Origin of the sequence: Streptomyces sp. NPDC001406 (genome assembly GCF_042895285.1) — a bacterium.
Lineage (GTDB): Bacteria > Actinomycetota > Actinomycetes > Streptomycetales > Streptomycetaceae > Streptomyces.
The window spans coordinates 283,859-338,478 of the sequence record NZ_JBIAWG010000009.1; the positions used below are offsets into that span (position 1 = coordinate 283,859).

The window sequence follows — 54,620 nt, forward strand, 5'->3', positions numbered from 1 at the left end:
TCGGCCTGCTGGTCACCGCCGTCGCGGGACACACTCTGCTGCGCGAGCAGGCCCCGGTTCCGCCGGACCGGCCCCAGCCCCGGCTTTCGAGCAGCAACCCGCCCCCGTCCCCGTCCCAGGGCGACTTCCCGCGCCGCGCGGATCGCCGTACGCGCGGGCTCGTCGCCGTCTTCGGCCTGATCGCGCTGTGCACGGCGTACGGCGAAGGCGCCATGGCCGACTGGGGCGCGCTCCACCTCGAACAGGACCTCGACGCCTCACCGGGCCTCGCGGCCATCGGGTACTCGTGCTTCGCACTGGCCATGACCGTGGGGCGGCTGACCGGCACCACGCTGCTCGAACGTCTGGGCCGCACCCGGACCGTCGTCGCCGGAGGCGGCACCGCCGCGGCCGGCATGCTGCTCGGCTCGCTCGTCCCGTCCGTGTGGGCGGCGCTGATCGGGTTCGCCGTCACCGGACTCGGCCTCGCCAATCTCTTCCCCGTCGCCGTGGAACGGGCCGGTGCCCTGGCCGGCCCCTCCGGCGTCGCGGTCGCCTCCACCCTGGGCTACGGCGGCATGCTCCTCGGGCCGCCCGCGATCGGCTTCATGGCCGACTGGTTCTCCCTGCCGACCGCGCTCACCAGCGTCGCGGCACTGGCGGCGGTGGCGGCCCTGATCGGCGTCATCACTCGCCGCGCGGCATCGGGCTGACCCCACGTCAGACCGGCGGACACATCTCGCCCAGCAAAAGGTGCGGAGCCTCGGTGCATGCCCCAGCATGATCATCATGGCTCAGGCTCAGACCCAGTCGACCGAGAGTCCCGGCTCCGCACCGCCTACGGCCCAGCCGACGCCTACGGCCCAGCCGACGCCCACGGCCAAGCCGACGCCCGCGGCCATGCCGACGCCTGCGGCCAAGCTGACGCGGCCCACGCTGACCGCGATCGTCGTCGGTTCCATGGTGGGCGCCGGTGTCTTCTCGCTGCCCCGGCGCTTCGCCGAACAGACCGGTGTCGCCGGTGCCCTGATCGCCTGGGGGGTCGCGGGTACCGGCATGCTGATGCTCGCGCTCGTCCTCCGGACCCTCGCGCTGCGGCGGCCGGACCTCGACGCGGGCGTGTACGCCTATGCCAAGGCGGGGTTCGGCGAGTACCTGGGCTTCTTCTCGGCGTTCGGGTACTGGGCGAGCGTCTGCGTCGGCAATGTGGCGTACTGGGTGCTGATCATGTCGACGGTGGGCGCGGTGTGGCCCGCGCTGGGCGAGGGCGACACGGTCGTGGCCGCCGCCCTGTCCACGGTCGGCCTGTGGGGGTTCTTCCTGCTGATCCGGCGAGGCGTCAGGGAGGCCGCGTCGATCAACAGGATCGTCACGGTGGCGAAGGTCGTCCCCGTCCTGGTCTTCGTCGTCCTGGCCCTGTGCTACCTCGACACGGATGTCTTCGCCGCCAACTTCCACGGCACCGCCCATACCGGTTCGCTGTTCGACCAGGTCCGCGGCACCCTGCCCGCGACGGTGTTCGTGTTCCTCGGGGTGGAGGGCGCCAGTGCCTACTCCCGGCACGCGAAGCGGCGCGAGGACGTCGGCCGCGCGACCCTGCTCGGGTTCCTGAGCGTCCTGTGCGTCTTCGCCTCGGTGACGATCGTGTCGTACGGAATCATGCCCATGAGCGAGATCGCCCAGCTGCGCCGGCCCTCCATGGCGGGCGTCCTGGAGCACGCGGTCGGCACCTGGGGCGGGGTCTTCGTCGGCGTCGGGCTGATCGTCTCGGTCCTCGGGGCGTACCTCGCCTGGACGCTGATGGCCGCCGAGGTGCTGTTCGTCGCCGCCCAGGACGACGACATGCCGCGCTTTCTGCGCCGGGCGACCGCGGACGACGTGCCCGTACGCGCGCTGCTGATGACGACCCTGCTGTCCCAGGCCGTGCTGGTCATCACGCTGTTCTCGAAGGACGCCCTCACCTTCACGCTCCGTCTGACGAGCGCGCTGTCCCTGATCCCGTACCTGCTGGCGGCGGCCTTCGCGGCGAAGCTCGCGGGGCAGCGCAGGACCCGGCGGCGCGGCACCGGGGAACTGGTGGTCGCCTCCCTCGCCACGGTCTACACGGCCTTCCTCCTCTTCGCGGCGGGCCCGAAGTTCCTGCTGGTGTCCTTCATCGTCTACGCCCCCGCGACCGTCCTGTTCGTGATGGCCCGCCGGGAACAGGGCCGCCGGCTCTTCTCGGAGCGCGAACGCGTCGTCCTCGCCGTCTCGGTCGCCGGAGCGGGCCTCGGGATCCTCGCCCTGACGCTCGGCTGGATCAGCCTCTGACCTCCCGGGCACAGGCTGCGTATCACCGACGCCCCTGGATCCGGTCGTTCCATACGGCAGACTCACCTGCATGGAGACTGCCGACTTCCTTCAGACCCTGGACCGGGAGGGCCGGTTGCTGGCCGCGGCCGCCGAGGTGGCGGGGACCGATGCCAAGGTGCCGACCTGCCCGGAGTGGCAGGTGCGCGACCTGTTGCGGCACACCGGCGCGGTGCATCGCTGGGCCGCCGGGATCGTCGCCGACGGGCACACCGCGCCGCGCCCCTTCGGTGACCTCCCGGACCTCGACGGCGCCGAGTTGGTGGCCTGGTACCGGGACAGCCATGCCCGCCTGGTCGACACCCTGACCGCGGCGCCGTCCGACCTGGAGTGCTGGACCTTCCACCCCGCGCCCTCCCCCTCGCCGCTGGCGTTCTGGACCAGGCGGCAGGCCCACGAGACGACCGTGCACCGCTATGACGCCGAGTCCGCGCGGGCCGGGGTTCCGTCCCCGGTCGCGCGGGACTTCGCGGTGGACGGCATCGACGAGTTGCTGCGCGGCTTCCACGCCCGCACGAGGAGCCGGGTGCGCACGGACGAGCCGCGTGTGCTGCGGGTGCGCGCCTCGGACTCCGGGGACGTGTGGACCGTACGGCTGTCCGCAAAGCCGCCCATGACCACGCGGGACGAGTCCGGGGTGGCGGAGGCCGAACTGTCCGGCCCGGCCGACCAGTTGTACCTCGCCCTGTGGAACCGGGTGCCGATGCCCGAGGTGACCGGTGACGCCGCGCTCGCCGCGCTGTGGCGGGAGCGGTCCGGCATCTGACGGCGGCCGGTCAGCCCGCCAGCATCCGGGTCAGTACCGCGCGCTGCACCGGCAGCACCTCGCCGTGCAGCGCGCGCCCCTTCGGTGTGAGCGCCACCCGCACACCCCGCCGGTCCTCCGCGCACATGGCCCGGTCGACCAGGCCGTCCTTCTCCAGACGGGCGATCAGCCGGGACAGGGCGCTCTGGCTGAGATGCACCCGCTCCGAGATCTCCTGGACGCGATAGGCGCAGCCGCCGTCCGCCGCGCGGCCCTCGGCGAGCAGGTCGAGGACCTCGAAGTCGCTGGCGCACAGGCCGTGTCCGTGCAGGGCGCGGTCGAGCTCGCACTGGGTGCGGGCGTGCAGCGCCAGGATGTCCCGCCACTGGTCCACGAGCGCCTGCTCGGCATTCTTCGCCGCCATGGCCGCACCGTAGCAGAGAAAAGAATTCCTTGCATCGGAATTAAATGCGCTTGCATTCGATGCATATGCATGTAGTGTCGTCGCCATGACCTCTCCGCTCACCACCCCCGCGGCCCCCTCGTCGGCGGTTCGCTGGACTCCCCGGCTGTGGGGCACCCTGCTGGTGCTCTGCGCCGCGATGTTCCTCGACGCGCTCGATGTGTCGATGGTCGGCGTCGCCCTGCCGTCCATCGGGTCCGACCTCCAACTCTCCACGTCGACGCTGCAATGGATCGTCAGCGGCTACATCCTGGGATACGGCGGGCTGCTCCTCCTCGGCGGCCGCACCGCCGACCTGCTCGGCCGGCGTCAGGTGTTCCTGGTGGCCCTCGGCGTCTTCGCGCTCGCCTCACTGCTCGGCGGCCTCGTCGACTCGGGTCCGCTGCTGATCGCCAGCCGTTTCATCAAAGGCCTGAGCGCGGCGTTCACGGCTCCCGCGGGCCTCTCGATCATCACCACGACCTTCCCCGAGGGTCCGCTGCGCAACCGCGCCCTGTCCATCTACACCACCTGCGCGGCCACCGGCTTCTCCATGGGTCTGGTGCTCTCCGGCCTGCTGACCGAGGCCAGTTGGCGGCTCACCATGCTGCTGCCGGCGCCCATCGCGCTGCTCGCCCTGCTCGCCGGGCTCAGGCTGCTGCCGCGCACGACGCGCGAGCGCGACCACGACGGCTACGACATCCCGGGCGCCGTCATCGGCACCGCGTCGATGCTGCTGCTCGTGTTCACCGTCGTCCAGGCGCCCGAGGCAGGCTGGGCATCCGCCCGCACCCTGCTGTCGTTCCTCGCGGTGGCCGCCTCGCTGACCGTCTTCGTCCTGGTCGAGCGGCGCGCGGTGAGCCCGCTGATCCGGCTCGGTGTGCTGCGCTCCGGCAGCCAAGTACGGGCCCAGCTCGGCGCGGTGGCCTTCTTCGGGTCGTACGTCGGATTCCAGTTCCTGACCACGCTGTACATGCAGTCGCTGCTCGGCTGGTCGGCGCTGCACACCGCGCTGGCCTTCCTGCCCGCGGGCGCGCTGGTGGCGGTGTCCTCGACGAAGGTCGGTTCGGTCGTCGACCGGTTCGGCACACCGCGGCTGATCGCGGTGGGCTTCGCGCTGATGGTCGTCGGGTACGCGCTGTTCCTGCGCATCGACCTCGACCCGGTGTACGCGGCCGTCGTGCTGCCGTCGATGCTGCTGATCGGCGCGGCCTGCGCGCTGGTCTTCCCGTCGCTCAACATCCAGGCCACCAACGGCGTCGAGGACCACGAGCAGGGCATGGTCTCCGGTCTGCTCAACACCTCGGTCCAGGTCGGCGGCGCGATCTTCCTGGCGGTGGTCACGGCCGTGGTCACCGCGGGCGCCCCCGACCGCGCGACCCCGCAGGCCGTGCTCGACAGCTACCGGCCCGGGTTCATCGTGGTCACCGGCATCGCCGTGGCCGGGCTGCTCATCACGCTCACCGGTCTGCGCGGCCGCCGCACGCGGCCGTCGATCGTGGTCGCGAGGTCCACCGTGGAGGAGGCGCAGGCGGAACCGGTACCGGTACCGGTCCGCGACTAGGGGGACGCCTCCGTGAGTGCGCCCGGCGGGGTTTCGCTTGCCCCGCCGGGCGCACCACTGTGAGACTCTCCCGTATGGACGGGTACGGGGGACGGCGCACCAAGGCCGAGCAGGACGCGGCGACGGTCGAGGCCGGATACGCGCTGCTCAGCGCGGGGTTCGCGGCGGCGGTGGTCTTCGGGGCCGTCGCCGGACCGGCGTTCCTCTTCGAACTGCCGGACCTGCTGTCCGCGTTGCTGCTGCGCTCGGGTCTGGCGCTGGGGGCGGTCGTCGGCGTCGCGCGGGTCGTGTCCGTGCTGGTCCGCTTCCGCCGCGGGCCTCAGCCCAGCCAGCCGGGCCGCACCAGACCCGACTCGTAGGCCAGCACCACGAGTTGGGCCCGGTCGCGCGCCCCCAGCTTCACCATCGTGCGGCTCACATGGGTCTTCGCGGTGAGGGGGCTGACGACCAGGCGGCGGGCGATCTCCTCGTTGGACAGTCCGATGCCGACCAGGGCCATCACCTCCCTTTCCCGCTCGGTGAGTTGGGCCAGTGCGTCGGCGGCCGCCGGCTCCTTGGAACGGGCCGCGAACTCGGCGATCAGCCGGCGGGTCACCCCCGGCGAGAGCAGTGCGTCGCCCTCGACCACCGCCCTTACGGCGCGCACGAGTTCCTCGGGCTCGGTGTCCTTCACCAGGAAGCCCGAGGCGCCCGAGCGGAGCGCCTCGAAGACGTACTCGTCGAGTTCGAAGGTGGTGAGCATGACCACCTTCACGTCCTTCAGCTCCGGCGCTCCGGTGATACGGCGGGTGGCGGCCAGGCCGTCCAGGAGCGGCATGCGGATGTCCATCAGGACGACGTCGGGGCGCAGTTCGCGCACCTCGCGCAGGGCCTCCTCGCCGTCGGCCGCCTCACCGGCCACCTCGATGTCCGGCTGCGCGTCCAGCAGCGCTTTGAAGCCGGCCCGCACCAATGACTGGTCGTCGGCGAGCAGTACACGGATCACCGGCCGTCCTCCTTGACCTTCACCTTCAACGGCAGTACGGCGAGCACCCGGAAGCCCCCGTCGGGACGCCGGCCCGCCTCGATCGTGCCACCCAGCGCGGCGGCCCGTTCCCTCATCCCCGCCAGCCCGTTCCCGCTGCCGCCCGCGTCCTCGCCGGTCGCGGGCCCGTCGTCGTCGATCCGCAGCCGCAGCACGCCGTCGTCGTCCTCGAAGCACACGCGCGCGTGCCGCGAGCCGGAATGCCGTACGACATTGGTCAGCGCCTCCTGGACGATCCGGAACGCCGCGAGGTCGGCGCCCGGCGCCAGGCGCGGCGGCTCGCCCTCGACGTCGACCGTGAGGCCCGCGCCCGCCGCCTGTTCCACCAGCTCCGGCAGCCGGTTGAGGCCGGGCGCGGGGGCGCGCGGCGCGGCGCCGGGGGCACGCAGGGTGTCCAGGACCTGGCGCACCTCCCCGAGCGCCTCCTTGCTGGCGGCCTTGATGGTGGTGAGCGCCTCGCGTGCCTGCTCCGGGTCGGTGTCGAGGAGGGCGAGGCCGACACCCGCCTGCACATTGATGACGGAGATGCTGTGGGCCAGGACGTCGTGCAGCTCGCGGGCGATCCGCAGCCGCTCCTCGTCCGCGCGCCGGCGTGCAGCCTGGGCGCGGTCGGCGCGCTCCCGGGCCCACTGCTCCCGCCGTACCCGGGCCAGTTCGGAGACCGCTACGACGGCCACGACCCAGGTCGCGATGACGATCTCCTGGTTGAGGCTCGCGGCCTCGTCGCCCGGCGGCGGAAGCCAGCGGTAGAGCCAGAGCGTGATCAGGGCGTGTCCGGCCCAGAGCATCCCGACCGACGCCCAGGCCGCGAGTCGGTGGCCCGTGACGACGGCACTGAAGCAGCTGACGGCGACGGTCAGGAAGATCGGTCCGTACGGATAGCCGGCGCCCAGGTAGACCAGGGCGGTCGTGGCCGTGCCGAACGCCACGAACGCGGGGTACCGCTGGCGCCAGAGCAGCAGCCCCGAGGCAACGAGCAGCAGCACGCGCGCGTAGCCGTCGAGCTGCACGCGATGGAGCTGTTCGTGCGCGGCGAAGTTCGAGCCGAACACCACGAAAACCATGAGCGGCAGGGTGGAGCGCCACGGCAGGCGCGCGCGGCCCGGCTCGGCGTCGCCGTCCGGGTGGTGCCACCACGGGGGCCCGTACCGCCACCACTGCGGCGGGCCGTGCCCGCGCACGCGCTGCTCTCCCATGTCCGCCACGCTAGACGCCCGCGGTCCGCAAGGACGTCAGCCGGGCGAGGTGATCACACGTACTCCCCGGGGAGTACGCCCGCCGGCGTGATCAGTGACCGCCCACCAGCTCGTCCACCTCGGCGGCGAACAGCAGCTCGGGGTCGAATCCCATGCCGGTGAAATGACCCGCGAGCTCCAGTGAGAGGTGCCCGTGCAGACGGGTCCAGCACAGCAGCGCCCGGTGCAGGGCCGCGGGCGGGGCGGGGTGGCCGGCCGCCCACTGCCGGTGGTCGGCGAGGTGGGCGTCGAAGGCGTCGGGGCCGGGAGTGTCGGCGGCGCCGTGGGTGTCGGCGCCCGCGGCCACGCACACGTCGAGCAGTGCGGCCATGATCTCCTGGGCGATCGCCGTGATGTCGTCCGGGGCGTGATAGCCGGGGACCGGCGTGCCGTAGACCAGGAAATACCGCTGGGGGTCCGCGAGCGCCCAGCGGCGCAGGGCGTGTGCGAGAGCGGGCAGTCCGCCGCCCGAGTCGGCGGCGGCGCGGAAGGTGTCCGCCAGGCTGCGGTAGGCGTCGCGGATCAGCTCGGTGATCAGTTCGTCCCGGCCGCCGAAGTACCGGTAGAGAGCCGGGCCGCTCATGCCCAGCTCCTTGGCGATGGCGTTGAGGGAGAGCCCCGTCGCTCCCGCCGAGGCGATCTGTTCCCAGGCCCGCGCCTTGATCTCCGAACGCACCTGGCTGCGGTACCGCTCGCGAGGGCTCGCCGGGCCTGCCGTCATCGCCTCCACGCTCCTCTCCGTCCGGTTCGTTCCAACCTATCACCGCAGCGATAGCCAATAACAGACATTCTCGCGAGAGCTTGACACTCACGCTATTTGCCATCATGTTAGTTATAGCTTCTAACGCAAACGAATAGCTCTACACGGAGGTCGTCATGGAAAGCACGGAACTCGTCGAGGTCGTCCTGCCGGGAACGGTCGAACCGGAGGGGCTCCAGTTCCGGCGCCGGGACATACCGGCCGCGGGTGCCGGGCAGATCGTGGTCCGGGTGGAGGCCACCGGGGTCTCCTTCGCGGAGCAGCAGATGCGCCGCGGCCGGTACTACGACCAGCCGCCCTTCCCGTTCGTGCCCGGCTACGACCTGGTCGGCACGGTGCTGACGGCCGGCCCCGGCGTCGCCCCCGGCCTCGTCGGCAAGCGGGTGGCGGCGCTGGTGAAGGTCGGCGGCTGGGCCAGCCATGTGGTGCTCGACGCCGCCGACACGGTGGAGGTGCCGGCCGGCATCGGCGCGGCGGAGGCGGAGACCCTGGTGGTCAACGGCATCACCGCCTGGCAGATGCTCCATCGCAAGGCCCGCGTGCGCAGCGGCGGCACGATCCTCGTCCACGGGGCCAACGGCGGCGTCGGCACGGTCCTCGTCCAGCTGGCGCTGGCGGCCGGCCTGAAGGTGATCGGCACGGCGTCGGCCCGCCATCACGACGCGCTGCGCGAACTGGGCGTGACTCCCGTCGACTACCGCACCGAGGACATCCCGGCCCGGGTCCGCGCACTCGCCCCCGGTGGAGTCGACGCCGTCTTCGACCACGTCGGCGGCCGGAGCGTGATCGACTCCTGGCGGCTGCTCGCGCCCGGCGGCACGCTCGTCTCCTACGGCAGCGCCGCCACCCGGGACGACACGGGCTCCAAGCAGTGGCCCGTCCTGAAGATCCTCGGCCGGGTGTGGCTGTGGAACGCGCTGCCCAACGGCCGCCACGCGTACTTCTTCAACGTCTGGGCCGGCCGCTCCCTGAGCAAGGACCGCTTCCGGGCCCGCCTGGGCGCCGACCTCACCGAGGTGTTCCACGCCCTCCAGCGCGGCGAGGTCACCGCCCGGATCGCCGCCCGGCTGCCGCTCACGGAGGTCGCCGAGGCCATGCGGCTGGCCGAGTCCGGCACGGTGGCCGGCAAGGTCGTCCTGATCCCGCAGGAGCAGGACTAGTCGTGCGGAGCATGAGGGAGGACCAGACCCACGTCGTGGGCGAGCCGGGCCGCCGCGTGCCGGAAGAACGGCTCACGGTCCTCCACCACCCTGGTGAACTGCCCGAACAGCTCGAACCCGACCAGGCCGTACAGCTGCGCCCAGGCCGCGACCAGGGCCACGACCACCTCCGGTGGCAGGTCTGGGGCCAGGTCGGCGGCCATGCGCCGGGCCTCGGGCGCCAGTTCGGCGGGCAGCGGCGTGCGGGCCACACCGCGCCGCTCGTAGGCCTCGCGGACGATGCCGATGAGCAGGACCCCCACCCGGGACGCGGGCGGGACGGTCGCCTCGGGTGCCGAATAGCCGGGCACCGGCGAGCCGTAGATGAGCGCGTACTCGTGCGGATGCGTGAGCGCCCAGCGACGTACCGCCTCGCACACGGCGACCCAGCGCTCGGCGGGGGCGGCGTCCCGGACCTCGGCCGCGGCGGCTTCGGCGGCCTCGCCGAGGGAGTCGTACGCGTCGATGATGAGCGCGGTCAGCAGGTCGTCACGGCTGGGGAAGTAGCGGTACAGCGCGGAGGAGACCATGCCGAGTTCGCGCGCCACGGCCCGCAGCGACAGCTTGGCCGCCCCCTGAGCCGCCAGCTGTCTGCGTGCCTCGTCCTTGATGGCCGCGGTCACTTCGATCCTGGCTCGCGCGCGGGCGCCCCCTGCTTTGGTCATGAGAAGCAGTCTGCCACGAAGCGAGAGCACTGCACACAAAAGAGAGCACCGCTCTTGCACTGGAGTGCCGAGCGGGTGCACACTCATCTTGAGCGAGAGCACTGCTCTCCCAAACAGTGAGAGCACTGCTCTCCCATACACAGGGGGTCGTCATGTCCGCGCACGTCAAGAAGCCCGGCTGGTTCACCGTCAACGTCTTCAACCGCTTCGTCGCCTGGCTGACCCGTCGCGGTGTCAGTGTCTGGGGCTCCCGGGTCCTGGCGGTGCGCGGCCGCAAGAGCGGCGAGTGGCGGACCACTCCCGTGAACCTGCTGACCGTGGACGGACAGCAGTACCTGCTAGCCCCGCGCGGTCACGTCCAGTGGACGCACAACATGCGGGCGGCCGGCGGCGGCGAACTGCGGCTGGGCAAGCAGGTGGACGTGTTCACCGCGACCGAGATCGCCGACGAGGACAAGGTCCCGCTCCTGCGCGCCTATCTGAAGCGCTGGAAGGCCGAGGTCGGCATCTTCTTCGACGGGGTCGGCCCCGACTCCCCCGACGACGAGATGCGCCGTATCGCCCCCGACCACCCGGTCTTCCGGGTCACGGTCACGAGCTGACCGCGTCCCCCGAGGCCGGGGGCGAGGCGGGGGCCGGGGCCACGGCCTGGCGCCGGTCCAGCGCGGTCAGGGCGCGCTGGGCCATGGGGTGGGTGCGGACGAGCTCGCCCAGGGACGTCGAGCCCCGGGTGATGTCCTTGAAGGCCCTCCATGCGGGGCGGAAGCTCGTCAGCGCCGCGTGGAACAGGCCGGGACGGCGCTCGAACACCGTCAGCAGCCGCTTGCCGACGCTCATCTCGACGCCGAGCCCCGCCTTGATCGCGAACGCGTAGTTCAGGGCCTGGCGGCGGGTGTCCACGGCGTCGTGCGCCTCGGTGATGCGGACCGCCCACTCCCCCGCGAGCCGACCCGACCGCAGCGCGAAGGAGATGCCCTCGCGGGTCCACGGCTCCAGCAGCCCCGCCGCGTCACCGCAGACGAGCACCCGGCCGCGCGACAGCGGCGAGTCGTCGGCCCGGCAGCGGGTCAAGTGGCCCGAGGAGATGCTCGGTTCGAAGCCGGCGAGGCCCAGCCGGGCCACGAAGTCCTCCAAGTACCGCTTGGTGGCGGCGCCTTCGCCGCGCGCCGAGATCACACCGACCGTGAGGGTGTCCCCCTTGGGGAAGACCCAGCCGTAACTCCCGGGCATCGGGCCCCAGTCGATGAGGACCCGTCCCTTCCAGTCCTCCGCGACCGTCTCGGGCACCGGGATCTCCGACTCCAGGCCGAGGTCGACCTGCTCCAGCTTCACCCCGACGTGCGCTCCTATGCGGCTGGCGCTGCCGTCGGCGCCCACCACCGCCCGGGCCAGCAGCGTCTCACCGCCCTGCAGCACGACGGCGACCGTGCGCCGGTCCGGCACCGCCGAGCCGTGCTGCTCGACACGCGACACCGTGACGCCCGTACGCAGCTCGGCGCCCGCCTTCTGCGCGTGCTCGACCAGCTGCTGGTCGAACTCGGGCCGGTTGATCAGCCCGAACAGCATCTGCTTGGAGCGGCGGGTACGGGTGAAGCGCCCATTGTTCGAGAAGGTGACCGCGTGCACCCGGTCCCGGAGGGGCAGCTCGAAGCCGGGCGGCAGCGCGTCGCGCGAGGGGCCGATGATGCCGCCGCCACAGGTCTTGTAGCGGGGCAGCTCCGCCTTCTCCAGCAACAGCACGCGCCGTCCCGTGACCGCGGCCGCGTAGGCCGCCGAGGCCCCCGCGGGGCCCGCGCCCACCACGACGACGTCCCACACCCGCTGCACGCCGTCCGCCGAAGAGTTCTCGCTGCTCACGATGGTCTGCTGCTCCGATCAAGCCGTCTGCCGCTCCTGTCCCCCGCATCCTACGGCGGAGGTCGTCGCAGGCCGCTGTGGGAGGATCGGGTCTATCCAGAGGTACAACGTCGCACCTACAAGGAGCGTGCCCATGTCGTCGAATCCGGTCGCCGAGACCGTCGCCTCGCTGCTGCCGAGGGCGAGGGCGGAGCTCACCGAGCTGGTGGCCTTCAAGTCGGTGGCGGACTTCGACCAGTTCCCGAGGAGCGAGAGCGAGGGCGCCGCGAACTGGGTCGCCGACGCGCTGCGCGCCGAGGGCTTCGAGGACGTGGCCCTGCTCGACACCCCGGACGGCACGCAGTCGGTGTACGGCTACCTCCCTGGCCCGGAAGGTGCCGAAACGGTCCTGCTCTACGCCCACTACGACGTGCAGCCGCCGCTGGACGAGTCCGCCTGGACCACCCCGCCCTTCGAGCTGACCGAGCGTGACGGCCGCTGGTACGGCCGTGGAGCCGCCGACTGCAAGGGCGGTGTGATCATGCATCTCCTCGCGCTGCGCGCCCTCAAGGCCAGCGGCGGCGTCCCGGTGCACATCAAGGTGATCGTCGAGGGCTCGGAGGAGATGGGCACGGGCGGCCTGGAGCAGTACGCCGAGCAGCACCCCGAGCTGCTGCGGGCCGACGCGATCGTGATCGGCGACGCGGGCAACTTCCGCGTCGGCCTGCCGACCGTCACCACCACGCTGCGCGGCATGACCCTGGTCCGCGTGCAGATCGACACCCTTGAGGGCAATCTGCACTCCGGCCAGTTCGGCGGTGCCGCCCCGGACGCGCTGGCCGCGCTGATCCGCGTCCTGGACTCGCTGCGCGCCGAGGACGGCTCGACGACGGTCGACGGGCTCGCCCCCGAGACCCGGTGGGAGGGCCTGGAGTACACCGAGGAGCAGTTCCGCACCGACGCCAAGGTGCTGGACGGCGTGGGGCTGATCGGCGCCGGCTCGGTCGCCGACCGCATCTGGGCCGAACCGGCCGTCACGGTCATCGGCATCGACTGCCCGCCGGTCGTCGGCGCCACCCCGTCCGTCCAGTCGAGTGCCCGCGCCCTGGTCAGCCTGCGGGTGCCGCCGGGCGTCGACGCGGCCGAGGCCACCAAGCTGCTCCAGGCGCATGTGGAGGCGCACACGCCGTGGGGCGCCCGGGTGCGCACCGAGCAGGTCGGTCAGGGCCAGGCCTTCCGCGCCGACACCGGCAGCCCGGCGTACCAGGCGATGGCGGACGCGATGGGTGTCGCCTATCCCGGCGAGACGATGCAGTACGCCGGTCAGGGCGGCTCCATCCCGCTGTGCAACACCCTCGCGGGCCTCTACCCGGAGGCGGAGATCCTGCTCATCGGCCTGAGCGAGCCCGAGGCGCAGATCCACGCGGTCAACGAGAGCGTCTCCCCCGAGGAGCTGGAGCGGCTGTCGGTGGCCGAGGCCCTGTTCCTGCGGAACTACGCGGCCAGCTGAACCTCTCTGCCCACAGCAGAGGGCCCTCGCCGAGGGGCGGGGGCCCTCCCTACGGTCGGCGCATGGACGTCATCGAGCTCCTTCCCCGGCTCCATCTCCTGCGCTTCCCGGTCGGCCAGGCCTATCTCTGGCGCGACGGCAACGAGTTGACGCTGATCGACGCCGGCACGATCGGCTCCGGCCGGGTGATCGCCGACGCGGTCCGGGCCCTCGGGCGGGCCCCTTCGCACGTACGCCGTATCGTGCTCACCCACTTCCACGAGGACCACGCGGGCGGGGCGGGCGAGTTGGCCGCCCTGACCGGCGCCGAGGTGCTGGCGCACGGCCGGGACGCTCCGGTCGTCAGGGGTGAGATGCCCGGCCCGCCGCCGGTCTTCGAGGACTGGGAGCTGCCGATCCACGCCGAGGCCGCGAGGCAGCTGCCCCAGGGCGACCCGCTGCGCCCGGAGCGGGTCACCGAACTGTCCGACGGCGATGTCCTCGACTTCGGCGGCGGAGCCCGTGTCGTCCACGTCCCGGGGCACACCGAGGGCAGCATCGCCCTCCAGCTCCCCGAGCACGGCGTGCTGTTCACGGGGGACACGCTGGCCGCGGCACCGGTCACCGGATCGGTGATGCCTGGTGTGTTCAACCTCGACCGGGCCCGGACCGTCGCGTCCTTCCACCGGCTGGCGGACCTGGACGCGGACCTGGCCTGTTTCGGCCACGGCGATCCCGTCACCAGTGGGGCCTCGGCGGTCCTACGGAAAGCCGCGGACACCTACACACGTCCGCGCTGACCATGGACTCTGCCACTACGACATCGAAGCCATCCGGTCTCAGCCGACCGGAACGCCCGCCTCCAGGTACAGCGCGGCGCCGCGCTCACGTGCCCGAAGCGCCCAGCACAGCCGCTGGTAGCGGACGGGCGGCAGCAGGTCGGCGGCCTCCTGCTCGGTGACGAAGCGCCAGTCGCGCAGTTCCGGACCCGGCAGCAGCAGCCGGCCGGTCTCGGCCGAGTCGAGCCGGCCGCCGTCGAAGAGCAGCCGCAGTCCGCCGAAGCCCGGGGGCACCGGCTGCTCCCAGTCCACGACGAGCAGCCGCGGCACGTCCGCCAGCCGTATCCCGGTCTCCTCGGCGACCTCGCGCATACCGGCACGGGCCGGGGCCTCGCCGCGCTCGACCACGCCGCCGGGGAACTCCCAGCCGGGCTTGTAGGTGGGGTCGACGAGCAGCACACGGTCCTGTTCGTCGAAGAGGAGCACGCCCGCGGCGAGGGTCTCGGCGGTGGGCTCCGGGGTCTGCACGATGTCGCAGGGGGCGACGGCACCGCTGCTGACGGCCTCGGCGATGCGGACGGCCGTCTCGTACGGGGTGAGGGCACCGGTGTCGACGGGGTGGGCGTCGGCGGTGAGCCAGGAGGCGAGCGCGGCCCGGTACGGCTCGATGTGGTCGTACGCCCACTGCCGTTGCCGCAACTCGCCGTCGGGGAGGTCCGGCGGGACCTCCCGCCCGGCTATTCGCTCCCGCAGGATCGTTTCCGCCGGGGCGAGCAGGACGTGCCGGACGGTGATGCGGCGCGCGGCGAGGCCGCCGAAGATCTCGTCGCGGTACTCTTGGCGCAGCAGGGTCATGGGGACCACGAGGGTTCCGCCGAGCTCGGCGAGCATCGCTGCCGCGGTGTCGATCACGAGTCGCCGCCAGATCGGCAGGTCCTGGAAGTCACCGACCTCGGCGAGGCGTTTGGGCGGGAGCAGGTGCGTGAGCGCTCCGCCGATGACCTCCGGGTCGAAGAGCGTGCTGTTCGGGATCAGTTCGATCAGTTCCCGTGCGGTGGTGGTCTTCCCCGCACCGAACGCGCCGTTGATCCAGACGACGGTCACGGACTCCCCCTCTTCTGTTGGCCCCCTGTGGCTTGCCCGCTCCACACTGCCATGGAAACCAGCCCCAGCTGAGGGCGTGCGAACGGGGCGCCGGCGCCCCGCGACGGGGCCCCGGCGCCGCACAGTGCCTGAGTGCGGTTCTACTCCTGTCCCGGGGCGTTGTCGTCGACGGCGAGGCTTTCCTGGCTGACGAGGTTGCCCACCGTGTCGACCGTGTCCGACACGTTCAGGTCACTGACGGCGTGGGTGTCCTCACCGTGCGACGGGCTGATCGCGGCCACGACGAACCCGGTGGCGAGGGAGGCGATGGCGAGCATGCTGCGCTTCTTCATGCCCCGTTCAACTACGCAGGTCGCCGGGAGTCACGCGGATCACCGCGGTTCCGCTCTCCAGGTCGATCGTCGTCCTGTGCGGGGGTGCGCCGTCCTCGTCGTCGTCCCGGAGCAGCAGTGCCGACTGCCGCTCCTTGAGCTCGTGCTGCTTGCCCGGGGACAGGGCGCCGTGCAGTTGCTCGAACCCCGTGGCCGACACCTGGCCGAGCCTTGCCCCGTTGCGCCACGGCAGGATGCCCGCGCGTCCGGCACGCATCAGGACCTGGTCGACGAGAGCCACGGCGGTGAGCACGATGACCAGCCCAGGCAAGGTCATGAAGACGGCGAACCCCATGCCCCCAGTATCCACGGCCGCCGAGCGGCACCGAAACCCCGTGGAACCGAAAATCGCGTTCCCAGTATCGTGCCGATTCCCGAACCGCGGCCACCGCGTGGCCCTCGACCAGGAAAGCGACTGCGATGACCGGCTTCCGGCCCACGACCACCCTCTGGCGCCCCACCGGCCCCAAGGAACTGGACCTTGTCCGCGAGCTGGACTGGCGCGCCTGGCCGCCCCGCCTCCCCGAGCAGCCGATCTTCTACCCCGTGCTCAACGAGGACTACGCGATCAAAATCGCCCGCGACTGGAACGTCAAGCACGACGGCGCGGGCTTCGTGACCCGCTTCGAGGTCGACACGGAGTTCCTGACCCGCTATCCCGTCCAGCGCGCGGGCGGCGAGACGATCCTGGAACTGTGGGTACCCGCGGAGGAACTCGACGAGTTCAACACCCACATCGTCGGCACGATCCAGGTGGTCCACGAGTTCCGGTGACGGGTCGGCCGCCTGGCCGTACGGCCGGGCGGCCACGACCAGTTGATTGCTCTTCAGACCGGGGCCGATCGACCGCTGCGCCCATGCCCCTCCCCGGAGCGCTACCCAACACAACCGAACGCGCGCCGACCATCACTCACAACTGGTCGACGAATCAAGGCCCGTGACGGGATATCGAACGAACGTTACCGCACCCCTTCCATCACAGTCCAACAAGTCCTACCGTAAACGCGCACCGATGACACGTACATGAAAGGCATACGGCACTCACAGTCATCCCACCTTTCGCGAGTCGGAGGAACGTATCGATGCGTCACCCTCACACCCGCACAACCCGCCGAAGAGTGGTCGGAGCGCTCACCGCAGGACTCCTCTGCACAGGACTCCTCGGCGCGACAGGACACGCCGCACCCGCCGTGGCCACACCCGTCACGGCCCCCGTCACGGACCCCGTCACCCCCGCCCCGGCCGACGGCCTCGCCCTCACTCCGCCCATGGGCTTCAACAACTGGAACTCCACGCACTGCCGGGCCGACTTCAACGAGGCCATGGTCGAGGGGATGGCGGACCTGTTCGTCGAGAAGGGCCTCAAGGACGCCGGGTACCAGTACGTCAACCTCGACGACTGCTGGGCCCTGCCGTCCCGGGACGCGAACGGCAAGCTGGTGCCCGACCCCGTCCGCTTCCCCCATGGGGTCAAGGCCGTCGCGGACTACATACACACCAAGGGACTCAAGCTCGGCATCTACACCAGCGCGGGCACGAAGACCTGCAACAGCGCCGGCTTCCCCGGCGCGCTGGGCCACGAGTACAGCGACGCGCAGCAGTTCGCCGACTGGGGCGTGGACTACCTCAAGTACGACAACTGCAACAACCAGGGCGTGGACGCCAAGCAGCGCTACACCACCATGCGTGACGCGCTGAAGGCCACCGGCCGGCCCATCGTCTACAGCATCTGCGAGTGGGGCGAGAACAAGCCCTGGCAGTGGGCGGCGGACGTCGGTCAGCTCTGGCGTACCACCGGGGACATCAGCGACAGCTGGGGCTCGATGCTGTCGATCCTGAAGCAGAACCTGCCGCTCGCGCAGTACGCCGGCCCCGGCCACTGGAACGACCCCGACATGCTGGAGGTCGGCAACGGCGGCATGACCGACACCGAGTACCGCTCGCACTTCTCGATGTGGTCGGTCATGGCGGCCCCGCTGCTCATCGGCACCGACCTGCGCAAGGCCTCCCCGGCGACCTTCGACCTCCTGGACAACAAGGAGGTCATCGCGGTCGATCAGGACCCGCTGGGCAAGCAGGGCACCGTCGTCTCCTCCGAGGGCGGGCGCTGGGTCGTGGCCAAGGAGATGCGGGACGGCAGCCGTGCCGTGGCCCTGTTCAACGAGTCCGGCACCGCCCAGCGCATCACGACGACCGCCGAGGCCGTCGGGCTGCCGGACGCCCCGGCCTACACGCTGCGCGATCTCTGGCAGCACCGGACCCACAACACCGCCGGCACCGTCTCCGCGACCGTCCCGGCCCACGGCACGGTCCTCGTCAGGGTCACCGCCGACCGCCGCTGGGCCGCGTACCCGCCCGCCGTCGAACTCGGCCTGGACGGCACCCCGTTCGTGGAGGCCGGCACACCGGCCGCGCTGACGACCACGGTCACCGACCTCGGCCGCACGCCCGCCCTGCGGGTGTCCGTCTCGCTGACCGGCCCCACCGGCTGGACCGTGACCCCGACGTCGCCGACGAGCGCCACCACCCTGGCGACCGGCCGTTCGCTGCGCACCGGCTGGACGGTGACCGCGCCACCGGGGACGCCGACGGGGTCGTACGACCTGACACTGCGCGCCGCCTACCGCTCGCCGTTCGGGGCGCGTGTCGACAGCACCCTGCCGCTGACCGCCACCGTGGTGGTGCCGCCGCCGTCGGGGACGTCGTACCTCGGTGATCTGCCCTGGCTGTCGACCACGAACGGGTGGGGCCCGGTCGAACGCAACACCAGCAACGGGGAGAGCGCCGCGGGCGACGGACACCCGATCACCCTGGGCGGCGTGGTGTACGCCAAGGGGCTCGGGGTGCATGCGGAGAGCAGCGTCGAGTACTACGCCGGGAAGGCGTGCGAGACGGTCACCGCGGACGTCGGCGTCGACGACGAGAAGGGGGCGAAGGGCACCGTCGCCTTCGAGGTCTGGGCCGACGACACCAAGGTCGCCTCGACCGGCGTCCTGACCAACGCGATGCCCGCCCAGCCGCTCACCGCGGACGTCACCGGCGCCCAGGTGGTCCGCCTCGTCGTCACGGACGGCGGCGACGGCATCGACTCGGACCACGCGGACTGGGCGGACGCCCGGCTCGGCTGCTGAGCCGATGACCCACTGACCGGTCGGAAACCGAGACCCTCGGCCTGACCGGTCGAAGCCGAGACCCTCGGCCCCGTGGGCGATCCACGGGGCCGTCGGCCGACCGGGGGAGGACCAAGAACCCCGAGCCCGGTCCGTCGGTACAGGCAAAACGTTCCTGCACACCCGGCCTCCGGCCGCGGTGTCCGCCGTCAGACGCCGGCCGCCGTCGCGTCCGGCCGTCGGGCCAGCGCCGCGGCCGCCGCGCCCACCAGGCCCGCGTCCGTGCCCATCTGAGCGGGGGTCACCGTCAGGCGCCGTACGAAGGACAGGGTCGCGTAGTCGGCCAGGGCCTTGCGCAGCGGTGTGAACAGGACGTCGCCCGCCTTGCCCACTCCCCCGCCGATCACCGCGATGTCGATCTCGACGAGCGTCGCGGTGGCCGCGATTCCCGCGGCGAGCGCCTGCGCCGCACGGTCGAAGGAGGCCACGGCGACCGGGTCGCCGGCCCGGGCGGCGGCGGCCACCGCGGCGGCGGAGGCGTCACCGTCCGGGCCGGGCCGCCAGCCGTCCTCCCGTGCGCGCCGGGCAATGTTGGGGCCGCTGGCGATGCGCTCGACGCAGCCCCGCGAGCCGCACGGGCACGGGTCGCCGTCGAGGTCGACACTGATGTGGCCGATGTGGCCCGCGTTGCCGGTGGGTCCCGGATGCAGCCGGCCGTTCAGGACCAGGCCGCCGCCGACGCCCGTCGAGACCACCATGCACAGCGCGTTGTCGTGGCCGCGGGCGGCGCCCTGCCAGTGCTCGGCGGCCGTGATCGCGACGCCGTCGCCGATCAGTTCTACCGGCAGGCCGCCGGTGGCCGCACGCACCCGCTGCACGAGCGGGAAGTCCCGCCAGCCGGGCACGTTCACCGGGCTCACGGTGCCCGCCGAGGCGTCCACCGGTCCCGCGCTGCCGATGCCGATGGAACCCGCGCGTCCCCACAGGGGCGAGCCGGCGAGCTCCGCGAACACCTCCTCCACGGCCCGCATGACGGTCTCGCCGTCCTCCTTGGCGGGCGTCGCGCGCTGCGCGCGCAGCTGGATCCGTCCGTCGCCGTCCACCAGCGCGCCGGCGATCTTCGTGCCGCCGATGTCGAGCGCCGCCACGAGGTCGGTGTGCATCAGAGTCAGATCTCCCCGTCAACCGTGAGCAAGATGGCCGGTCAAGCGGTGGGGGCGCAGGCCGGTTGATTGCGGTGGACAGTGTCTCCCGCATCTGACAACGTTGTCCAGGCTCTATGCTCGACGCCACATCCTCATACAAAACCATGGACCGACGCATCCCCGTGGACGACAGGACAGGACACCGCATCGTGCCCGAGACCACCCGCCGCGCCGCCGGCCTCCCCGACCGCCACTCCGGGAGCCGGTACGGCAACCGTCCGACCATGAAGGACGTCGCCGCGCGGGCCGGAGTCGGGCTGAAGACGGTGTCGCGCGTGGTCAACGGCGAGCCCGGCGTCACCCCGGACACCGAGCGCCGTGTCCAGGAGGCCATCGACGCGCTCGGCTTCCGCCGCAACGACAGCGCGCGGGTGCTGCGCAAGGGCCGTACCGCGAGCATCGGGCTGGTCCTGGAGGACCTCGCCGACCCCTTCTACGGCCCGCTCAGCCGCGCGGTCGAGGAGGTGGCCCGCGCCCACGGGGCACTGCTGATCAACGGTTCCAGCGCCGAGGACCCCGACCGCGAGCAGGAGTTGGCGCTGGCCCTGTGCGCACGGCGGGTGGACGGACTGGTGATCATCCCGGCCGGGGACGACCACCGCTATCTGGAGCCGGAGATCAAGGCCGGCGTCGCGACCGTGTTCGTGGACCGCCCGGCCGGGAAGATCGACGCCGATGTGGTCCTGTCCGACAACTACGGCGGTGCCCGCGCCGGTGTCGCCCATCTGATCGCCCACGGCCACCGCCGGATCGGGTTCATCGGCGACATGCCCCGCATCCACACCGCGGCCGAGCGGCTGCGCGGCTACCGGGCGGCCATGGAGGACGCGGGGATACCCGTCGAGGACTCCTGGATGTCCCTGGGCGCCACCGACCCGGAGCGGGTGCGCCGGGCCGCGGAGGAGATGCTGTCCGGCCCCACACCGGTGACCGCGGTGTTCGCGGGCAACAACCGGGTGACGGTCACCGTCGTCCGCGTCCTCGCCGAGCACTCCCGCCGGGTCGCCCTCGTCGGCTTCGACGACATCGAGCTCGCCGATCTGCTCCAGCCGGGCGTCACGGTGATCGCCCAGGACGCGGCCGCCCTCGGCCGCACCGCCGCCGAGCGCCTCTTCCGCCAGCTGGACGGGACGCTCGTCGTCCCGGAGCGCATCGAGCTGCCGACCCGGCTGATCACCCGCGGCTCGGGCGAGCTGCCGCCGGCGGACTGAGCCGCGGGTGACGGGCCGCACCCTGGAGGAACTGGGCCTCGCGCGGGCGCCGCGCGACCATCCGCTGACCTGTCCGGGCGCCTGGCCGCAGGACTCCGGGCTGCTGCGGGGCGACCGGATGCTGCCGCTCGGCCGCCTGGTGCACGAGGACCGGGTGCCGGTCCTCGCGGTCGGCTCCAACGCCTGCCCCGGTCAACTGCGCCACAAGCCGGCCGAGTCCGGGATCACCACGCCCGTCCCGATGGTGCGGACCCGGGTGACGGGTCTCGACGTCGGCGTCTGCGCGCACGTCAGCCGCCTGGGACATGTCTCCGTCTCGCCCGTCGCGGCACCGAGGTGTACCCGTGAGTTGTTCGTCATCTGGCTCGATGCCCGGCAGCTGACCGTGATCGACGCGAGCGAGGGCGTGCCCCTGCGGGACGGCAACTACGAGCGCGCCTGGCTGCCCGCGCCGGACGTACGGATCGAGCTGTCCGACGGCGGGACGCTCACCGGCGCGTACGCGTACGTCAACCGGCACGGCGTCCTGCACAACGGCTCCGGCACCCCGCGCGCCCACCCGGGGCAGCGGCCGCTGCTCACCGAACTACTGGCGGGGTCGGCCCCGTTGAGGGAGCTGTTCGGTGTCACGCCGGAGGACTTCTGCGCGCGGGCCCGCGCCGACACCGCACTGTGCCGACGGGGCACACGGCTGTTCGCCGAGCACAAGTGGGTGACGGCGTCCGGCCTCGAAGGGTACGTACGGCCCGAGCGGAGCTGAGGCCTGCAACGGCCCTGGATGCGGCCCGCTACTTGGCGGAGGCCGTCAGATCGCCCCGCCGCGGCGACGCGAAGCCCTCCAGGTCGGCCCGCGTCAGACCGGTCGGCCCGGCCACCTCGGCGATGTCGAGCGCGCCGCAGTCCAGACCGCGCAGCAGATAGCCGCTGAGGGCCTTGGCGGTGGCGGGCTCGTCCATGACGTCGCCGCCGGTCCGGTCGGCGTAGCGGGCGAGACGGGCGGCCGCCTGCTCGAACCCCTCGCGGTAGAAGGCGAAGACGGCCGCGTAGCGGGTGGGGATATGGCCGGGGTGCATGTCCCAGCCCTGGTAGTACGCCCGCGCCAGGGCTCGCCGGGTGAGGCCGTAGTGCAGTCGCCAGGCGGAGTGGACCTTCTCGGTCGGGCCGACCGGCAGCACATTGGTCGAGCCGTCCGAGACCCGTACGCCGGTGCCCGCCGCCGCGACCTGCATGATCGCCTTGGCGTGGTCGGCGGCCGGGTGGTCGCTGGCCTGGTAGGCGGCGGAGACTCCGAGGCACGCGCTGTAGTCGAAGGTGCCGTAGTGCAGACCGGTGGCACGGCCCTCGGCGGCCTGGATCATCCGGGCGACGGTGGCGGTGCCGTCGGTGGCGAGGATGGACTGGCTGGTCTCTATCTGTATCTCGAAGCCGATCCTGCCGGGCTGGAGGCCGCGCGCCATCTCGAAGGCCTCCAGCAGCCGGACCATGGCGGTGACCTGCTCGGGGTAGGTCACCTTCGGCAGGGTCAGAACCAGTCCGCCGGGCAGTGGGCCCGCCTCCAGCAGGCCGGTCAGGAAGATGTCGAGGGTGCGGATGCCCCGGTCGCGCACCGCGGCCTCCATGCACTTCATGCGGATGCCCATGTACGGGGCCGCCGTGCCGTTCTCGTACGCCTGCGCGATCAACCGGGCCGCGCGGGCGGCCGCCCGGTCCTCCTCCGCGTCCGGGCGGGGGCCGTAGCCGTCCTCGAAGTCGACCCGCAGGTCCTCGATCGGTTCGCGCTCCAGCTTGGCGCGGACACGGGAGTACACCGGCTCGGCGAGTTCGTCGGTGAGGCCGAGGACGGCGGCGAAGGAGGCGGCGTCCGGGGCGTGTTCGTCGAGGGCGGCGAGCGCCCGGTCGCCCCAGGAGCGGATGGTGTCGGCGGCGAAGACATCACCGGGGACGTACACGGTGTGGACGGGCTGGCGGGTGCCGGGGTCTCCGGGGTAGCGGCGCTCCAGTTCGGCGTCGACCGGCGCGAGGGAGGCGCTGATCTCCTCGCTGACGGCGCCCGCGAGGCTTGTCGCCACCTTCTCCTGCTGGCCCTGACCCATCCCACACCCTCCATTTTTCCGCTCTACGGAATCAACAATCCGCAGAATGAAGTTATCCGGGGATGTTCGGGATGGTCAACACCATGTTGAAGGAGTGCCACTTCACCATCTCGCCATGTTCACGCCCAAATCATCCCGCGGTATCACACTTTCGTCCGCTCGAGTCACCCGGCCGTTCCACCGAAGGAGCCCGTGTGCCGAACCACAGCCGAGTCACGCGCCGCCTGGGCCTCAAGGTCGCGCTGGCCGCCGCCGTCACCGTCCCCCTCTCCAGTACAGCACTGTCCGCCTCGTCCGCCTCGGCGGAGGAGCACCGGGCCCACCGCCTGGGGATCATGTCCTTCAACCTGCGCTTCGCGAGCACCGCCGAACCCAACAGCTGGACCGTGCGCAGGCCGGTGATGCGCGAACTGCTGCGCCGCGAGCGGCCCCACGTCATCGGCACCCAGGAAGGCCTCTACCAGCAACTGCGCGACATCGACTCCGACCTCGGACCGCACTACGACTGGATCGGGACCGGCCGCGAGGGCGGCAGCCGCGACGAGTCCGCGGCGATCTTCTACGACACCCGGCGCCTGTCCCCGGCCGAGCACTACACCTTCTGGCTCTCCGACACCCCGGAGGTGATCCGCTCGAACACCTGGGGCGCCGCGTTCCCCCGCGTCGTCACCTGGATCCGGTTCCGCGACCTGCGCGACGGCGGGCGGGAGTTCTACGTCCTCAACACCCACTTCGACCACGCGAGCCAGTACGCACGCGAACGCAGCGCCGCCCTCATGGCCCAGCGCATCACCGAACTCGACCGCCGCCTGCCGATCGTGGTGACCGGGGACTTCAACGTCGCCGCGCACAAGAACCCGGTCTACGACACGATGCTGGGCGCCGTTCTCCTCGACAGCTGGGACACCGCCGCCGAGCGCAGCGCGCTGTACGGCACCTTCCACGGCTACAAACCGCTCACGCCGAACGGCGACCGCATCGACTGGATCCTGGCCACGCCTGGCGTCACGGTCCAGCGGGCCTCCATCAACACCTTCTCCAGGAGCGGCCGGTTCCCGAGCGACCACCTGCCCGTGCAGGCGTGGCTGACCCTGGGATGAGCCGAGGCCCCCGTGACCGGCGCGCGGTCACGGGGGCCTCGTACAGCCCGGAGGTGCTCAGCCCTTGCGGGCCTTGATCTCCTCGGTCAGCTGCGGGACGACGTCGAACAGGTCGCCGACGACGCCGTAGTCGACCAGGTCGAAGATCGGGGCCTCGGGGTCCTTGTTGACGGCCACGATCGTCTTGGAGGTCTGCATACCGGCGCGGTGCTGGATCGCGCCGGAGATGCCGTTGGCGATGTACAGCTGCGGCGAGACCGACTTGCCGGTCTGGCCGACCTGGTTGGTGTGCGGGTACCAGCCCGCGTCCACCGCGGCACGCGAGGCGCCGACGGCCGCACCGAGGGAGTCGGCGAGGGCCTCGATGATCGAGAAGTTCTCGGCACCGTTGACGCCACGGCCACCGGAGACCACGATCGCGGCCTCGGTCAGCTCCGGGCGGCCCGTCGACTCACGCGGCGTGCGGGCGGTGACCTTGGTGCCGGTCGCCTTCTCGGAGAAGGAGACGGACAGGGCCTCGACCGCGCCGGCGGCCGGGGCGGCCTCGACGGCGGCCGAGTTCGGCTTGACCGTGATGACCGGGGTGCCCTTGATGACACGGGACTTGGTGGTGAAGGACGCGGCGAACACCGACTGGGTGGCCACCGGGCCCTCGTCGCCGGCCTCGAGGTCGACGGCGTCGGTGATGATGCCGGAGCCGATGCGCAGTGCCAGACGGGCGGCGATCTCCTTGCCCTCCGCGGAGGACGAGACCAGGACGGCGGCCGGGGAGACGGCCTCGACGGCGGCCTGGAGGGCGTCCACCTTCGGGACGACCAGGTAGTCGGCGTACTCGGACGCCTCGTGGGTGAGGACCTTCACCGCGCCGTGCTCGGCGAGCGTGGCGGCGGTGTCGGCGGCGCCGCCTCCGAGGGCGACGGCGACGGGCTCGCCGATGCGGCGGGCGAGGGTCAGCAGCTCCAGGGTGGGCTTGCGGACGGCACCGTCCACGTGGTCGACGTAGACGAGGACTTCAGCCATGGGATTGCTCTCCTGCGTACGAAAGTTGAGGGGCGGTCAGCGGGTACGAGCCCTTAGATGAACTTCTGGCTCGCGAGGAACTCAGCGAGCTGCTTGCCGCCCTCGCCCTCGTCCTTGACGATGGTGCCGGCCGTGCGGGCCGGACGCGCGGCCGCGGTCTCGACCTTGGTCCAGGCGCCGTCGAGGCCGACCTCCTCGGCCTCGATGTCCAGGTCGGACAGGTCCCAGGACTGAACCGGCTTCTTCTTGGCGGCCATGATGCCCTTGAAGGACGGGTAGCGCGCCTCACCCGACTGGTCGGTGACGGACACGACGGCCGGGAGCTGCGCCTCGAGCTGCTCGGAGGCGGCGTCGCCGTCACGGCGGCCCTTGACCGTGCCGTCCTCGACGGAGACCTCGGACAGCAGGGTGACCTGCGGGACGCCCAGGCGCTCGGCCAGCAGGGCGGGAACCACACCGGCGGTGCCGTCGGTGGAGGCCATGCCGGAGATCACCAGGTCGAAGCCGGCCTTCTCGACGGCCTTGGCCAGCACCAGGGAGGTGCCGATGACGTCCGTGCCGTGCAGGTCGTCGTCCTCGACGTGGATGGCCTTGTCCGCGCCCATCGACAGCGCCTTGCGCAGCGCGTCCTTGGCGTCCTCCGGGCCGACCGTCAGGACCGTGACCTCAACGTCGTCGTCGGAGTTCTCGGAGATCTGCAGCGCCTGCTCGACCGCGTACTCGTCCAGCTCGGAGAGCAGACCGTCCACGTCGTCGCGGTCGACGGTCAGGTCATCGGCGAAGTGCCGGTCGCCAGTGGCGTCGGGCACGTACTTCACAGTGACAACGATCCTCAAGCTCACGCCGGCTCTCCTACTGCATCGTCATTTCTGGGCTGCCTCTTGCAGGCAGCATAGGCGCCTGAAGCGGCCGATCCCGGTCGGGGCGGCCGCGCGCTCCGAACGAAATATTACTCGCCAGTACACCCAGTTCATTCCCGCTAAGCAAGCGCTTTGAACTGTGACCTTCGCAACGCAGCGTAACCGGAATCCGACTGCCGCGCAGTCCGGACGGACAGTGATCAATCGCGCAGACCGTTGAACCGCCCCTGGTGGTACAGGAGCGGCCGGCCCGTGCCCGCGGGATCGCCCAGGACGACCTCGGCGAGCACGATGCGGTGGTCCCCGGCGGGCACACGGCCCACGATCCGGCAGACCAGCCACGCGAGGACGTCGTCGAGCACGGGTACGCCCTCGGGTCCTTCGCGCCAGGCGGTGGGCGCGCCGAAACGGTCGGCGCCGCTGCGGGCGAAGGTGGCGGCCAGCTCCCTCTGATGCTCACCGAGCACATGGACACCGACGTGGTCGGCCGTCGATATGGCCGGCCAACTGGAGGCGCCGGTGCCGATGCCGAACGAGAGCATCGGCGGGTCGGCCGAGACGGAGGTGAGGGAGGTGGCGGTGAAGCCGACCGGTCCCCCGGCGCCTTGGGCTGTGATCACCGCGACACCGGCGGCATGCCGCCGGAAGGCGGAGCGCAGCAGATCGGGGGAGGCGAGCTGGGGAGAGCGGAGGTCGGGCGCGGCCGTCATGGAGTTGTCCTTCTGCGAAAGGGGATGTGCGGATCCGTTGCTGCTCAACAGCCCGGACAGCGCGCGCTCGCGGTACGGGCGAGGTCGACGTGGACCCGCCCGAAGAGAAGGATTTCCGTTGCCATGGGGTCAGGCTGACGATAGGTGGCGCACGCAGTCAAGTACGTTCCGGGATATGGGAGGTGCCTCACCGTCATCCGCACGGCCGTCGGACCGCCTCTCCCAGCGCCGCTATCACATCGGCCTTGCGGGGCTGTCCGACCGCACGCCGCACCACCCGTCCGTCCGCGTCGAGGACCAGCACGGTGGGCGTCTTGAGGACCTCCCACGCGCGTACGAGGTCCAGCCGGGCCTCGGCGTCGATCTCCACGTGCGTGACGCCGGGCACCATCCCGGCCACCTCGGCCAGGATGCGCCGGGTCGCCCGGCAGGGCGCGCAGAAGGCGCTCGAAAACTGCACGAGCGTGGCCCGTTCCCCGAGCTCGCCGCCCAACTCGGCGGCCCCGAGCCGCTCGTCCCGCCCGCGCACCCGCACCCTCCCGCTCCGTCGACGTCCGGTCATCACCCGTACCAGCATTCACGAGACTGCTACGGCGGCTCAAAAGCCGAGGTCGATCGTAGGCCGACGTGACGAGGATCTCGCCGAACCGCGGCACCAGGACTGGCTACCCGCCCGTTCTTCGGGCACGATCTGCGAGACGCCGTAAACCTACGGCTGCGTAACTTCCCGCCGGGAACCCTTCCCCAGGCAGAGCAGAAAGGGTCCACCCCGCCCATGGCAGAGCTGGTCTACCGTCCCGTCGTCGGTCTCGCCCTGACGATGTTCAAGGCCTGGGACCTCAAGATCGACTGCAAGGGCTCGGAGAACATCCCGCGCTCGGGCGGCGCCGTGCTGGTGAGCAATCACATCAGCTACCTGGACTTCATCTTCAACGGCCTGGCGGCCCTCCCGCAGAAGCGTCTGGTGCGCTTCATGGCGAAGGAGTCGGTCTTCCGCCACAAGATCTCCGGTCCGCTGATGCGCGGGATGAAGCACATCCCGGTGGATCGCAAGCAGGGCGAGGCGGCGTACGCGCACGCGCTCGACTCGCTGCGCTCCGGCGAGATCATCGGCGTCTTCCCGGAGGCGACGATCTCGCAGTCCTTCACCCTGAAGAGCTTCAAGTCGGGCGCCGCGCGCCTGGCCCAGGAGGCGGGCGTCCCGCTCGTCCCGATGGCGGTGTGGGGCACGCAGCGGCTGTGGACCAAGGGTCACCCGCGCAACTTCAAGCGCAGCCACACCCCGGTCACGATCCGCGTCGGCGAGGCGGTCGAGGCCTCTCGCGAGCAGTACGCGGGCGCCATCACCCGCCGGCTGCGCGAGACGGTCCAGGAGCTGCTGGAGGCCGCCCAGCGCGCCTACCCCGCACGTCCCAAGGGCACGGAGGACTCCTGGTGGCTCCCGGCCCATCTGGGCGGCACGGCCCCGACGCAGGAGCAGCTGAAGGCCGCCGAGGCACGCTGACACCCTCGGCCACGGGAGCCGTCAGGCTCTCGCACACCTAAGTGCCTTCCCGGAGACCGGGTTCACCCCCGTGCGGTCGATTCCGGAGGGATTACCCGGTTTCATCCGAACTCGGCCAGGAGATGGCACGGGCGACGCACGCCCGACAAGCGGACCAGGACACAGCTCAGGCGGGGGCGTGCGGTGTGATCCGGGCGCCGGGGCTGAACTTCTCCAGCAGTTCGGCCAGTTCGGCAGCCGCCGCCTCGGCCTCGCCGACCGGCAGGGGCGCGAGGGTCTCCAGCAGGAAGATGCCGGAGGTCGTCCGCTCGGTGAGCCGGGTGCGCGGGCCCTGGCGCCAGTTCCAGCGGCGGCAGGTCACGCCGATGCCGTCGCGCCACACCACCTCGCCCGCGTCGGGGTGTTCGACGACCTCCTCGCCCCCGGCGACGGTCACGAAGTCCTCGTCGCCCGTGGCACGCACGAGACGCATCGCGCCCTCGATGTGGTCGATGTCCTCGCCGCCGACCGGGATGAGATGGGCCACGCTGATCGCGTTGTAGAGGTCGACCAGCAGATTGATGCGGGGCAGACCGGCGTCCGACAGCGCACGCTTGGCCAGCGCCTCGGCCGAATTGCGGGTGCGGGAGGGCTTCGAGCCGAACGCCGTGTACACCTCGCGCCAGGCCACCATGTGCGGGTCCTCGTGCGGGGCGCGGCCGTCGAGGCGTGCGGCCAGGCGGCGGGCCGCGTCGTCCAGGAGCGCGGAACTCGCCTCGGTGCTGGGCCCGTTGACCAGGCCGTGCGCCTCGATCGCGACATGCGTGAAGCCGGGCGCGAGAGCGCGCACCTCGTCGGACACGGTGAGCGTGAGAGTCATCTGCCTCGCCTCAGAGTGCGGTGGGAAGCGTCTTCCACAGATACGGCCGGTCGGGCGCCGCTTTCAGGGCGCCGAGCACGACCGGATGAGGTTCAGCGTACAGGACCGGATAGTCCACCTCATTGGACTCGGGGTCGGGCACCCAGGCCAGCCGCTCCCCGTCGAGGGAGAACTGCGCGTCGACCCCCGGCTTGTTCCCGCGCGGATCCTGCCGGTGCCAGGCGCCATGGAACCGTACGGCGATCAGCCCGTGCACGGCATGGCCGGCACCGTCCTCGTCCGCCAGTCGCTGGTAGCAGAGCGCGGCGGGAATGTCCTCGGCCCGCAGCAGCGCGGCCAGCGCATGCGCCTTCGCGTAACAGATGCCGGTGCGCCGCGCGAGGACGTCGGAGGCGCGCCAGGTGACCCGGAGGTCGCCGGAGTCCTGCGAGTGCGGGATCGTGTCGCGCACGAACTCGAAGGCGGCTCGCGCATAGGCATACGAGTCGGGAACGCCCTCGGCGAGGCGGGCAGCCGTCTCGCGCACCAGCGGATGGTCATGGTCGATGACCTCGTCGGCGGCCAGATAGGCGGAAAGGTCGGGCGTGTTCTGGATCAGCTCCATGCCCGCAGAGCATAGGAATGCGATCACCCGAGAGTCAATGACTTTTCGAGGGAACGCATACCTATGCATGTCCTGCTAGTGCGCCATCTCCTCCTTGAGCGCCGCCACGAACGCGTCCACGTCGTCCTCGGTCGTGTCGAAGGAGCACATCCAGCGCACGACCCCCGCGGCCTCGTCCCAGAAGTAGAACCGGAACCGCTTCTGCAGCCGCTCGCTCACATCGTGCGGGAGCTGCGCGAAGACGCCGTTGGCCTGCACCGGGTAGAGGATCTCCACCCCGTGCACCGCGCGCACGCCCTCCGCGAGGCGCTGGGCCATCTCGTTGGCGTGGCGGGCGTTGCGCAGCCACAGGTCCTTGGCGAGCAGCGCCTCCAGCTGCACCGACACGAAGCGCATCTTGGAGGCGAGCTGCATGGACAGCTTGCGCAGATGCTTCATGTGGCTGACGGCGTCCTGGTTGATGACCACGACCGCCTCGCCGAACACGGCACCGTTCTTCGTCCCGCCCAGGGACAGGATGTCGACGCCGACCGCATTGGTGAAGGTCCGCATGGGAACGTTCAGGGAGGCGGCCGCGTTGGCTATCCGGGAGCCGTCCAGGTGCACCTTCATGCCGTGCGCATGGGCGTGCTCGCAGATCGCGCGGATCTCGTCCGGCGTGTAGAGGGTGCCGAGCTCCGTGCTCTGGGTGATCGAGACGACCTGCGGCATCGCCCGGTGCTCGTCCTCCCAGCCGTACGCCTGCCGGTCGATCAGCTCGGGCGTGAGCTTGCCGTCGGGCGTGGGCACGGTGAGCAGCTTGAGGCCGCCCATGCGCTCGGGGGCGCCGCCCTCGTCGACGTTGATGTGCGCGCTCTCGGCGCAGATCACCGCGCCCCAGCGGTCGGTGACCGCCTGGAGCGCGACGACGTTGGCGCCGGTGCCGTTGAAGACCGGGAAGGCCTCCGCGGTGGGGCCGAAGTGGCTGCGGATGATCCGCTGGAGGTTCTCCGTGTAGTCGTCCTCGCCGTAGGCGACCTGATGGCCGCCGTTGGCCAGCGTCAGGGCGGCGAGCACCTCCGGGTGCGCTCCGGCGTAGTTGTCACTGGCGAAACCGCGGACCTCCGGGTCGTGGTGGCGACGTGCGTCGGTCCTGGGAGGGTTCACGGCCTGTCGGTCAGCCACAGACGGTTTCCGTTCAATTCCGCGGCGGACTTGCTCCAGACGCCCTCGATGGCCTCGGCCAGGTCCTTGACGTCCGTGAAGCCCGCGAACTTCGCGTTGGGGCGCTCGGCGCGCATCGCGTCGTGCACCAACGCCTTCACCACCAGGATCGCAGCCGCCGACGTCGGACCTTCGGCACCCTCCGAGATCCCGGCCTTGCGGAAGTAGTCGGCCATGGCCAGCGTCCACGCCTCGGCGGCGGCCTTGGCGGCGGAGTACGCGGCGTTGCCCGCGGTCGGCTTGCTCGCGCCCGCCGCGCTGATCAGCACGTACCGCCCCCGCTCGCTGCGCTGCAGCGCCTCGTGGAAGGCGAGGGAGGTGTGCTGCACGGTCTTGACGAGCAGCAGCTCCAGGAAGTCCCAGTCGTCGAGGCTGGTCTTGGTGAAGGTTTCGCTGCCGCGCCAGCCGCCGACGAGGTGGACCAGGCCGTCGACACGGCCGAAGTCCTTCTCGATGTGGGCGGCCCAGTCACGGGTGGACTGCAGGTCGAGCAGGTCCACGGTGTCGCCGGTGACGGTGGCGCCGCCGGACGCGTAGCGGGCCGCGTCCACGGCCTCCGACAGCCGCTCGGCGTCGTTGTCCGCGCCGACGACGGTCGCGCCCGCCTCGGCCAGCCGCAGCAGGGTCGCCCGGCCGGCGGGACCGCCCGCGCCGGCCACCGCGATCACCGCACCGCTGAGAGCCCCGTTCCCCATCTTTCTCGCCTCCGTAGCAGTGTTCTGGGCGCGGTCGCTCACGCGGCGACCCGCTCGGCGCTGTCCGCCGTGATGCCCTTGGTCGAGGCGATCACATTCTTCAGCTTCTTGGACAGTGCCTCAAAGAACATGCTCAGCGGAAACTCGTCGGGAAGCACGTCATCGACGAGCCTGCGCGGCGGCAGGGTCAGGTCCAGGGCGTCGGGACCCTTGGCCCACTTGGAGCCCGGGTGCGGGGCGAGGTAGGTGGAGACCAGCTCGTAGCCGGCGAACCAGTGCACCAGCTTCGGGCGGTCGATGCCGTCCCGGTACAGCTTCTCGATCTCGGCGCACAGCTGGTTGGTGACCTGCGGGGCGCGCTGCCAGTCGATGGTGAGCTTGTTGTTCGTCCAGCGGACGACGTCGTGCTTGTGCAGGTAGGCGAAGAGCAGCTGACCGCCGAGGCCGTCGTAGTTGCGGTTGCGGTCACCGGTGAGCGGGAAGCGGAACATACGGTCGAAGAGGACCGCGTACTGCACGTCACGGGCCTGCGGGACGCCGTCCGAGTCCAGCTGCACGGCCTCCTTGAAGGCGGTGAGGTCGCAGCGCAGCTCCTCCAGGCCGTACATCCAGAACGGCTGGCGCTGCTTGATCATGAACGGGTCGAACGGCAGGTCGCCGTGACTGTGGGTGCGGTCGTGGACCATGTCCCACAGCACGAAGGCCTCTTCGCAGCGCTTCTGGTCGTGGACCATGGCTGCGATGTCCTCGGGCAGCTCCAGGCCCAGGATGTCCACGGCGGCGTCGGTGACCCGGCGGAAGCGGGCGGCCTCGCGGTCGCAGAAGATGCCACCCCAGGTGAAACGTTCCGGCGCCTCACGGACGGCTATGGTCTCGGGGAACAGGACGGCGGAGTTGGTGTCGTAGCCCGCCGTGAAGTCCTCGAACGTGATGCCGCAGAACAGCGGGTTGTCGTAGCGGGTGCGCTCCAGCTCGGCCAGCCACTCGGGCCAGACCATGCGCAGGACGACCGCCTCCAGATTGCGGTCCGGGTTGCCGTTCTGCGTGTACATGGGGAAGACGACCAGGTGCTGGAGGCCGTCGGCGCGGCCCGCGGCGGGCTGGAAGGCCAGCAGCGAGTCGAGGAAGTCGGGCACCTCGAAGCCGCCGTCGGCCCAGCAACGGAGGTCCTTGACGAGGGCCTGGTGGTAGTCGGCGTCGTGCGGGAGCAGCGGGGACAGCTCCTCGACGGCCTCCACGGCGCGGCGCACGGCCCGCTCGGCGTCCGCACGCTCCGGGGCGCCCTCGGCGTCGAAGTCGATCGATCCGTCCTTGGACTGCCATGGCCGGATCTGCTCCACGGCATCCTTGAGCACAGGCCACGACGGGTGCTCAACGACCCTGGTCGCGGGAGGAACCTGCTCCTCCGAACCCACCTGCACAAGAATTTCCGTCATGACCCATCCTCCACGCGAGAACCGAACGGAGGACACCGTAAGCGGACGAGGTTTCTCTCAGCAAGAGCGGCTGCGGGAAATTATTCTGCGGACCCGCATGGTCACCGCTCTTTTTCCTGCCGTAAACCGTGACGACGCTCACTTTCGACTTCAACGAGCGACGGTCCAAGGCCCGGCGGCCGATGGCTGGGCACCGATCGGATCCGGCCAGTCAATGCGCGGGAGACTCGCCCACGCCCGGGTGAGCGTCGGCGCGGGCACGGCCCAGCCGCCGGGCCCATGCGCCCCACCTGTCACGCCAATCCCCGCGTGTACGCGCGGGTTCATCGGCAGACCCGGCCATTAGGCTGCGACTCTGCCGTGTGGACAGCGACGTCCGCGATGCCCGTCCCGTCCGCGCGTGCGCCGAGCCGCCGTCGACGGAAGCGAGTCGAACCTTGAACTTCCTTACCATCGGTCACCGCGGAGTCATGGGTGTCGAGCCCGAGAACACCCTCCGTTCCTTCGTCGCCGCCCAGCAGGCCGGCCTCGACCTGATCGAACTCGATCTGCACCTGAGCAAGGACGGCGCCCTGGTCGTCATGCACGATGCCGAGGTGGACCGCACGACCGACGGCACCGGCCCGATCGCCGAGAAGACCCTCGCCGAGTTGCGTGCCCTGGACGCGGGCCGCGGCGAGCGCGTCCCGGTCTTCGAGGAGGTCCTGGACGCCGTGAAGGCGCCGCTGCAGGCCGAGATCAAGGACGTGGCGGCGGCCCGGGCGCTGGCCGAGGTGATGCACAAGCGGGACCTGGTCTCCCGGGTGGAGGTGTCCTCGTTCCACGACGAGGCGATCGCCGAGATCGCCCGCCTGGTGCCGGGCGTGCGCACCGCGCTCATCGCCGGCCGCTACGGGCCCGACGTGGTGGATCGCGCCATCGAGGTCGGCGCCGCGACCGTCTGCCTGAACATCCGGCGGCTGACCCTGGAGGTCGTGGAGCACGCCCGCAAGGCGGACCTCAGGATCATCGGCTGGGTGGTGAACACGCAGGACCATCTGCGGCTCGTACGGGCCCTGCAACTGGACGGCGCGACGACCGACTACCCGGAGATCAAGCGCACCGGCCGTTTCACGGCGTAACGGTCATGCGAGTTCCTTGACCAGGAGCTCGAACTGCAGGTCGTCGCGCTGCGGAATGCCGAAGCGCTCGTCGCCGTACGGGAACGGGGTCATCCGGCCCGTGCGGCGGTAGCCGCGGCGCTCGTACCAGGCGATCAGGTCGTTGCGTACGGAGATCACCGTCATGTGCATCTCGGTGGCGGCCCAGCTCTCGCGGGCCAGCCGCTCCGCCTCCGCGATGACCTGCTTGCCCAGGCCCGCGCCCTGCAGCGTGGGGCTGACCGCGAACATGCCGAAGTAGGTGTGGTCACCGCGGTGCTGGAGCTGGCAGCAGGCGACGATGCGGCCGTCCCGCTCGACCGTCAGCAGCCTGCTGTCGGGCGACTTGATGACCTGGAGCACGCCCTCGGGGTCGGTCCGCTGCCCCTCCAGGATGTCCGCCTCCGTGGTCCACCCGACCCGGCTGGTGTCTCCCCGGTACGCCGATTCGATCAGCGCGACCAGCGCGTCCACGTCGGCGTCGGTGGCGTCGCGGAAGGTGTGCGCGGTGGCGGCGGTGTCCATGGGGCGGGTCTCCGAATCTGTGGCGCGGCACGGCAGTGACGAGACTAGCGCTGCCACTAGGCTCCCGGTGCATGGTGCACGTACTCAGCAGCCGGACACTCCTGCGCCCGACCGACCCCGAGCGGTCCCGGGACTTCTACGGCCGGCAGCTGGGCCTCGCCGTCTACCGCGAGTTCGGCACGGGCCCCGATCGCGGCACCGTCTATTTCCTCGGCGGCGGCTTCCTGGAGCTCTCCGGGCGCGCGCAGACTCCGCCGCCCCCGGCCGTGCGTCTGTGGCTCCAGGTTCCGGACGTGCCGGCGGCGCACGCGGAACTGCTGGCCAAGGGCGTGGAGATCGTCCGCCCACCGGTGCGGGAGCCGTGGGGCCTGATCGAAATGTGGATCGCGGATCCCGACGGCACCCCGATCGTCCTGGTGGAGGTCCCGGGCGACCATCCACTGCGGTACCGCCCGGGCATCTAGGCGTGGGTCCAGGCGCGGTCCGTTCTCGTCAGTTCGTGGAAGCCCGCCTTGAGCAGGGTGTCGATCCCGGCCCGGTCGTCGGCGCGCTCGTAGGCGAGGAGGCGGTCCACGCCGCACAGCCGGAGCCAGTCGGCGGCCTGGGCGAGGAGGCGGTGCTCCCAGTCCTCCCCGTGGCGGCCGGGGTCGATGGGGAGGTTGCCGATGTCGGCCAGGCCCGCGGCGCGGGTGTGGCGTTCGGGGCGGGCCAGGGTGGTGTCCACCTCGATGAAGCCCACGGGTGATCCCGCCGCGTACGCGGTGAAGCGCGTGCCGCACTCCCCCAGCGTGCGCTCGACCGTGACGCCCGGGCGCGGTTCGGGCCGGGGCAGGTCGGTGAGCCGGGCGAGCAGGATCACCTCCGTCGTGCCGGTGTGCCGGAATCCGGCGCGTTCGTAGACGGCCCGGACGTGCGACCAGTTCCGGGGCAGGCCGTGGACGGCGGGCGCGGGCAGGTCGCCTCAGGCGTGGCGGGTGCGGACGTTCCAGCGGGCGAGCCGGGCCAGGCAGGCGTTCATGAGCAGGTCGGCGGCCGCCTCGGTGTCCGGCCGGTAGGAAGCCGCCGGATGCCACAGGAACCAGCCGATCTCGCCCGCGTCCCGGTAGTCCGGGCCCACCTCGGCGTCGGCGCGGTAGCGCAGCAGAAAATGCGCCGCGGCGACGACGTGCCGGCGCTGCTCGGCGACCAGCGTGATGCGCTCGCTCACCCACGGGTCGGTGAGGAACTCGTCCGGCCGCCGCTCCAGGCTGCTGAGCACGGTGTTCACGGAGACGGAGACACCGGGGACGACGGCGGCCACATGGGCGTTCACCAGGTCCGTGAGCTGGTCGCGGTCGTCGCGGTGGAAGGGGCGTACCTCGGGCATGCGTGACCTCCGGTCGGGAACCGTCGTGGGAGGCCGCCATGCGGTGCGGTACGGAAGGAGCGTACGGCCGTGCCGGGGCGCCGCGCGAGGGGTTTCCCGATGGCCGGTGCCGGACGGCGGGACTAGCGTGCTGAGAGGGGACGGTTCCGCGCCCGGAGGAGTGCCATGAAGTTCGACAAGCCGGTGACCGGCGGACCCTGCTGGACGGAGCTGGGGACGAATGACCTGGAGGGCGCCAAGCGGTTCTACACGGACCTGTTCGGCTGGCTTCCGGAGACGGATCCGCGCCAGGAGGCGGGGGGTTACACGGTCGCGCACATGGGCGACGCGGCGGTCGCCGCGCTCACCCCGCTGTACCAGGAGTCCCAACCGGTCGCGTGGAACGTGTCGTTCGCGGTGGCGGACGCGGACGCGGCGGCACGGAAGGTCGAGGAGGCGGGCGGGACCGTGGTCCTCGGCCCGATGGACGTCTTCGACGTCGGCCGCTTCGCCGTGGCCCTGGACCCGACGGGCGCGGCCTTCCAGCTGTGGCAGGCGCGCGCGTTCCCGGGTGCCGGGCTGTTCAACGCGCCCGGTTCGCTGGGCTGGGTCGAGCTCGCGACCCGCGACACCGACCGGGCGCGGGACTTCTACACCACGGTCTTCGGATGGACCGTCAACTCCTCGCAGTGGTACACGCAGTGGGGCATCGGCGGCGAGGACTTCGGCGGAATGACGGACATGGGCGACCGTTTCCCGCCCGAGGTGCCGCCGCACTGGATGCCGTACTTCGCGGTCACGGACGTGGACGCGACGGTGCAGGTGGCGGTCGCCGCGGGCGGTTCGGTCCTGGCGGAGCCGATGTCGATGCGGAACGTCCGGCGCATCGGGGTGCTGCGGGATCCGCAGGGTGCGGCCTTCGGGGTGTACGCGGAGGTCGACCGGGGCTGACCCGACCAACGGAGTCACCGTCACCCGGTCGACGACCGGTGCGTACGCCGAGCGCTGCCCATGGGGGTTGCGCCCGGTGCCTCAGACGGGCAGCACGCCGATCCGGCCTTCGAGTCGGCTCAGCAACTCGGCCAGCAGGCCGGCCAGTTGTCCCTGTCCCTCGGGAGCGAGCGCCGACAGTACGGCCGTCTCGTAGGCCAGTTGCTCGGGGAGGATGCCGTCGACGAGGTCACGGCCGTTGTCGGTGAGGCGGACGTGGGCCACCCGCCGGTCGCGGGTGTCGCCGCGGCGTTCGACGAGACCGCGCTCGGTCAGATGCTTGAGGCGCTTGGTGACGGCCGCGCCCGAGGAGAAGGTCTCCCGGGCCAGCTCGCTGGGGGTCAGTTCGTGGCCGGTGCGGCGCAGCGCGCCGAGCAGGTCGAACTCGGGTCGGCTGAGGCCGGCGCGGCGCAGTGGGGCGTCCTCGGCCTGTTGCAGGAGGGCGGCGCAGCGGTTGATGCGGCCGATGATCTCCATGGGCCCGGTGTCCAGCTCGGGGTGGACGGCCTGCCACTGCCGGACGACCACGGCGACGGTGTCACCCCTCGCCGCGTCGTTGCCGGCCGCCGGTCGTCCGTTCGTCGCCGTCATGGCCGTACGTCCTCCGTTGTCGTTGTCGACTGCGCAGTCTTCGTAGCCTTCGTACCGGCCCGGGACTGCAGCCCCGTGCGTCGTACCGTCGCGGCGAGCGTACGGTGTCCGGCTTGCTCGACGAGCACGACCCGCTCCTGGGGGAGAGCACGTTGCCACCACTCGCCGGACGCGGCGTCGGCCGTGGCGCGCAGTTCGGCCAGCGCGGCGACGAGTGAGCGGCGGGCCGACTCCAGGGTCCGGGGCGCCGGATGCGGCTCGGCCAGGAGTCGTGCCGCGTGCTCACGGGCCCGTTCGACGGCGGTCAGCGCGTGCTCGACGCGGTCGCCGGCCCGCCGGTTGGTGACGGCCACGGCCGCGGCGAACCCGACCAGCGCGCCCACGAGGGTGTCCGCGATCCGTTCGGTGATCAGCCGGCCCGAGTCCTGCGTCCGGGCGAATTCGGTGATCAGCAGGGCCATCGGGGTGACGCAGACGCTGCCGAGCCAGTAGTTGCGGCCGATCAGGGCCTCGGCGCCGAAGTTGAAGGCCACGCAGCACAGCACGAGGGCCGCCGGGTGGAGATGGGCGAGCGGGACGACCGCGGCGAAGACGAGGACCCCGACGAGGTTGCCGACGACCCGCTGGACGCCCCGGCTCCAGGTGAGGGTGACATTGGCCTGGTAGAGGGAGGCCGCGGTGACCAGGGCCCAGTAGGGGCGGCCCACACCGAGGGCGAGGGAGGCGTATCCGGCGAGGGCGCAGCCCAGGGCGGTGCGGGCGGCGATCGGGGTGAGCGGGCCGAGCCTGCGCCACAGCGGAGGGCGCGGGGCGGCGAGTTCGGCGTCCACGCCGAGGAGTTCGTCGGCGGCCTCCTCGGGGTGGTCGGCGCGCGGGATGCGTCCGGTGCCGCGCAGGTCGCGGGCCCAGGCGCGCAGCCGGTCGGGGTCCGCGTCCGCGGGCGCGGCGAGGGCGACCTCGGCGCGGACGACGAGCCGTTCGAGGGCACGGCGGGCGCGGTCCGGGCGGGCGCCCGTGGCGAGCAGCGACTGCCAGGCGGCCTGCACGGCCGCGGCCGCGGCGGCTCGGGTCCGGGCATGCCCGTCGGCGGTGCCGCGCGTGGCGGCGTACGCGGCGGCGGCCCTCAGGGCGTGGGCGGTGGCGCGGCGCTCGGGGCCGTGCGGGCGGACCAGCCCCGGCGCCATGCCGACCAGCCAGGCCCAGCCGCCCGCCGCGAGCGCGAGCCCCACATGGCCGGGCACCTGACCGAGGGTCTGCGGGGCGAAGAGCGAGGCGGAGCTGATGAAGGTCAGCACCACGTTCCCGGGCGGGCCGACGCGGCCGGCGTCGCACAGCGCCTTCTGCACGGCGGCCATGAGCGCGCCGGCGGTGACCAGGGCGACGGCGTCGGTGGTGAGCGACGCGGCAACCAGGGCCACCGCGAGCCCGCCGACCATGCCGAGCACCACCAGGGCCAGGGCGCGGGCCCGTGCGGCGTACGGGCGGTTGTGGCCGTAGAGCGCGCACAGGGATCCGGCCATCGTGTACATCGCGAGGTCGAGTCTGCCGAGCGCCACCACCAGGGTGAGATTGGGCGGGGCGACCGCGGCGACCACGCTGAACGCGGGCTTGAACCAGATGTCCGAGGGACGACCGAGGCGCAGCACCCCGGCGAGAGGGAGGCGGAGAGGGGTCGCACTGCTCATTCCAACAATTTAGCATGTGTTTTATAGGTGAAGCATCTACCGTAGGCCCACCCGCACCCCTTCGACACCTGCCGTGCTCCGCCGAGTGCTCCCCGTGTACCTCTTTGCGCTTGCGTGCGCGCCGCATGTCGCGGGCATCGCAACCATGGACGGATCGTGAAGCGCAAAGCGGGGAGGTGCGCGTGCACGGACCGGCTTCGCCCGGCTGGCTGCTGGTCGCGCTGTGTGCGGCGACCGGCGCCTACTGTCTGCTGCGGATGCGCAGCAGCGTCGAGGAGCAGCGGCGCGCCGCGGGCGGCGAGGCGCTGATGGGATTCGGCATGGCCGCCATGGCCGTGCCGGCGGCGGTGTTCACCCCGCCGTCGTGGACGTGGCCGCTGTACGCGGTGGTGTTCGGCGCGGCCGCGCTGCGCGCCCTGTGGGCCGCGCGTGGCCACCCGCACCATCTGCACCACTTGGTGGGCACCGCGGCGATGGTCTACATGGCGGTCGTGATGGCCGGCGCCCCGGAACCTCATCACCATGCGCACGGCGGCACCGGGGTGCCCGTGGTGACGGGGCTGTTGCTCGTCTACTTCACCGGCTATGTGCTGCTGTCCGGCGTCCGGCTGATCCCCGCCACCGCGGCGGGATCCACCGGGGTCGTCGCCGGATGGGGGGACCGGCCGGAGCTGGCCCGGGCGTGCCGGCTGTCGATGGGGATCGGGATGCTGGCGATGCTGCTCACGCTGTGACGGGCGCCGTGCGGCGCGCCGTACGAAAGCGTTGTCTGCGTCACTTGCCGCGACGGACCGTACCCGCGGGCGGCCCGACGCTCCTAGGCTGTTGTTCATGATGGTCCCCGTGGCACTGCTGCTGCTCGGCGCCCTGACCGCCGTCGTCGCTCCCCGGCTGCTCGCCCGGGCCGACTGGCCGGACCGGGAACCGGTGGTCGCGCTGTGGGTGTGGCAGTGCGTCGTGGCGGCCGTACTGCTGTGCTGCGCGCTGTCGATGACCCTCAGCGCGGCGGCGGCCTGGCAGGCGGTGCGCGGGCATGTGTTCGCGCCGGCCCCGAGCGCCGTCGTGGACGCGTACGGCCTCGGCTCGACCGGCCCCTGGGCGGCGGCGACCGCGGTGGCGCTCGCCTGCGGCGGGCTGTGGAGCGGGGCGATGCTGGTCCGCGAGGTCGTACGGGCCGGGGCGCGGCGGCGCCGTCGGCGGGCGGAACTCCTGGTGCGCGCTCCGCTGTTGCCGGGCGAGGAGCCGGTGGGCGGACGGCTCGTCGTGCTGGAGGGAGAGCGGCCGGGCGCCTGGTGGCTGCCCGGCGCCGCACCTCAACTCGTCATCACCACGGCCGCGTTGCTTCGCCTGAAGGGGCGGCAGCTGGACGCCGTACTCGCCCATGAGCAGGGTCACGCACGGGCTCGGCACCACTGGCTGCTGTACTGCTCGGGCGCGCTGGCGAGCGGATTCCCGCAGGTCCCGGTGTTCGCCGCGTTCCGCGAGGAGATGCACCGGCTGGTCGAGCTGGCCGCCGACGACATGGCATCGCGCCGCTTCGGCCGGCTGACCATCGCGCTGGCGCTGGTCGAACTCAACGAGGACCGGGGTGTGTTCGGCCCCGGCGCCACCTCGCAGACCCATGTCCCGGAGCGGGTGCACCGGCTGCTCACTCCCCCGGACCGGCTGACCGCGCTGCGCCGCCTGAAGCTGACGGCGGCAGCGGCGCTCGTGCCGGTGATCCCGGTGCTGGTGACGCTCGTCCCGGGGCTGCGCGCCCTCGGCTGAGCCGTCGGCGAGCTCCGGGGCTGGCCTCCTGCCCCACGCGTCGGGGAAGATCACGGCATGCACCGCCCGACCCGCCCGGCCGTCCTCGCCGTCGCCGCCCTGACCGTGCTCTGTGCGGCGCTGCTGACCCTGGTCGCGGTCGAGTGGCGCCCCCTGATGACCTTGGACGGGCACATCGCCCGCACCACCCACCGCTGGGCGCTCGACGAACACGGCCTCACGCATTTCTTCCGCATCCTCACGGACTGGGTCTGGGACCCGCTGACCATGCGCCTGGTGGCCGCGGCGGCCGCGCTGTGGCTGGTGTGGCGCCGCTCGGCGTGGCGGGCGGCACTGTGGCTGGAGGTCGTCTGCGCACTGGGCACGGTGGCGCAGCAGGCGCTGAAGGCGGCTGTCGGCCGCCCGCGCCCGGTCTGGCCGGACCCCGTCGACTCCGCCCACTACGCGGCCTTCCCCTCCGGTCACGCGATGACCGCCACGGTGGTGTGCGGCCTGCTGCTGTGGCTGCTGCGCCACTTCGGCGCCGGGCGCGTGCTGTGGCGTACGGCGCTCACGGTGGCGGTGGTCTCCGTCGTCGGGGTCGGCCTGACCCGGGTGTGGCTGGGGGTGCACTGGTTCTCGGACGTGGTGGGCGGGTGGCTGCTGGGGGCGCTGGTGGTGGCCGTGGCGGTGGTGGTGTACGAGGGGCCGCTGGGTGGCCGGCCGGCAAGTTCCGGGGTGCTTTGCGACCCGCTCCGCCGAACCGACACGCGCCGGACCCCGGCCATGCCCCGGACGGACCGCCGGTAGGGTCCGGCACATGGCTGCCGTCCTCTTCGATTTCTCCGGGACCCTCTTCCGTATCGAGTCCACCGAGTCATGGCTGCGCGCCGTACTGGCCGAGACGGTCTTCAGTCTTTCCGAGCCGGAACTGATCGAGACGGCACGGGCGTTGGAGACGGCGGGTGCGCTGCCGGGCGGGGCGTTGCCGGTCGAGCTGCCCGAGGAGCTCGCCGAGGTGTGGGCGGTGCGCGACGAGAGCGCCGAGTCGCACCGGGCCGCGTACACGGGTCTGTCCCGCCGGGTCCCGCTCCCCGACCCCGCGCTGCACGAAGCGCTGTACGAGCGGCACATGTCCCCGGCCGCATGGTCCCCTTACCCCGACGCCGCCGAAGTGCTGCAAACGCTCCGCGAGCGCGGGATCGGGGTGGGCATCGTCAGCAACATCGGCTGGGATCTGCGCCCGGTGTTCCGCGAGCACGGTCTCGACCCCTACGTGGACGCGTACGTCCTGTCGTACGAACACGGCGTCCAGAAGCCGGACCCGCGGCTGTTCTCCGCCGCCTGCGAGGCCCTCGGCGCCGATCCGCGGGACGTACTGATGGTCGGCGACAGCCGCCCCGCGGACGGTGGCGCGAGCGCGCTGGGCTGCCGGGTGCACTTCGTGGACCATCTGCCGTGCGCCGAGCGACCGGACGCACTGCTGCCGGTGCTGAACCTGATGGGCCGGCCCGCCCCCGGTTCACCGTCGTAAGAAGGAAAACGCCGCCCGCCTGAGACGATCCCCCGCGTCGCCCCAGACGGACGGCAGCTCTGAGCGGACCCGCGCAGAAGCCGGGCCTCCCGCGTTGAGTATAGTTGGCTGGCAGCCAGTCAACGCAGGAGTTACAGCATGTCCCCGCGCAGCGCCTCGGTCAATGAAGAGTTGCGCCGTCGTTCCCGGGAGCGGCTCCTGCAGGCCGCGGTCGAGCTGGTCGGCGAGCACGGTTTCGAGGCCACGACCCTGGGTGACATCGCGGACCGGGCGGGTTCGGCACGCGGACTGGTGTCGTACTACTTCCCCGGCAAACGCCAGCTGGTGCAGTCCGCGGTGCACCGGCTGATGCACCGGACGCTGCAGGAGGCCCTGGAGCGCGAGCCGCACACCGAGGACGGCCGGGAGCAGCTGGCCAGGGCCATCGACGCGATCCTGGGACTGGCCCGCGACCGGCCCGTACTGATGCGGCAGCACATGGCCGGACTGCTGCAGGCCCAGGGGTTCGTGCAGTGCCCGGAGCAGCGGCGCCTGTCGGAGCTGCTCAGCGACACCGTCGCCCGGTACGGCTCGCAGGACGTCGCGACCGACTACCCGATGCTGCGCGCGCTGCTCATGGGCGCCGTGTACGCGGCGCTGATCCCCGGAGTGCCGATGCAGATCCCCGTCCTGCGGGCGGAGCTGTTCAAGCGCTACCGGCTCGACTGGGAGCTGGGCATGCCGCCCGGGACCGAGCCGCCCGGCAGCACGTGCGAGAAGGATCTGTCGCGGTTCTTCGCGACGGACGACCGGCCGGAGTGACCGGACCCGGCCGTCAGCGCCGTGCGTGACCGGGCGTCAGCAGGCCCGCTTCCCGCGCCCGGGCGATGAGCCGGAGCGACCTGCGGCGACTGCGCCCGGTCGCGCACATCACCGCGAGGACGGGGTCGAGCCCCTCGTCCCGGGCGGCGCGGTACTTCTCCGCGACGAGCCGGCGCCCCTCGACGCCCCGCGGCCATGTGGGGCGGGCACGGCTCGGGCCGAGCGGCCTGGCGTGGTCGATGCCGTACGCCGTCCCTGTCCCGGCAACCGTCTCCCCGGCGGCGTTCGTCTCCGCCCCGGCCTTCGTCTTCATGCCGCACGCCTCGAACAGCGGTGTCTCGATCCAGTCGGCGAGGACCGTCAGGTCGGCCAGGGAGAGGGCGGGCTGGGCCCTGACGTCCTCGATGGAGACGCTTGCCCCGGTCACCACGGCCAGTGCGTCGACCCGGGCGCCGTCGGCGAAGGCCAGCAGGACATGGAACCAGGACGTGCGCTCCCCGCGCTCCCGCACCGCCCACGCGGGCTGGACGGTCACCGCGCCGTCCGCCGCACAACGGGCGGAAAGATTAAGAAAGGATGCGTCTAGCACACACGGAACGTAACCGCATGATCACAATCCATACGAATGGACACGCGTCCACATCACCCGCCTGCACCCTGTCAGCGGAGCCCTTGCGGTGCAATGCTGGAGCCATCAGCGATCTCCTCCGGCCTTCCGGGGAAGGGGTTCCGCCGTGCTGCGTGTCGCCATTGTCGGCTCCGGGCCGAGCGGGTGCTACACCGCCCAGAGCCTGATCCAGCAGGACTCCGAGGTGCGAGTCGACGTCCTGGACCGGCTGCCGTGTCCGTACGGTCTGGTGCGCTACGGCGTGGCACCGGACCACGAGAAGATCAAGTCGCTGCAGGGAAACCTGCGGACGGTCCTGGAGCACGACCGGGTGAGGTTCCTCGGTGGCGTGCAGATCGGCGGCCCCCGCGGGCTGCCGGTGGACCGGCTGCGGGAGCTGTACCACGCGGTGGTGTACTGCGTGGGCGCCGCGACCGACCGGCACCTGGGCATTCCCGGCGAGGATCTGCCGGGCAGCTGGTCGGCGACCGAGTTCGTGTCCTGGTACAGCGCGCATCCCGACTCCCGGCCCGAGGACTTCGTCCACGAGGTCAGGTCGGCCGTGGTCATCGGCGTGGGCAATGTCGCGGTCGACGTGACGCGGATGCTGGCCCGCGGGGCGGCGGAGCTGAACCCCACCGACATGCCGCAGGCGGCGCTGACGACACTGGCCGCGAGCCGGGTGACCGACGTGCACATGGTGGGCCGGCGAGGCCCCTCGCAGGCCCGCTTCACCACGAAGGAGCTGCGCGAGCTGGGCGGCCTGCCCGACACCGAAGTCGCCGTCGACCGGGCCGAGTTGACGCTGGACCCGGCCTACACCGACCCGTCGGGACTGCCCGCGCCGCAGCGCCGCAACGTGGAGGTGCTGCGCGGCTGGGCGGACCGGCCGCCCGGGGACGCGGCACGCCACATCGGGCTGCGCTTCTTCCTGCGTCCCGTCGAACTCCTCGCCGAGGATGGGCGGGTGGGCGCGGTGCGCTTCGAGCGGACCGCGCCGGACGGGCACGGCGGGGTGACCGGCACGGGTCGCTTCGAGGACATCGAGGCGCAGTTGGTGCTGCGCTCGGTGGGATATCGCGGAGTGCCACTGGCAGGGCTGCCGTTCGACCCGCGCACCGGCACCGTGCCGAACGAGGAGGGCCGCGTCGTGCGCGACGGCCTCGCCTCCCCGGGCGAGTATGTGTCCGGGTGGATCAAGCGCGGTCCGACCGGTGTCATCGGCACCAACCGCCCCTGCGCCAAGGAGACGGCGACGTCCCTGCTGGCGGACGCTCCCGTGCTCGAACGCCGGGACGTGCCGGTGGACCCCGTCGCGGCGCTGCGGGCTGCGGGGATCGAGCCGGTCGCGTGGGCGGGCTGGCAGGCCATCGAGCGGGCCGAGGCGGAACTCGGGGCGTCGCTGGGCCGCAGCGTGGTCAAGCTGGCCGACTGGGACTCGCTGCTGACGGCGGCACGGACGGCGGCCTCGTAGGCAGGCCGGTTCGGGATGTACGCGGCCCGGTCGCGGCGATCGTGCCGGCTCAGCCGTCACCCCCGAGACGGACCGCCTGACGGTCGGCGGCGGCGAGGAGGCTGTCGAGGAGTCCCGGGAAGAGCTGCTCCAGGTCCTCCCTGCGCAGGCCGTTCATCTTGGCCGTGCCCCGGTAGACCTGCCGGATCACTCCGCTCTCGCGCAGCACCCGGAAGTGGTGCGTGGTCGTGGACTTGGTGACCGGCAGGTCGAAGTGCGAACACGAGAGCTCACCGCCGTCGGTGGCGAGATCGCGCACGATCTGCAGCCGCAGCGGATCGGAGAGCGCGTGCAGCACGGCCTCCAGACGGATCTCGTCGCAGCTCGGATGCGGAAGCGCGCGACTGGTCGCGTCGGTGCTACTGGTCACGGCGGCGGCTCCACTTCGGCTGATCGGCACCTTCATTGTACGAGAAGCATCGTAGTTTGACATCCACTGTACTACGATGGTTATCGTACGAGCCTGCCACTGGCCCCGCGACGAATGGAGTCCGCCGTGAGCGCGCTCTTCGAGCCCTACGCCCTGCGCGAAGTGACCATCCCGAACCGGGTCTGGATGCCCCCGATGTGCCAGTACTCGGCCGCCCCCGAGGGCCCGCTGGCCGGCGCCCCGCACGACTGGCACTTCGCCCACTACGCGGCCCGCGCGACCGGTGGCGCCGGTCTGATCGTCGTCGAGGCCACGGCCGTCTCCCCCGAGGGCCGGATCTCGCCGTACGACCTGGGCCTCTGGAACGACACGCAGGCCGAGGCGTTCCGCCGGATCACCAGCTTCCTGGCGGCGCAGGGCACCGTGCCCGCGGTCCAGCTCGCGCACGCCGGCCGCAAGGCCTCCACGGACCGGCCCTGGAAGGGCGGCGCACCGGTCGGCCCGGAGGCGCACGGCTGGCAGCCGCTGGCGCCGAGCCCGGTCGCGTTCGACGACGGGCACCCGGTGCCGGACGAGTTGACGGTGGATCAGATCCGGGCGATCGTCGAGCAGTTCGCGGCCGCCGCCCGCCGCGCCCTCGACGCCGGTTTCGAGATCGCCGAGATCCATGGCGCACACGGCTATCTGATCGGCGAATTCCTCTCCCCGCACTCCAACCACCGCACCGACGCGTACGGCGGCTCGTACGAGAACCGCACCCGTTTCGCCCTGGAGGTCGTCGACGCCGTACGGGCGGTGTGGCCGGACGACAAGCCGCTGTTCTTCCGCATCTCCGCGACCGACTGGCTGGAGGAGAACGGCTGGTCCCCGGACGACACGGTCCGCTTCGCGGGCGAACTGCACACCCACGGCATCGACCTGCTCGACGTCTCCACCGGCGGCAACGCCTCCGGCGTCCGCATCCCCGTCGCCCCCGGCTACCAAGTTCCCTTCGCCGCCCGGGTGAAGGCCGAGACCCCGATGCCGGTCGCCGCCGTGGGCCTGATCACGGATGCCGAGCAGGCGGCCAAGATCGTGGCCAACGGCGAGGCGGACGCGGTACTGCTGGGCCGCGAGCTGCTCCGCAACCCGTCCTGGCCGCGGCTGGCGGCACGCGAGCTCGGGGGCGAGGTGCGGGTGCCGGAGCAGTATCACCGGTCGGTGTGACCTGCGCGCTATAGGCGGCTCAGCATGAGGGAGAGCGCATTCGTGGCGTCACTGCGGTTCTGCGCCGGGGTGCCGCCGCGGGTGACATACGTCTGCACCAGGTAGCGCCCTTTGCGGCCGGTGAGATACGTGTAGTACGCGTCCGCCGGCCGGCCGTTCTCGTCGGCGACCAGGTGGCCCTCCTCCCCCACCACCTCGTCGAAGCCCGTCGGCCGCGGGACGTCGACCTGGTGGACGCTCTCCCATCTCGCCTTGCTCGCGGCTTCCTTCTCCATCGGGCACCGTTGCACGTCCGAGCGCAGCCGAGCGACGTCCGCCTGAGCGGAGCTCGCGTTCCGGTAGACCACGACCGTCGAGTTCGCATAGACCGTCCTGTCCTCCTTCCTGACGCCGCGCTGCAGGGCGGCCAGCGCGTTCACGATCGGCTGCGTCACGTAGTTGCAGTCGGGATCGGTCACGCCCTCGGACTTCTCCTCGTTCTCGTAGTGATCGCTCCGGGTGAAACCGGATCCCCAGTCCGCGGGGGTCAGTGCCACGCGTCTCGTGATCTCGCGAGCCGACGCGGCGGTGCTGGGGTCCTGTTTCGTGCCGCCTTCGCCACCCCTGGACATCGCGAACACCACCGCGATGCCGACGACGGCGAGCACCGCGACGACGAGCGCGGGCACGCCACGCCACCAAGGTCGCCGAGCAGCAGGCGGAGCGGGAGGAGGGGGCGGCGGCGGTCCGGGCTCCGACGCTCCGTGCAGCGGACCGGGCGGCGGGCCGGACGGCGGTTGAGCGCTCACATACGTGCTCTACCACCCGTGGGGCAAAGGCCGCGCCGCCGGACCCAGAGATCACCTGACTGACCGGGCCAGCTCCCGCTGATAGTCCGCATACGCGGTGCGCAGGGCCTCTCCCGGCCAGTCGGCGGGCAGGAGCCCGGGAGGCAGGACGGGGTCGGTGAGCAGATGGCGTACGACCGCGGCGAAGGCGGTCAGCAGATCGGCCGGGCGGTGGGACTCGGTGACATGGGCGAGCAGCGCACGGGCGGTGTCGGCCCAGGCGTCGAGCGGCCACAGGCGGGCGGCCAGCTCGTGCGCGGAACCGTCGGGGCGGGCGCCGTAGGACCGGGCCACCCGCTCCAGGTCGTCCGGCAGGGAGCGGACCAGGTTGGCGGGCCGCAGCCACACGCCCTCGCGGAGCTCGGCCAGGCGCAGGGCGGTCAACCGGGCGCGCAGCTCGGCGCGTTCGGCGGGGCCGCGGCCGGTCGCCGTGATCACCACCATCTCCCAGTCGCCCTCCCACGCGCGCGTGCGGGGGTGCAGCGCCTCGTCCTGGCGGCGCTGGCGGGCCAGCAGCCGGTCGCTGAGCCCGTAGACGGCGTCCGTGCGCCGCAGGTCGCCGACGGCCACCATCCGGCTGAGCGCGGCCCTCAGGGTGGAGCCGCCGACACCGAAGGGCTCCACCAGCCGCACGAGGTCCTTCACCGGAAGCTCCGGCGGATGCGTGCCCAGCAGCAGGCTCAGCACGACCGATCGCGCGGACAGCGGCCGCAGGTCGGCCTCGCCGGGCTGCACTGACACGTTCATCCGCATGGACACGTACTGTACGTGCGCCTTCTTGTTGCATCATTGCTACAACCGCAGGAAGCGTGCAACATGACCGTATGGTCTCGACACCCGCACGGCCTCAGCCGCAGTACGCCACCCACGACGTCACCAACCAGGCCTCCCCCCTGGCTCCCTACGACGCCTCCGAGGACCCGGCCCTCCTCGAAGGGCTGCGCCGCGAGGAAGCCGGCTGGGCCGAGGAAGAGGTACGGCGCCTCGGCCTGAGCGCCGGCAGCGCCCAGGCGCAGGAGTGGGGTGAACAGGCCAACCGGCACGAGCCCGAGCTGCGCACGCACGACCGGTACGGCAACCGGATCGACGAGGTGGAGTTCCACCCCAGCTGGCACCACCTGATGCGGGTCGCGGTCGCCGAGGGTCTGGCCGGCGCGCCGTGGGCGGACGCCCGGCCGGGCGCCCACGTCGCCCGTACCGCGGGCGGGCTGGTGTGGGGTCACACCGAGGCCGGCCACGGCTGTCCGACGTCGATGACGTACGCGGCCGTCCCCGCGCTGCGCGCCCAGCCGGAGCTCGCCAAGGTCTACGAACCGCTGCTCACGAGCCGCGAGTACGAGCCGGGGCTGCGGGTGCCCACCGAGAAGCGAGGGCTGCTCGCGGGCATGGGCATGACGGAGAAGCAGGGCGGCTCCGACGTCCGTACGAACACCACCGTGGCCACGCCCACCGCCGAGCCCGGTGTGTACACCCTGCGCGGGCACAAGTGGTTCACGTCGGCGCCCATGTGCGATGTGTTCCTGGTGCTGGCCCAGGCTCCGGAGGGGCTGTCCTGCTTCCTGGTGCCGCGCATCCTGCCCGACGGCAGCCGGAACACGTTCCGCATCCAGCGGCTGAAGGACAAGCTGGGCAACCGGTCCAACGCCTCCTCCGAGCCGGAGTTCGACGGGACCGTGGCCTGGCTGGTGGGTCCCGAGGGCCGGGGCGTGAAGACGATCATCGAGATGGTCAACTGCACCCGGCTGGACTGCGTGATGTCCTCGGCGACGCTGATGCGCAAGACGCTCGTCGAGGCGGGCCACCATGCGCGGCACCGCAGCGCGTTCGGCGCCCGGCTGGTCGACCAGCCGCTGATGCGAAACGTCCTGGCCGATCTCGCGCTGGAGTCGGAGGCCGCCACCACGCTCACGCTGCGGCTCGCCGGGGCGGCCGACCGGGCGGTGCGCGGGGACGCCGGGGAACAGGCGTTCCGGCGGATCGCGACCGCGGTCGGCAAGTACTGGGTCACCAAGCGGGGCCCGGCCTTCACGGCGGAGGCCCTGGAGTGCCTGGGCGGCAACGGCTATGTCGAGGACTCGGGCATGCCCCGCCACTACCGGGAGGCACCCCTGCTGTCGATCTGGGAGGGGTCGGGGAACGTCAACGCGCTCGACGTGCTGCGGGCGCTCGGCCGCGAGCCCGGCACCGCGGAGGCCCTGTTCGCCGAACTCGCCCTGGCGCAGGGGGCGGACGCACGCCTGGACGCGGCCGTGGCCCGGCTGAAGGACCGATTGGCCGAAACCGATCAGTCCGGCGCCCGCCGATTGGTGGAGCTGATGGCCCTGGCCCTGCAGGCCTCCCTCCTCGTCCGGCACGCTCCGCCCGCGGTCGCCGACGCCTTCTGCGCGAGCCGGCTCGGCGGCGACTGGGGGCACGCCTTCGGCACGCTGTCCGGCGCGGCCGACCTCGACACGATCCTGGAGCGGGCGCTGCCCGGCGGAAACTGATCCCTCCCGCCGGGCGCGCGCTCCGTGGCCGGTGACAGCCGACGGATCGCACACAGTCGCCGCGCGACTCCGCTTCGTTGTCAGTGCCGTGGTGCAGACTCGCGATCAGGTGGCAATCGCCTGGGGAGGACAACGTGTTCACGGGGATCGACGAGGTCGACTGGGCTTCGCTGCGGCACGCGTACGGCAGCGCGCAGGACGTGCCCGCGCTGCTGCGGGGACTCGCCTCCGCGGACCCGGCCGAGCGGGAGACAGCGCTCGACGGGATGTACGGCTCGGTGCACCACCAGGGGAACGTGTACGACTCGACGCTGGCCTGCGTGCCGTTCCTGTTCGGCCTCATGGCCCGCGCGGAGGTGCCGGACCGGGGCGGCATAGTCGAGCTGCTGGTCAGCATCGGCGAGGAGTGCGCCGGAGCCGGCCGCGCACCGGCGCACACCGCGGTGCGCGCGGGCGCGGAGGCCTTCGTTGCGCTGGCCGGGGACCCGGACGCGGGGGTGCGGCGGGCGGCGCCCGGGGCGCTCGTACGGTTCCTGGACGAACCGGCACGCGTGCTGGACCTGTTGCGGCAGCGGCTCACGGTCGAGCGGGACGGCCGGGTGCTGCTCGCCGTGACCGAGAGCCTCGGCCAGTTCGCACGGTGCCACCCCGGGCACGCCGCCGCGGCGGTGGACCTCCTGGCCGCGCAGAGCGCTCCGCCGTACCACCCCGGCCTGCGGCTCGCCGCGCTCGGCCAGCTCGCGCTCGGCGCGCCGGACCGGCTCCCGGCCGATCTGGTCCCCACCGTGGTGCGGCTGCTCCGGGACAGGTCCGAGCAGCGCTGCGGCGGGCCGGACCGGGCCGAGACGGACACGCTCGTCGGCCGGATACGGCGCCTGCGCCCGTCGGACGAGGAGGGCTCGCACCTGCTGCGGACGCTCCACACCGCCCTCGGCGGCCGGGTGACCGACCGGACCGCCCTGCTCAGCGGGCAGTTGACCAGCCCGGACCCGATCGACCGGTGCAACGCGGTGTGGATGTCGGCGGCGCTGTTCCGCGAGTGGCGCGCCGACCATTGCGAACCGGTCGCGCTGATCGGTGCCCAGCTGTGGGCGGAGCAGGACCAGTTGCGGGACGCCTCGGTGTCCGTCCTGTCGGAGCTGTTCGAGCTGGCCGCGCCCGCCGCCGACGACCTCGCCGCGCTGCTGACCGAGCGGCCCGGACTGCGGGTCAACCGGTGGGAACGCGGGGCACCGACGCTGGGCGGCCCGCTCAAGGCCCTCGCCAGAAGCGGTGATCCGCGGGCGGTGCCGCTGCTGGCCGAGGTGCTCGCGGGGCCGGTCGTACCCGACGACCTCGGACAAGTGATCGTCCATCTCGGCGGGTCCGCGGCTCCGCTGGCTCCCGCGCTGCGCCGCGGGCTCGGCCGGGTGGCCCTCGACTCCCCCGACGTCACCGACCGTGCCGTACCGCTGCTGTCGGCGCTCCGGACCCTGGGCCACACGGAGGCCGTCGGGGAGGTGCTGCGGCTGCTGCGGGGCACGCCGGGCGGCGCCGGTCCCCGGGAGGCCGTGGTGACGGACGCGGTCCGCACCCTGGGGTCGTTCGGGCCGGCCGCGCGCGTGGCGGTGCCGGACCTGCGGGGGTTGCTGAACGCCGGGTGCGCGGCCGTGGCGGCGGGGGCGCTGTGGTCGGCGGAGGGGGACGCCTCCGCCGTGCTCCCCGTCTTCTTACGGGAGTTGACGCACGACCGGTCCGGCCGTCGGCGCGCCGCCGCCGCGGAGCTGGCCCGCCTCGGTCCCGAGGCCCGCCCCGCGCTGCCCGCGCTGCGCCGCATGACCGAGTCGGACCGGCTGTGGGAACGGACGGCCGCCGCGTACGCCTTCTGGCACATCGCCGGTGACCCCGAGCCCGTGCTCCCCGTCCTCCGTTCCGCCTGGACGGAGAACCCCCGCACGCGCGGCACAACGGCCGCGCTCCTCACCGAGATGGGCCCCGCGGGCGCACCCCTGTGGGACCTGGTGACCATGGAACTCGCCACCCCTCGCCGCCACACGGCCCGAACGGGCGGCTACGGCAGCCACGACATCCTGAAGGACGAGAGGTTGCTGAGGAGGTGCCGCGAGGTGTTGGGGGACGGGTAGGGGGCGCCGGGGTGATGACGTTCGCTCACGCGCCGGGCCGTCGACGCGGGCCCTCCACGGCACAGGCCAGCCAATCAGGGCGCCGCTGACGCCCGCCCTCGCCCGAGGGGACCGTCGGCACGCAGCCACGGGCCCAGGCTTGCGGCTCCGAACGCGCCGGAGTTGCGGTGTTCGCAAGCCGGGCCGACGGCCGGCGCCCGCTCCCACCGCACGGGCCACCGCGCCGCGCAAGCACTGAGCACAGACGCGCGCGACGCGAGCCCGCGGCAGCGCCACGCCGCTCGAGCGGCCTGATCAGCAGGCGGACGCCGGCCCTCGCCCGGCCATGGGCCCACGGCGCGCCGTCGGTCGGCCGTCATTCGACCGTCCCGCCCCTTGTTCGGTCCCTGTGCGCCGAGTGGTGTCGCCCCGGCGGGCGGAGCCGGCCCGGGATCAGCCCGTCATCCGGCCCCACTGGGGGCCCAGGCGGGCCCACTCCGTGTCCCATCGGTCCATGCGGCGTCGTTCCAGGCGGCCGCGCAGGGCGCGGCCGGCCACGAAGGGGACGACCGCCGCGCTCACACCGCCCAGGGTGCCTATCAGGCCGGCGCGGAGACGGGCCTGGGAGGCGGTGGCGGGTCTGGTGACGAGGTGGCCCTGCGGGTCCGTCCAGACGGTGACCGGTGTGCCGGCCCCGCTGCCGGGCGCGACCCGTGCCTGGCCGGTGTGCAGGGAGCCGTCGGCCACGGTCCAGCGCACCTTCGCCCACACCCGCTCGCCGCCCGAAGCCCCAACGTCCGATGTGGCGGATCCCGGCGCCTTTCCGATGACCCGCGCCACGACGGGCCGCCACTCCAGGCGTTCCCGGGCCAGCCCCTGCTCGACCGTGCGGGCCGTCACCAGACCGGCGAGCACCCCGGCCAGGACGGTGAGCCCCCAGGCGCCGAGCAGCACCCAGGCCTCCACCATGTCGGCACGACGCCTGAGCGGGTTGCGCCGCCAGCGCCACAGCCACACCTTCGGACCACGGAACGCCATCAACGGCATCCTCCTCAACGAGCGCACGGACAGGCCGGACCGCCCTCCCATACGGGAGAGGTCCTCTCGTTGCTCAGGGCGAGCCCCCGTCCCGACGGTCGCACGAGAGTCGCCGCTCGCGCAGGCTTCTGCCGCAACGTGCGCTCCGGAATTCCGCGACAGGCCGACACCAGCCCTCCGACCTGCGACGACGTGGTTTCCATGGGTCGTTGTCAGTGCCGGGGTGCACACTGGCCGATGTCTGAAAACTGTTCGTGACAAAGACGTCCCGGAGGTGGTCGGCATGACCGAGGTACTGCTCGCCGTGGGCACCCGGAAGGGTCTGTTCATCGGGCGGCGGCGGGGAGGGGCCTGGGAGTTCGACGAAAGTCCCCACTTCAACGCCCAGGCCGTGTATTCGGTGGCCCTCGACACCCGCGGCAGCACCCCGCGGCTGCTGGCCGGGGGCGACAGCGCGCACTGGGGCCCGTCGGTGTTCCACTCCGACGACCTGGGCCGCACCTGGACCGAGCCGTCCCGACCGGCCGTCAAGTTCCCCCAGGACACCGGCGCCTCGCTGGAGCGGGTCTGGCAGCTGCACCCGGCCGCCGCCGAGCCGGACGTGGTCTACGCGGGCACGGAACCGGCCGCCCTGTACCGCTCGGAGGACCGGGGGGAGAGCTTCGAGCTGGTGCGTCCCCTGTGGGAGCACCCGACCCGCTCCCAGTGGGTGCCGGGCGGCGGCGGTGAGGGCCTGCACACGGTGCTCACCGACGCGCGCGACCCGAATGCCGTGACCGTGGCCGTCTCCACGGCCGGGGTGTTCCGCACCACGGACGGCGGGGCGAGCTGGGCGCCGTCCAACTCCGGTGTCTCCGCGGTGTTCCTGCCGGATCCGAACCCGGAGTTCGGCCAGTGCGTGCACAAGGTCGCCAGGGACGCGGGCAACCCGGACCGGCTGTATCTGCAGAACCACTGGGGTGTG

At 72.1% G+C, this 54,620-nt stretch carries 56 protein-coding genes and 1 pseudogene (2 of these 57 running past the window's edge); 28 read left to right on the forward strand and 29 right to left on the reverse strand.

Annotated features, from left to right (window positions below; translation table 11 throughout):
- The 3 genes from ACFY1J_RS23390 to ACFY1J_RS23400 all read left to right on the forward strand — a co-directional run.
- Positions 1-692, forward strand: the 3' portion of a protein-coding gene (locus ACFY1J_RS23390) for an MFS transporter (protein ID WP_390731804.1). Its footprint begins 508 nt before the window's first position; 692 of the gene's 1,200 nt are visible here — the last part of the coding sequence; its start codon lies off the left edge, out of view; its stop codon occupies positions 690-692.
- A 187-nt stretch (positions 693-879) separates the two neighbouring features.
- Positions 880-2,289 (forward strand): basic amino acid/polyamine antiporter, encoded by a 1,410-nt coding sequence (locus tag ACFY1J_RS23395; protein WP_390731873.1) that lies wholly within the window; start codon positions 880-882, stop codon positions 2,287-2,289.
- Positions 2,290-2,359: 70 nt separating this feature from the next.
- Positions 2,360-3,094, forward strand: a complete 735-nt coding sequence (locus tag ACFY1J_RS23400; RefSeq protein WP_390710593.1) for a maleylpyruvate isomerase family mycothiol-dependent enzyme — start codon at positions 2,360-2,362, stop codon at positions 3,092-3,094.
- Between the two features lie 10 nt (positions 3,095-3,104).
- On the opposite strand, the gene ACFY1J_RS23405 is transcribed toward ACFY1J_RS23400, so the two are convergent.
- A complete protein-coding gene (locus ACFY1J_RS23405; protein WP_390710592.1) occupies positions 3,105-3,497 on the reverse strand; it encodes a MarR family winged helix-turn-helix transcriptional regulator in 393 nt (130 codons plus the stop codon).
- A gap of 85 nt (positions 3,498-3,582) precedes the next feature.
- Between ACFY1J_RS23405 and ACFY1J_RS23410 the strand changes: the two genes are divergently transcribed.
- Together ACFY1J_RS23410 and ACFY1J_RS23415 are read left to right on the forward strand one after the other, a co-directional pair.
- On the forward strand, positions 3,583-5,079 hold the full coding sequence (locus ACFY1J_RS23410; RefSeq protein ID WP_390731805.1) for an MFS transporter: 1,497 nt from the start codon (positions 3,583-3,585) through the stop codon (positions 5,077-5,079).
- 74 nt (positions 5,080-5,153) lie between these two features.
- On the forward strand, positions 5,154-5,438 hold the full coding sequence (locus tag ACFY1J_RS23415; RefSeq protein ID WP_390710590.1) for a DUF6332 family protein: 285 nt from the start codon (positions 5,154-5,156) through the stop codon (positions 5,436-5,438).
- On the opposite strand, the gene ACFY1J_RS23420 is transcribed toward ACFY1J_RS23415, so the two are convergent.
- The 3 genes from ACFY1J_RS23420 to ACFY1J_RS23430 all read right to left on the reverse strand — a co-directional run bounded on the left by ACFY1J_RS23420 (position 5,399) and on the right by ACFY1J_RS23430 (position 8,059).
- Entirely contained in the window at positions 5,399-6,064 is a 666-nt protein-coding gene (locus ACFY1J_RS23420; protein ID WP_390710589.1) for a response regulator, read from the reverse strand. The two genes, ACFY1J_RS23415 and ACFY1J_RS23420, sit on opposite strands and share 40 nt — an antisense overlap.
- A complete protein-coding gene (locus tag ACFY1J_RS23425) occupies positions 6,061-7,308 on the reverse strand; it encodes a sensor histidine kinase (RefSeq protein WP_390710588.1) in 1,248 nt (415 codons plus the stop codon). The genes ACFY1J_RS23420 and ACFY1J_RS23425 overlap by 4 nt, the downstream gene beginning before the upstream one ends.
- A gap of 82 nt (positions 7,309-7,390) precedes the next feature.
- Positions 7,391-8,059, reverse strand: coding sequence for a TetR/AcrR family transcriptional regulator (locus tag ACFY1J_RS23430; RefSeq protein ID WP_390710587.1), 669 nt, complete (start codon positions 8,057-8,059; stop codon positions 7,391-7,393).
- Between the two features lie 155 nt (positions 8,060-8,214).
- Here ACFY1J_RS23430 and ACFY1J_RS23435 point away from each other — a divergent pair, with 155 nt between their 5' ends.
- The gene (locus ACFY1J_RS23435) at positions 8,215-9,258 is read left to right on the forward strand and encodes a medium chain dehydrogenase/reductase family protein (protein ID WP_390710586.1); all 1,044 of its coding nucleotides are present in this window, start codon (positions 8,215-8,217) and stop codon (positions 9,256-9,258) included.
- On the opposite strand, the gene ACFY1J_RS23440 is transcribed toward ACFY1J_RS23435, so the two are convergent.
- Positions 9,255-9,962: a TetR/AcrR family transcriptional regulator gene (locus ACFY1J_RS23440; protein WP_390731806.1), complete on the reverse strand. Its 708-nt coding sequence runs from the start codon at positions 9,960-9,962 to the stop codon at positions 9,255-9,257. The two genes, ACFY1J_RS23435 and ACFY1J_RS23440, sit on opposite strands and share 4 nt — an antisense overlap.
- 152 nt (positions 9,963-10,114) lie before the next feature.
- Between ACFY1J_RS23440 and ACFY1J_RS23445 the strand changes: the two genes are divergently transcribed.
- Positions 10,115-10,564 (forward strand): nitroreductase family deazaflavin-dependent oxidoreductase, encoded by a 450-nt coding sequence (locus tag ACFY1J_RS23445; protein WP_390710584.1) that lies wholly within the window; start codon positions 10,115-10,117, stop codon positions 10,562-10,564.
- On the opposite strand, the gene ACFY1J_RS23450 is transcribed toward ACFY1J_RS23445, so the two are convergent.
- Positions 10,554-11,819 (reverse strand): geranylgeranyl reductase family protein, encoded by a 1,266-nt coding sequence (locus tag ACFY1J_RS23450; protein ID WP_390731807.1) that lies wholly within the window; start codon positions 11,817-11,819, stop codon positions 10,554-10,556. The two genes, ACFY1J_RS23445 and ACFY1J_RS23450, sit on opposite strands and share 11 nt — an antisense overlap.
- Before the next feature lie 133 nt (positions 11,820-11,952).
- On the opposite strand from ACFY1J_RS23450, the gene ACFY1J_RS23455 reads away from it, so the two are divergent.
- Complete coding sequence (locus ACFY1J_RS23455; protein WP_390710582.1) at positions 11,953-13,308, forward strand: dipeptidase; 1,356 nt, start codon at positions 11,953-11,955, stop codon at positions 13,306-13,308.
- Between the two features lie 62 nt (positions 13,309-13,370).
- Positions 13,371-14,087: an MBL fold metallo-hydrolase gene (locus tag ACFY1J_RS23460; RefSeq protein ID WP_390710581.1), complete on the forward strand. Its 717-nt coding sequence runs from the start codon at positions 13,371-13,373 to the stop codon at positions 14,085-14,087.
- 39 nt (positions 14,088-14,126) lie between these two features.
- On the opposite strand, the gene ACFY1J_RS23465 is transcribed toward ACFY1J_RS23460, so the two are convergent.
- From ACFY1J_RS23465 to ACFY1J_RS23475, 3 genes are all read right to left on the reverse strand, one after another.
- Positions 14,127-15,170, reverse strand: coding sequence for an NUDIX domain-containing protein (locus ACFY1J_RS23465; RefSeq protein ID WP_390710580.1), 1,044 nt, complete (start codon positions 15,168-15,170; stop codon positions 14,127-14,129).
- Between the two features lie 140 nt (positions 15,171-15,310).
- On the reverse strand, positions 15,311-15,502 hold the full coding sequence (locus ACFY1J_RS23470; RefSeq protein WP_390710579.1) for a hypothetical protein: 192 nt from the start codon (positions 15,500-15,502) through the stop codon (positions 15,311-15,313).
- A 7-nt stretch (positions 15,503-15,509) separates the two neighbouring features.
- Positions 15,510-15,836 carry a DUF6191 domain-containing protein gene (locus ACFY1J_RS23475; protein ID WP_390710578.1) on the reverse strand — a complete coding sequence of 109 codons (327 nt, stop codon included), beginning with the start codon at positions 15,834-15,836 and terminating at the stop codon, positions 15,510-15,512.
- 125 nt (positions 15,837-15,961) lie between these two features.
- On the opposite strand from ACFY1J_RS23475, the gene ACFY1J_RS23480 reads away from it, so the two are divergent.
- Both ACFY1J_RS23480 and ACFY1J_RS23485 read left to right on the forward strand, forming a co-directional pair.
- Complete coding sequence (locus ACFY1J_RS23480) at positions 15,962-16,315, forward strand: hypothetical protein (protein WP_390731808.1); 354 nt, start codon at positions 15,962-15,964, stop codon at positions 16,313-16,315.
- 308 nt (positions 16,316-16,623) lie between these two features.
- The gene (locus ACFY1J_RS23485; RefSeq protein WP_390731809.1) at positions 16,624-18,672 is read left to right on the forward strand and encodes an NPCBM/NEW2 domain-containing protein; all 2,049 of its coding nucleotides are present in this window, start codon (positions 16,624-16,626) and stop codon (positions 18,670-18,672) included.
- A gap of 188 nt (positions 18,673-18,860) precedes the next feature.
- Here the strand turns inward: ACFY1J_RS23485 and ACFY1J_RS23490 are convergent, their stop codons facing one another.
- Entirely contained in the window at positions 18,861-19,814 is a 954-nt protein-coding gene (locus ACFY1J_RS23490) for an ROK family protein (RefSeq protein ID WP_390710567.1), read from the reverse strand.
- Positions 19,815-19,960: 146 nt separating this feature from the next.
- Between ACFY1J_RS23490 and ACFY1J_RS23495 the strand changes: the two genes are divergently transcribed.
- Complete coding sequence (locus ACFY1J_RS23495) at positions 19,961-21,067, forward strand: LacI family DNA-binding transcriptional regulator (RefSeq protein ID WP_390710566.1); 1,107 nt, start codon at positions 19,961-19,963, stop codon at positions 21,065-21,067.
- A gap of 7 nt (positions 21,068-21,074) precedes the next feature.
- Positions 21,075-21,827 (forward strand): hypothetical protein, encoded by a 753-nt coding sequence (locus tag ACFY1J_RS23500; protein WP_390710565.1) that lies wholly within the window; start codon positions 21,075-21,077, stop codon positions 21,825-21,827.
- Positions 21,828-21,855: 28 nt separating this feature from the next.
- Here ACFY1J_RS23500 and ACFY1J_RS23505 read toward each other — a convergent pair whose 3' ends face one another.
- Positions 21,856-23,160: a DUF6986 family protein gene (locus tag ACFY1J_RS23505; RefSeq protein WP_390710564.1), complete on the reverse strand. Its 1,305-nt coding sequence runs from the start codon at positions 23,158-23,160 to the stop codon at positions 21,856-21,858.
- Positions 23,161-23,354: 194 nt separating this feature from the next.
- Here ACFY1J_RS23505 and ACFY1J_RS23510 point away from each other — a divergent pair, with 194 nt between their 5' ends.
- Positions 23,355-24,260 (forward strand): endonuclease/exonuclease/phosphatase family protein, encoded by a 906-nt coding sequence (locus ACFY1J_RS23510; protein WP_390710563.1) that lies wholly within the window; start codon positions 23,355-23,357, stop codon positions 24,258-24,260.
- 57 nt (positions 24,261-24,317) lie between these two features.
- Here ACFY1J_RS23510 and ACFY1J_RS23515 read toward each other — a convergent pair whose 3' ends face one another.
- The 4 genes from ACFY1J_RS23515 to ACFY1J_RS23530 all read right to left on the reverse strand — a co-directional run bounded on the left by ACFY1J_RS23515 (position 24,318) and on the right by ACFY1J_RS23530 (position 27,412).
- Positions 24,318-25,280 (reverse strand): electron transfer flavoprotein subunit alpha/FixB family protein, encoded by a 963-nt coding sequence (locus ACFY1J_RS23515; RefSeq protein WP_390710562.1) that lies wholly within the window; start codon positions 25,278-25,280, stop codon positions 24,318-24,320.
- A gap of 53 nt (positions 25,281-25,333) precedes the next feature.
- The gene (locus ACFY1J_RS23520; protein ID WP_263205872.1) at positions 25,334-26,122 is read right to left on the reverse strand and encodes an electron transfer flavoprotein subunit beta/FixA family protein; all 789 of its coding nucleotides are present in this window, start codon (positions 26,120-26,122) and stop codon (positions 25,334-25,336) included.
- A gap of 218 nt (positions 26,123-26,340) precedes the next feature.
- Positions 26,341-26,850 carry a flavin reductase family protein gene (locus ACFY1J_RS23525; RefSeq protein ID WP_390710561.1) on the reverse strand — a complete coding sequence of 170 codons (510 nt, stop codon included), beginning with the start codon at positions 26,848-26,850 and terminating at the stop codon, positions 26,341-26,343.
- Between the two features lie 193 nt (positions 26,851-27,043).
- Positions 27,044-27,412 (reverse strand): TlpA family protein disulfide reductase, encoded by a 369-nt coding sequence (locus ACFY1J_RS23530; RefSeq protein WP_390710560.1) that lies wholly within the window; start codon positions 27,410-27,412, stop codon positions 27,044-27,046.
- A 213-nt stretch (positions 27,413-27,625) separates the two neighbouring features.
- On the opposite strand from ACFY1J_RS23530, the gene ACFY1J_RS23535 reads away from it, so the two are divergent.
- Complete coding sequence (locus tag ACFY1J_RS23535; RefSeq protein WP_390710559.1) at positions 27,626-28,354, forward strand: lysophospholipid acyltransferase family protein; 729 nt, start codon at positions 27,626-27,628, stop codon at positions 28,352-28,354.
- A gap of 166 nt (positions 28,355-28,520) precedes the next feature.
- Here ACFY1J_RS23535 and ACFY1J_RS23540 read toward each other — a convergent pair whose 3' ends face one another.
- From ACFY1J_RS23540 to ACFY1J_RS23560, 5 genes are all read right to left on the reverse strand, one after another.
- Positions 28,521-29,213 (reverse strand): B3/4 domain-containing protein, encoded by a 693-nt coding sequence (locus ACFY1J_RS23540; protein ID WP_390710558.1) that lies wholly within the window; start codon positions 29,211-29,213, stop codon positions 28,521-28,523.
- A 10-nt stretch (positions 29,214-29,223) separates the two neighbouring features.
- Positions 29,224-29,817 carry a transglutaminase domain-containing protein gene (locus ACFY1J_RS23545; protein WP_390710557.1) on the reverse strand — a complete coding sequence of 198 codons (594 nt, stop codon included), beginning with the start codon at positions 29,815-29,817 and terminating at the stop codon, positions 29,224-29,226.
- Between the two features lie 75 nt (positions 29,818-29,892).
- Positions 29,893-30,963: a threonine aldolase family protein gene (locus ACFY1J_RS23550; RefSeq protein WP_390710576.1), complete on the reverse strand. Its 1,071-nt coding sequence runs from the start codon at positions 30,961-30,963 to the stop codon at positions 29,893-29,895.
- A complete protein-coding gene (locus tag ACFY1J_RS23555; RefSeq protein ID WP_363300678.1) occupies positions 30,960-31,715 on the reverse strand; it encodes an SDR family NAD(P)-dependent oxidoreductase in 756 nt (251 codons plus the stop codon). Before ACFY1J_RS23555 ends, ACFY1J_RS23550 begins: the two co-directional genes overlap by 4 nt.
- Positions 31,716-31,753: 38 nt before the next feature.
- Positions 31,754-33,151, reverse strand: coding sequence for a DUF6421 family protein (locus ACFY1J_RS23560; RefSeq protein ID WP_390731810.1), 1,398 nt, complete (start codon positions 33,149-33,151; stop codon positions 31,754-31,756).
- Between the two features lie 437 nt (positions 33,152-33,588).
- Here ACFY1J_RS23560 and ACFY1J_RS23565 point away from each other — a divergent pair, with 437 nt between their 5' ends.
- Positions 33,589-34,272: a glycerophosphodiester phosphodiesterase gene (locus tag ACFY1J_RS23565; RefSeq protein WP_390710555.1), complete on the forward strand. Its 684-nt coding sequence runs from the start codon at positions 33,589-33,591 to the stop codon at positions 34,270-34,272.
- Between the two features lie 3 nt (positions 34,273-34,275).
- On the opposite strand, the gene ACFY1J_RS23570 is transcribed toward ACFY1J_RS23565, so the two are convergent.
- Positions 34,276-34,815 (reverse strand): GNAT family N-acetyltransferase, encoded by a 540-nt coding sequence (locus ACFY1J_RS23570; RefSeq protein WP_390710554.1) that lies wholly within the window; start codon positions 34,813-34,815, stop codon positions 34,276-34,278.
- 71 nt (positions 34,816-34,886) lie between these two features.
- Here ACFY1J_RS23570 and ACFY1J_RS23575 point away from each other — a divergent pair, with 71 nt between their 5' ends.
- Entirely contained in the window at positions 34,887-35,279 is a 393-nt protein-coding gene (locus ACFY1J_RS23575) for a VOC family protein (RefSeq protein WP_390710553.1), read from the forward strand.
- On the opposite strand, the pseudogene ACFY1J_RS23580 reads toward ACFY1J_RS23575, so the two are convergent.
- Positions 35,276-36,181 (reverse strand): annotated as a pseudogene (locus tag ACFY1J_RS23580) (N-acetyltransferase). The gene ACFY1J_RS23575 and the pseudogene ACFY1J_RS23580 overlap by 4 nt on opposite strands.
- 165 nt (positions 36,182-36,346) lie before the next feature.
- Between ACFY1J_RS23580 and ACFY1J_RS23585 the strand changes: the two are divergent.
- A complete protein-coding gene (locus ACFY1J_RS23585) occupies positions 36,347-37,111 on the forward strand; it encodes a VOC family protein (RefSeq protein ID WP_390731811.1) in 765 nt (254 codons plus the stop codon).
- Between the two features lie 81 nt (positions 37,112-37,192).
- Here ACFY1J_RS23585 and ACFY1J_RS23590 read toward each other — a convergent pair whose 3' ends face one another.
- Both ACFY1J_RS23590 and ACFY1J_RS23595 read right to left on the reverse strand, forming a co-directional pair.
- Positions 37,193-37,741 (reverse strand): MarR family winged helix-turn-helix transcriptional regulator, encoded by a 549-nt coding sequence (locus ACFY1J_RS23590; protein ID WP_390710551.1) that lies wholly within the window; start codon positions 37,739-37,741, stop codon positions 37,193-37,195.
- Positions 37,738-39,426 (reverse strand): FUSC family protein, encoded by a 1,689-nt coding sequence (locus ACFY1J_RS23595; protein WP_390710550.1) that lies wholly within the window; start codon positions 39,424-39,426, stop codon positions 37,738-37,740. Before ACFY1J_RS23595 ends, ACFY1J_RS23590 begins: the two co-directional genes overlap by 4 nt.
- A 182-nt stretch (positions 39,427-39,608) precedes the next feature.
- Between ACFY1J_RS23595 and ACFY1J_RS23600 the strand changes: the two genes are divergently transcribed.
- The 5 genes from ACFY1J_RS23600 to ACFY1J_RS23620 all read left to right on the forward strand — a co-directional run bounded on the left by ACFY1J_RS23600 (position 39,609) and on the right by ACFY1J_RS23620 (position 43,507).
- Positions 39,609-40,160, forward strand: coding sequence for a DUF5134 domain-containing protein (locus ACFY1J_RS23600; RefSeq protein ID WP_390710549.1), 552 nt, complete (start codon positions 39,609-39,611; stop codon positions 40,158-40,160).
- A 97-nt stretch (positions 40,161-40,257) separates the two neighbouring features.
- Positions 40,258-41,193: a M56 family metallopeptidase gene (locus tag ACFY1J_RS23605; protein WP_390710548.1), complete on the forward strand. Its 936-nt coding sequence runs from the start codon at positions 40,258-40,260 to the stop codon at positions 41,191-41,193.
- A 57-nt stretch (positions 41,194-41,250) separates the two neighbouring features.
- Positions 41,251-41,982, forward strand: coding sequence for a phosphatase PAP2 family protein (locus tag ACFY1J_RS23610; RefSeq protein ID WP_390710547.1), 732 nt, complete (start codon positions 41,251-41,253; stop codon positions 41,980-41,982).
- A gap of 10 nt (positions 41,983-41,992) precedes the next feature.
- Positions 41,993-42,706, forward strand: a complete 714-nt coding sequence (locus ACFY1J_RS23615; RefSeq protein ID WP_390710546.1) for an HAD family hydrolase — start codon at positions 41,993-41,995, stop codon at positions 42,704-42,706.
- A gap of 138 nt (positions 42,707-42,844) precedes the next feature.
- Entirely contained in the window at positions 42,845-43,507 is a 663-nt protein-coding gene (locus ACFY1J_RS23620; RefSeq protein ID WP_390710545.1) for a TetR/AcrR family transcriptional regulator, read from the forward strand.
- A gap of 13 nt (positions 43,508-43,520) precedes the next feature.
- On the opposite strand, the gene ACFY1J_RS23625 is transcribed toward ACFY1J_RS23620, so the two are convergent.
- Positions 43,521-44,042 carry a DUF6214 family protein gene (locus ACFY1J_RS23625; protein WP_390710544.1) on the reverse strand — a complete coding sequence of 174 codons (522 nt, stop codon included), beginning with the start codon at positions 44,040-44,042 and terminating at the stop codon, positions 43,521-43,523.
- Between the two features lie 199 nt (positions 44,043-44,241).
- Between ACFY1J_RS23625 and ACFY1J_RS23630 the strand changes: the two genes are divergently transcribed.
- Positions 44,242-45,588: an FAD-dependent oxidoreductase gene (locus ACFY1J_RS23630; protein ID WP_390710543.1), complete on the forward strand. Its 1,347-nt coding sequence runs from the start codon at positions 44,242-44,244 to the stop codon at positions 45,586-45,588.
- A gap of 49 nt (positions 45,589-45,637) precedes the next feature.
- On the opposite strand, the gene ACFY1J_RS23635 is transcribed toward ACFY1J_RS23630, so the two are convergent.
- Entirely contained in the window at positions 45,638-45,997 is a 360-nt protein-coding gene (locus tag ACFY1J_RS23635) for an ArsR/SmtB family transcription factor (RefSeq protein ID WP_390710542.1), read from the reverse strand.
- Between the two features lie 126 nt (positions 45,998-46,123).
- Between ACFY1J_RS23635 and ACFY1J_RS23640 the strand changes: the two genes are divergently transcribed.
- Positions 46,124-47,203, forward strand: a complete 1,080-nt coding sequence (locus ACFY1J_RS23640) for an NADH:flavin oxidoreductase/NADH oxidase (RefSeq protein ID WP_390731812.1) — start codon at positions 46,124-46,126, stop codon at positions 47,201-47,203.
- 8 nt (positions 47,204-47,211) lie between these two features.
- Here the strand turns inward: ACFY1J_RS23640 and ACFY1J_RS23645 are convergent, their stop codons facing one another.
- Complete coding sequence (locus ACFY1J_RS23645; protein ID WP_390731813.1) at positions 47,212-47,871, reverse strand: hypothetical protein; 660 nt, start codon at positions 47,869-47,871, stop codon at positions 47,212-47,214.
- 171 nt (positions 47,872-48,042) lie between these two features.
- A complete protein-coding gene (locus ACFY1J_RS23650; protein ID WP_390710539.1) occupies positions 48,043-48,783 on the reverse strand; it encodes a PaaX family transcriptional regulator C-terminal domain-containing protein in 741 nt (246 codons plus the stop codon).
- 71 nt (positions 48,784-48,854) lie between these two features.
- Between ACFY1J_RS23650 and ACFY1J_RS23655 the strand changes: the two genes are divergently transcribed.
- Together ACFY1J_RS23655 and ACFY1J_RS23660 are read left to right on the forward strand one after the other, a co-directional pair.
- Positions 48,855-50,516 (forward strand): DNA alkylation response protein, encoded by a 1,662-nt coding sequence (locus tag ACFY1J_RS23655; RefSeq protein WP_390710538.1) that lies wholly within the window; start codon positions 48,855-48,857, stop codon positions 50,514-50,516.
- A gap of 134 nt (positions 50,517-50,650) precedes the next feature.
- Positions 50,651-52,639 carry a HEAT repeat domain-containing protein gene (locus ACFY1J_RS23660; RefSeq protein ID WP_390731814.1) on the forward strand — a complete coding sequence of 663 codons (1,989 nt, stop codon included), beginning with the start codon at positions 50,651-50,653 and terminating at the stop codon, positions 52,637-52,639.
- A gap of 432 nt (positions 52,640-53,071) precedes the next feature.
- Here ACFY1J_RS23660 and ACFY1J_RS23665 read toward each other — a convergent pair whose 3' ends face one another.
- On the reverse strand, positions 53,072-53,656 hold the full coding sequence (locus ACFY1J_RS23665; protein WP_390710536.1) for a hypothetical protein: 585 nt from the start codon (positions 53,654-53,656) through the stop codon (positions 53,072-53,074).
- A 283-nt stretch (positions 53,657-53,939) separates the two neighbouring features.
- Between ACFY1J_RS23665 and ACFY1J_RS23670 the strand changes: the two genes are divergently transcribed.
- Positions 53,940-54,620: the 5' portion of a WD40/YVTN/BNR-like repeat-containing protein gene (locus ACFY1J_RS23670; RefSeq protein ID WP_390731815.1), read on the forward strand. The gene runs 405 nt beyond the window's last position; the window shows 681 of its 1,086 coding nt (coding positions 1-681); its start codon is at positions 53,940-53,942; the stop codon falls past the right edge of the window.

Coding starts and splice junctions, on each gene's coding strand:
- ACFY1J_RS23395 (WP_390731873.1), top strand. CDS start 880: ATGCCGACGCCTGCGGCCAAGCTGACGCGGCCCACGCTGACCGCGATC.
- ACFY1J_RS23400 (WP_390710593.1), top strand. CDS start 2,360: ATGGAGACTGCCGACTTCCTTCAGACCCTGGACCGGGAGGGCCGGTTG.
- ACFY1J_RS23405 (WP_390710592.1), bottom strand. CDS start 3,497: ATGGCGGCGAAGAATGCCGAGCAGGCGCTCGTGGACCAGTGGCGGGAC.
- ACFY1J_RS23410 (WP_390731805.1), top strand. CDS start 3,583: ATGACCTCTCCGCTCACCACCCCCGCGGCCCCCTCGTCGGCGGTTCGC.
- ACFY1J_RS23415 (WP_390710590.1), top strand. CDS start 5,154: ATGGACGGGTACGGGGGACGGCGCACCAAGGCCGAGCAGGACGCGGCG.
- ACFY1J_RS23430 (WP_390710587.1), bottom strand. CDS start 8,059: ATGACGGCAGGCCCGGCGAGCCCTCGCGAGCGGTACCGCAGCCAGGTG.
- ACFY1J_RS23435 (WP_390710586.1), top strand. CDS start 8,215: ATGGAAAGCACGGAACTCGTCGAGGTCGTCCTGCCGGGAACGGTCGAA.
- ACFY1J_RS23440 (WP_390731806.1), bottom strand. CDS start 9,962: ATGACCAAAGCAGGGGGCGCCCGCGCGCGAGCCAGGATCGAAGTGACC.
- ACFY1J_RS23445 (WP_390710584.1), top strand. CDS start 10,115: ATGTCCGCGCACGTCAAGAAGCCCGGCTGGTTCACCGTCAACGTCTTC.
- ACFY1J_RS23455 (WP_390710582.1), top strand. CDS start 11,953: ATGTCGTCGAATCCGGTCGCCGAGACCGTCGCCTCGCTGCTGCCGAGG.
- ACFY1J_RS23460 (WP_390710581.1), top strand. CDS start 13,371: ATGGACGTCATCGAGCTCCTTCCCCGGCTCCATCTCCTGCGCTTCCCG.
- ACFY1J_RS23470 (WP_390710579.1), bottom strand. CDS start 15,502: ATGAAGAAGCGCAGCATGCTCGCCATCGCCTCCCTCGCCACCGGGTTC.
- ACFY1J_RS23475 (WP_390710578.1), bottom strand. CDS start 15,836: ATGGGGTTCGCCGTCTTCATGACCTTGCCTGGGCTGGTCATCGTGCTC.
- ACFY1J_RS23480 (WP_390731808.1), top strand. CDS start 15,962: ATGACCGGCTTCCGGCCCACGACCACCCTCTGGCGCCCCACCGGCCCC.
- ACFY1J_RS23485 (WP_390731809.1), top strand. CDS start 16,624: ATGCGTCACCCTCACACCCGCACAACCCGCCGAAGAGTGGTCGGAGCG.
- ACFY1J_RS23490 (WP_390710567.1), bottom strand. CDS start 19,814: ATGCACACCGACCTCGTGGCGGCGCTCGACATCGGCGGCACGAAGATC.
- ACFY1J_RS23495 (WP_390710566.1), top strand. CDS start 19,961: ATGGACCGACGCATCCCCGTGGACGACAGGACAGGACACCGCATCGTG.
- ACFY1J_RS23505 (WP_390710564.1), bottom strand. CDS start 23,160: ATGGGTCAGGGCCAGCAGGAGAAGGTGGCGACAAGCCTCGCGGGCGCC.
- ACFY1J_RS23515 (WP_390710562.1), bottom strand. CDS start 25,280: ATGGCTGAAGTCCTCGTCTACGTCGACCACGTGGACGGTGCCGTCCGC.
- ACFY1J_RS23525 (WP_390710561.1), bottom strand. CDS start 26,850: ATGACGGCCGCGCCCGACCTCCGCTCTCCCCAGCTCGCCTCCCCCGAT.
- ACFY1J_RS23530 (WP_390710560.1), bottom strand. CDS start 27,412: ATGACCGGACGTCGACGGAGCGGGAGGGTGCGGGTGCGCGGGCGGGAC.
- ACFY1J_RS23535 (WP_390710559.1), top strand. CDS start 27,626: ATGGCAGAGCTGGTCTACCGTCCCGTCGTCGGTCTCGCCCTGACGATG.
- ACFY1J_RS23540 (WP_390710558.1), bottom strand. CDS start 29,213: ATGACTCTCACGCTCACCGTGTCCGACGAGGTGCGCGCTCTCGCGCCC.
- ACFY1J_RS23545 (WP_390710557.1), bottom strand. CDS start 29,817: ATGGAGCTGATCCAGAACACGCCCGACCTTTCCGCCTATCTGGCCGCC.
- ACFY1J_RS23555 (WP_363300678.1), bottom strand. CDS start 31,715: ATGGGGAACGGGGCTCTCAGCGGTGCGGTGATCGCGGTGGCCGGCGCG.
- ACFY1J_RS23560 (WP_390731810.1), bottom strand. CDS start 33,151: ATGACGGAAATTCTTGTGCAGGTGGGTTCGGAGGAGCAGGTTCCTCCC.
- ACFY1J_RS23570 (WP_390710554.1), bottom strand. CDS start 34,815: ATGGACACCGCCGCCACCGCGCACACCTTCCGCGACGCCACCGACGCC.
- ACFY1J_RS23575 (WP_390710553.1), top strand. CDS start 34,887: ATGGTGCACGTACTCAGCAGCCGGACACTCCTGCGCCCGACCGACCCC.
- ACFY1J_RS23585 (WP_390731811.1), top strand. CDS start 36,347: ATGAAGTTCGACAAGCCGGTGACCGGCGGACCCTGCTGGACGGAGCTG.
- ACFY1J_RS23590 (WP_390710551.1), bottom strand. CDS start 37,741: ATGACGGCGACGAACGGACGACCGGCGGCCGGCAACGACGCGGCGAGG.
- ACFY1J_RS23595 (WP_390710550.1), bottom strand. CDS start 39,426: ATGAGCAGTGCGACCCCTCTCCGCCTCCCTCTCGCCGGGGTGCTGCGC.
- ACFY1J_RS23605 (WP_390710548.1), top strand. CDS start 40,258: ATGATGGTCCCCGTGGCACTGCTGCTGCTCGGCGCCCTGACCGCCGTC.
- ACFY1J_RS23610 (WP_390710547.1), top strand. CDS start 41,251: ATGCACCGCCCGACCCGCCCGGCCGTCCTCGCCGTCGCCGCCCTGACC.
- ACFY1J_RS23615 (WP_390710546.1), top strand. CDS start 41,993: ATGGCTGCCGTCCTCTTCGATTTCTCCGGGACCCTCTTCCGTATCGAG.
- ACFY1J_RS23620 (WP_390710545.1), top strand. CDS start 42,845: ATGTCCCCGCGCAGCGCCTCGGTCAATGAAGAGTTGCGCCGTCGTTCC.
- ACFY1J_RS23650 (WP_390710539.1), bottom strand. CDS start 48,783: ATGCGGATGAACGTGTCAGTGCAGCCCGGCGAGGCCGACCTGCGGCCG.
- ACFY1J_RS23655 (WP_390710538.1), top strand. CDS start 48,855: ATGGTCTCGACACCCGCACGGCCTCAGCCGCAGTACGCCACCCACGAC.
- ACFY1J_RS23665 (WP_390710536.1), bottom strand. CDS start 53,656: ATGGCGTTCCGTGGTCCGAAGGTGTGGCTGTGGCGCTGGCGGCGCAAC.